Genomic DNA, 57,671 nt, shown 5'->3' on the forward strand with positions numbered 1-57,671 from the left:
CTCTTATTGTGTCAAGCCTTATTTTTCAGGGCTTTTCACTTTGTCATCCCGACAGGTTTGTGTGTTTGTCGTGACAACGGAAGCGCATTATAGGGAGCCTTCTGATTTAGGCAAGCCTTTTTTGTGATTTTTCGTTTAAATGCTCACAATTTCGCCCAAAAGGTTATTTTTGCCTATTTTTTATCACATTTGGTAGGTCTGACAAGCTATTAACGACCCAATCCGCAGCTTGTTCTGCTTCTTCTGTTACTGGTTTTCCTGTACGAACGAGAATCTTGGTTCCGATTTCCGCTGCCTTGGCTGCCAACATATCTTCTATTTTGTCTCCTACCATATAAGAAGCAGACATATCGATATGTAATGCTTCCTGTGCATCTAACAACATTCCGGGTTGCGGCTTACGGCAGCCACAGCTTTTCTTATATTCTCCATCCTCTGCTTCTGGATGATGCGGGCAATAATAGATGCCATCAAGATCAACACCGCGATCCGCCAGTGACCAATCCATCCATTCTGTTAATTGCATGAACTGATCTTCAGTAAAAATCTTACGGGCAATACCTGACTGATTTGTCACCAACACCAGGGCATAGCCCATTTTTTTCAATTCCAGCATGGCTTCAATGGCACCATCAATAAATTGAAAGTTATCTATCTCATGTACATAGCCATGATCGATGTTAATCGTGCCGTCACGATCTAAAAATACGGCGGGAATACCTTGCGTCACCTGATTACTCCAAGAATGTAATAAGCGGACAGTATCGCATGATTTATTACTGATTGAAAATGCAGCATTTAACTTATTCATTGTTGACTTAGACGTCTAGACGCCTTAACATCCAATTTAATTCGTGACTTGTTGAAAGGTTCTCAAGTCATTCATCTCTACTTCTAATAAGAAAAAAAATGATAAGACTGACTAAGATAAACAAGATATTTCAACAAGGAACGCGCTCGATAAAAGCGCTTTCAGATATCAACCTCCATGTTCCACAGGGGCAAATATATGGCGTCATTGGTTCATCCGGTGCAGGCAAAAGTACCTTAATTCGCTGTGTGAATATGCTTGAACGGCCGACTTCGGGTCAGGTATTAGTGGCCGGGCAGGATCTCACTTCGCTTTCAGAACGTGAACTCACTCGTGCACGTCGCCATATTGGCATGATTTTCCAGCATTTTAATTTACTGTCATCCAGAACAGTCTTTGATAATGTTGCGTTACCTTTGGAACTGAATAACACGCCAAAAGCGGAAATAAAGGCCAAAGTCAACGAATTGCTGGAGTTAGTTGGCCTCGCGGACAAACATGATGCTTATCCTGCCAATTTATCTGGTGGTCAAAAACAGCGTGTTGCTATTGCGCGGGCTTTGGCAAACTCGCCTAAAGTGCTTCTGTGTGACGAAGCCACCAGCGCGTTAGATCCAGCAACAACCCGTTCTATTCTGGAATTATTAAAAGATATTAACCGTCGACTGGGATTGACCATTCTTCTCATTACCCATGAAATGGATGTCGTAAAACGTATCTGTGATCAAGTTGCCGTCATCAGTGGGGGTCAATTGATTGAGCAAGATATTGTGAGCGAAATCTTTTCGCATCCTAAGACACCGGTTGCCCAAGAATTTATCAAATCTACGTTGCATTTGGATATTCCTGAAGATTACTTACAGAAGTTACAACCAGAATCAGCGCCTGATCGCTGTCCATTATTGAAGCTGGAATTCACGGGTAAGTCAGTCGATGCACCGTTAATTTCGATGGCAGTTCGCCGCTTTAATATCGATATCAGCATCTTAAGCTCCCAGATGGACTACGCCGGTGGTGTTAAATTTGGGGTGATGCTGGCTGAATTAGATGGAGAAAGCGATAGCATCAAATCAACAATTGCATTTTTAGAAGAGCATCATGTGAAGGTGGAGGTTCTCGGTTATGTCTGAAGGAATGATTTTATTATTGGCTAAAGGAGTCTGGGAAACTCTCGTCATGACTTTTGTTTCTGGTTTCTTTGGCTTTGTTATTGGATTGCCGGCGGGTGTACTTTTATACGTTACCCGTCCTGGTCAGGTCATTGAAAATAGTACGCTTTATCGCATACTTTCGGCATTGGTCAATATTACACGTTCAATACCTTTTATTATTCTGTTGGTATGGATGATCCCGTTTACCCGCCTGATTGTAGGGACATCAATCGGTTTGCAGGCGGCGATTGTTCCGTTGACCGTGGGAGCGGCGCCATTTATTGCCCGCATGGTGGAAAATGCTTTATTGGAAATTCCGACTGGCTTAATTGAAGCCGCACGTGCAATGGGGGCCACACCGTTCCAGATTGTTAAAAAGATCTTATTGCCAGAAGCATTGCCAAGTTTGATTAATGCCGCAACCATAACGTTAATTACCTTGGTTGGCTATTCGGCAATGGGTGGCGCTGTTGGTGCCGGTGGTTTGGGGCAGATTGGTTATCAATATGGCTATATCGGCTACGATGCGACCGTGATGAATACCGTATTAGCATTATTAGTTGTTTTAGTATTCTTGATTCAGGTAGGCGGTGATCGTTTAGTGAAGATCGTCAATCGTAAATAGATTATTTCAACATAGCAGTACGCAGTAACTTGAGTAAAACAGGTTAAATATCAGTATTCAATAGGGGTGAAATATGTCAGTGAAATTGAAATCCATTGCGGCAATCAGTGCATTATTAGGTACATTAATTCTTGCCGGTTGCGGACAGGAACAACGTGATCCAAACCATATCAAGGTTGGCGTTATTGCAGGACCTGAACTTAAAGTTGCTGAAGTGGCTAAACAAGTGGCTAAAGATAAATATGGCCTTGATGTTGAGCTGACGACATTCAATGATTACGTTCTGCCGAATGAATCATTGAGTAAAGGCGATATTGATGTGAATGTCTTCCAGCATAAGCCTTTCTTAGATCAGCAAGTGAAAGAGCGTAACTATAAATTGGCCATTGTGGGTAACTCTTTCATTTTCCCAATGGCGGCCTACTCCAAAAAAATTAAGTCACTGGATGAATTGCAGGAAGGTTCTCAAATTGCCATCCCTAACGATCCGACTAACCAAGGCCGCGCTTTGCTGTTATTACAAAAACAAGGGCTGATTACGCTGAAAGAAGGTGTCGGCCTGCTACCAACGATTTTGGATATTACCGGCAATCCTAAGCACTTGGATATCGTGCAGTTGGAAGCACCACAATTGCCACGTTCACTGGATGACCAAAAGATTGCTTTCGCGATTATCAATAATACCTACGCAGGGCAGATTGGTTTAACACCTGAACAAGATGGGATCTTTGTTGAAGATAAAGACTCACCTTACGTCAATATTATTGTCAGCCGCGAAGACAATAAGGATGCGGAAAATGTGCAAAAATTTGTGAAAGCGTACCAATCCCCAGAAGTCGAAAAAGAAGCGCATGAAGTCTTCAAGGGTGGAGCAATAAAAGGCTGGTAATCTTTCCTATTTAGTCAATCAAGATTAAACTCATTGGGTGGATATTTTTATATCCACCCATTTTTTCAATACGGGGATTCAACTCAATGCGTGTATTACCTGTCTGTTTCATGGCGCTCTTTATCGCTGGGTGTACATCACTGCCCACTCAATTCGATAAATCAGATAGGCCAGACTCGACGTTGAAACATCAGTCAGCCAAGGAAAACAGAGTGCCCTCTTATGTCCGTCTGTATACCAAGCCAGATGAGCTTTCAAGTTTGACATTTAAAGAGCTGGGGATTGTCGCCGGAGAATCCTGCCGCAGTACGTTGCAAGACTCTCCCGCCAGTATTGCAACTGCACGGCAAAACATGCTGGCAAAAGCCGCTTATCTCAACGCAAATGCCGTTTTACTTCATCAATGTGCCATTTTACCGGGTCAAGGTTGCTACCAAATTGCCATTTGTGAAGGGTCAGCATTACTGACAACCCATAACTAATTCAAATTGTCATTATAAAAAGCACTCATGGCAGATTTTCATTTTACGCAAATAGGCACCATTCATTCTCCTTATAAAGAGAAATTTGCCATTCCCCGTCAACCGGGGTTGGTCGAAGATGGTACAGGGCAACTAGAGTTACTCGCGCCCTACAATCAGGTTGATGCCGTCCGCGGGCTGGAGCAATTCAGTCACTTATGGATTATTTTTGTGTTTCATCAAACTATGAACGATGGCTGGAATCCACTGGTGCGCCCACCCCGTTTGGGGGGAAACGCGAAAATGGGCGTGTTTGCCACCCGTTCAACCTTCCGCCCCAATCCGGTTGGCATGTCGCTGGTGGAATTAAAAGGCATTCAATGCGAGAACAATCGTGTCATTCTGGAACTGGGGAGTTTGGATTTGGTGGAGGGAACACCGGTTATCGACATCAAACCTTACCTGCCCTTTGCCGAATCTCATCCAGAAGCCAAAGCCGGTTTTGCCCAAGCAGCACCCGATGCAAACATGGCAATTAATTTCTCACCACAAGCAGAATGCCAGCTTTTATCCCACCAGGCCAATTACCCTCACTTGAGGCGTTTTATCAGCCAAATATTGGCGCAAGATCCCCGTCCTGCCTACCGTAAAAAAACGCAGGAAAACCGAATATACGCCGCCCACATCCTGGATTTCAACATTCGCTGGCGGGTTTTTAACACGATGACAGAAGTGGTTTCTGTCGAACACCGCTAAAACTCCTTTTGACATAGCAAGCTCACTGGTAGACTAGCGGTTTGTCTTTATTTTCTGGGTTGGGTGGTAATCCCTTACCGCCCAAAAGCAATTTGCTATCCAATGGAAACTTACTATGCGTACTAGCCAATATCTGCTCTCTACTTTAAAAGAGACACCTGCTGATGCAGAGGTAGTCAGTCATAAGCTGATGCTTCGTGCTGGAGTGATCCGTAGACTCGCTTCAGGTCTGTACAACTGGATGCCGACAGGTGTTCGCGTGTTGAGAAAAGTTGAAAACATTGTTCGTGAAGAGATGAATAATGCAGGGGCGATTGAAGTTTCCATGCCAGTAGTTCAGCCAGCAGATTTGTGGCAGGAAAGTGGCCGTTGGGAGCAATATGGTCCAGAATTACTGCGTTTTGTTGATCGTGGAGAACGTCCTTTCGTTTTGGGTCCGACTCATGAAGAAGTTATCACTGATCTGGTTCGTAACGAAGTCACATCATATAAACAGCTTCCACTCAACCTGTTCCAGATCCAGACCAAATTCCGTGATGAAGTTCGTCCACGCTTCGGGGTGATGCGCTCACGTGAATTTATCATGAAAGACGCCTACTCTTTCCACACCAGCCAAGCGTCTTTGCAAGAAACTTACGATAAGATGTACGATGCCTACAGTAAAATCTTTACCCGTATCGGTTTGGATTTCCGCGCAGTTCTGGCAGATACCGGTTCAATCGGTGGCAGTGCGTCTCATGAATTCCAGGTTCTGGCCGCCAGCGGTGAAGACGATATCGTTTTCTCTACCGAGTCTAACTATGCTGCCAATATTGAATTGGCTGAAGCAGTTATGCCATCAGAGGGGCGGGCTGCGCCATCTGAGGAAATGCGTCTGGTCGATACCCCAAATGCCAAAACCATTGCTGAACTGGTCGAACAATTCAATCTGCCCATTGAAAAAACCATCAAGACATTGTTCGTTCATGCCGCAGAAGAGAGCGGACATAAATTAGTTGCCTTGCTGGTACGTGGTGATCATGAATTGAATGAGATCAAAGCAGAAAAATTGGCTTTGGTCGCCAGCCCGTTGAATTTCGCCAGCGAAGAAGAAATCCGTGCCATCGTCAACGCGGGTCCTGGTTCTTTAGGTCCAGTCAATCTGCCTATGCCTGTCATTATTGACCGCAGCGTATCTGTCATGAGTGATTTTGGTGCAGGCGCGAATATTGATGACAAACACTACTTCGGCATTAACTGGGAGCGTGATTTACCTCTTTCAGAAGTGGCTGATATCCGTAATGTCGTTGAAGGTGATACCAGCCCGGACGGTAAAGGAACGCTACTCATCAAGCGTGGTATTGAAGTGGGTCATATCTTCCAATTAGGCACGAAGTACTCTGACGCCCTGAAAGCAACGGTGCAAAATGAAGATGGGCACAATCAAGTTGTCTCGATGGGATGCTACGGTATTGGTGTAACCCGCATCGTTGCCGCCGCCATTGAGCAGAACTTTGATGATCGCGGCATTATCTGGCCGGATGCCATTGCCCCGTTCCAAGTAGCCATTTTGCCAATGAACATGCACAAATCTTACCGGGTGAAAGAAGTTGCTGAGAAATTATACGCAGACTTACGTGCCAACGGCATTGATGCCATTTTCGATGATCGTAAAGAGCGCCCCGGCGTGATGTTTGCTGACATGGAACTTATCGGTGTACCACATACGCTGGTTATCGGTGATCGTAACCTGGATAACGGTGAGATCGAATATAAATGCCGCCGCACAGGTGATAAACAAATGCTGAAACTGGAAGAGATTATTGGTTACCTGAAAGGCCATATTCAACAGGCTTAATCTTGCCTGAAAGCAGCAGATTATTATCTCCCCGCGGCGCGGGGAGATAATAAAGGCATCTTGAAGTACGACGAATATATGTATTATTTCTTGGTATGACAGGAAGCGGCCTTATCAAAACGAATTTTACCTGTTTGGATCACCGCATGATCAAACAACCCATCTTCCATTGAAGGACGAACCGTATAGTAGCCTTCTATTTCCACATAAACCGGGGTTCCGCCTTCCACTCCCGTCGCGCCGTAACCACGTTCTAAATCGATATTTTCAGCAGCATCATAACGCTTTCCAGTGCCACATTCCGTAAAAAGCGCCGAATCGGCAAAATAGCGGTATTCTCCCGCCAGCTTTTTCGGTTTTACTTTATCCAGTTCATAATTGAAGTCTGACTGAATTGGCTCACCGTTGATATCCAGCATAACCACGCTTTCACCTTTCATCAGATAATAAGATTTTTTGCCGTCTTGGTCACTCAAGACAATCTTTTTACCGTTTCTTACCCAATGACCCGTTTCAAAGAACGTATTTTTCTCGCTTTTGGCTTCCAAGTAGGTTTGCCCCAATATATAGGTTCCATCCTCGGCAAGCTGTAAAGTCGTCTCGATACCTGCACAATCCGCGCAAGGCACGACACCACTAAACACTTTCTCGGTTGGCTGGGGCTGCTCCTGAGATATAGGGCTATCCTGTGTTACGGGAGGATTTTGACATCCCACCGCAGTGAATACACCAGCAGCCAACAAAGCAAACAATATTTTTCTATTCATCATTTAATCCAATAAATTCAAAAAGATAATTAATGATTTTCAAATGAAACATAAACCTTATGTAACAAGATTGACGTTACTTTATCGTCTTCCAAAATGCGCAGAGAGAAAAATCAAATAGTATGACTCTATTTCATTGTGTAATGATAAGATACAAGTTTAACTGGCTTCCTGTCGCAGCAAAATTCTCACCGACTGATTCAGTCATCACGGGAGGCTGACTATGCTATAGTCGTAAGTAGCATTTTACGTTCGATTTAGGTTAATCACGGGCGGCACGATAACCGCCACTAACATAGTGGTGAGCAAATATGTCTATAGATAACGAAGAATATCAACCAATTAACTGTGATGATTACGATAACCTTGAGCTAGCCTGCCAACGCCAGCTACATTTGCATCTCCAATTGCGGGATGGTGAAATCTTTGAAGGGAAAGCCAAGGATCTGATTTTAAGAAAGAAAATTGAATATCTTCTTATTGATTCAAATGAAGGAACCCGTGAACTTAGGTTAGATTATATTATCAGTTTCAGCAATCCAGAAATTGGAACGATTATTATTGAGCATTCTTGAATCTGATCGCAAATAACGATGAGCACCTTCCTCCAAAAGTCCTTATATCAATAAGGACTTTTTATATAAAAATAAACCCCTATAAGCCAATTATCAAGCTGCTATAGTGTCCATAGTGGAGGAAAATCTTTTAGTGAACAGATGACCAAGAACCATAGCCAGTACCTGAAGATAAAACCGACGAAATGCCAAATCCAACGAAATTTGCTAATAACGTGCTATTTAGGTCAAAAAACAAGAATATTCCTGAAGTTAAATCCGAAATGTACCAAAAAGAATCTGTATTCGCGCGTAATTTATCAAAATCTTTGGCATAAAGTTTCCCCCAATAGCTTCCTGAACCTGGTGAATCTACAACATTCCCATGCCCAATAAATATAAAACCATTACTCACAGCCAATTCCACATGAGTGTAAAAAACATAACTGGCAATATAAGGCCTTGATTTATAGGCATAACCTTTTTCACCTAAAAGAAATTTTTTGTATATTTCATCAAGTTTGTTTTGCTCTAACTTACCTTGCATTTCTTTAGAAAACACTTTTAGCGCTTGAACTTTAATTTCATTTTCATTAATCGCATCAATCATATTATCCACCTTATTTAAAACAAAGGATATCGATAATGATTTAATCAATGCTCACTTTCTACTTTCAGTTTTCAGATGGCGATAAAATTAAAAGAATTCACAATAACTTTATTATAGGTTAACCGTCCAATTCATATGGTTAATAACTTTAAATTGCGTATCAAAATGATAGAAGTAAATCTTCTCACGCGCGACAGGATTGCAAACTCTCACTTTTATAAAAACTTATTTAAATCCCGAACAAATTTTTAAAGTGAAAAATTAAAACATAGGCATTTAGAAATACGATTAGCTTATATAAAAATATAGTACACTTTGTTATATTTTCAAGATGATAATATAAATTGACTAAATTTTTTAGCGAAAGAAGAGATCACACTGTTTGTAATGTAATCTCCTAAATCAATGAGTTAGCTTTTAAGATTTCGAGTAATGGAGAGAACCCACTCTGCCATTAAGTATGAAGCGTGGTTCTCTGCCACTGCACTGAAATTCCCTCGTCATCAGGCAAACTCTGCCCTTCTTTAGTGATGAAAACGCCCAACGCAGCAATCAATTGTTCATTGTAATAGAGCAAAGGGATTCTCTCCCTAAGCCAAGGCGCAACCCCCAATTCTTGCCACAGTTTTTTACTGTGACGGGAATGTTGCCGTCCCACAATGCTGATATTGCCCTGAACACCAAAACGCACGGTCACTTGCTCATGACGGTTTGGCTTTCTCACTGTCATACTGTTTTCAATCCTGTTTTGAACACCATTTTCAATACGCTTTTCTTTAGCGCAGAGCAGTGTTCCCAATCTATCTGGTAACGTCAATTCCTGCTGTAAATCCCATTCAAGCAGAGATCCCGCCAGATTCTGGTATTGAGGCACCAGCCAAAGTTGCTGCCGATAACGACGAATATCCTGTTGCCCTACTCTAAAGCGAGGTTCTGCATCTTGCCGGGCAAGTGCCACTTCTGACCAAATTCGCTGGAGTTGCTCGCGTGCCGGCATTTTTACCCCACACTGATTAAGCCATCGCCGCAGCAACGCATTCCGTTTGGCTTCAGAACTGTTTTCCAAAGGAGGAATAGCGATTGCACCTTCCGATGTCATCAATGAATGCAAAAATTCTTCCAGCAATTCATCCAGCAATTGTTCTTGTTCCCCACATAAGCTGGCACTACGGGAAACGGCTTGTGGAAAATGGGGCCAACGCTGATTGAGTAACGGCATGATATTCCGGCGCAAAAAATTACGGTCATAGCGATCATCTTGATTACTGTCGTCCTCAACCCATTGTAATTTTTGTGCCTGTGCATAGGCTTCCAATTCTTCTCGACTGATACTGAGTAATGGGCGAATCAATGTCGTTCCCGCAAACGGCATTCTGGATGGCATGGAAGACAATCCAGCCGGACCGCTGCCCCGTTTCAAGGCTAATAAAAACGTTTCTGCCTGATCATCAAGATGTTGTGCCGTCATTAAGACTTCACCTTGCTGTAGCTCATGCTGGAAAGCGTGATAACGCGCATTTCGTGCTGCGGCTTCAATCCCGTGCTGGCGGGTATTAAGCGCGACTTTTTCAGTGCGAAAATCAATCTGCCAGTCAGCACAAACCTGCCGACAGTGTTCAACCCATAAATCCGCCTTTGGGTTTAAACCATGATGAATATGAATTGCCCTTAATGCTATTCGTTCACAGCTCAATTGATGTGCTTGAATGCGCAAACGAACAAGCAAATGCAGTAATACAGAGGAATCCAATCCACCGCTAAATCCGACCAAAATCTTTTTATGCTGACCAATGTGTTCTGCTAACGTAGTAAGCAGAAAATCATAAGAACTTGCCATTATAGAGCCAAACCTTTCCTCTTTATTCGTCAAATCAATCTTCAATCAGATCATCTGTTAATTTATTTTGTTCTGCCGTTTTTCTCTGAGTACTAATACAAAGTAATCCAGAAATGATAACCAGCGCTAACCCGAACACATACGCCGGAACAAACGCATCACCAAAAAACAGGATAATCCACATCATCGACAAAACCGGGGATAAAAACAGGATTGAGGCAATTTTATGAGAATCAGGGGCGTTCATGGCCTTGAACCAAATAATATAAGAAACCCCATTCAGTATGATGCCGTTAAGCAACGTTGGCATCAGAGAATCACCGACAGGGACGTTAATGCTGCTGAAAGCAAACATAAATACGGCGGATACTAAGGTAGAGCAGGTAAATACCCAAAATGTACTAATATAAGGATCAATCGCAAATTGCCTCGATAATACCGACATTAATGCAAAACAAAATGCCCCGCTAAATACCAGCAACAATGCCTGAGGATGTTCTACCGCAATCTCGGTAATATTGCCTTTCGTGAAGGTAATCACAACCGCCATAAAGCCCATTGCAATGCCAATCATCTGCTTGATCGACAATTTTTCTTTAAACAGGAAAAATGACAATCCAATAATCATTAACGGCCAGCTATATTGGATCACCAAAACAGCAACACCATTCTCAATGGAATAGCCATAGTAAAGCAGCAAATAGAAGAAACAATCCAAAGCACCTAAGATCAATACCTTAAGCATAACGGGAACAGGGATGAACAAAAGTTTTTTCCAGCTTCTCCCCATCATCAGCGCGACAACAAATACCGCCAAAACAGACAAAATGTTTGACCAGAATAAATATTGGAAGTGATCCATCTCTTTCTGACCAAAACGCGATATAGAAGGAATAAAGCTCCAGATAAACACACAAGAAAATGCATAAATAAGATACTTATATTTGGCCATAGAAAAACTCAACTTATTTATTTTAAAGCCCAGCCTACAAGGCACCTATTTCATCCCTATAAATAACAAAACAGGTGGAAAGACCAGGGAATTACCGTTCCTCAATACTTTCCACCTGATAAATTTTCCATCTGCTATTCGCGATATTAAAAATATCGCTGTATTATGTGAAAACCACCCTCAATAATAGCCAGCTTCCAGAATTTATTTGCAGATCTTTTTACCTGTAAACCTTTTTACTTGCGAACCTTAGCAGTAACCGTATTGCATTAAGCGCTCATAACGACGGTTAACTAACTCTTCACTATCCAGCTCACTTAACGCAGAAAGATCAGCCAACAATTGAGCTTTCAATGTTTCAGCCGTTTCTTCATAGTTACGGTGTGCACCACCCAAGGGTTCGGCAATAACCGTATCAATCAGATTCAACTCTTTCAGACGTGGCGCGGTATTTCCCATGGCTTCAGCCGCCAATGGTGCTTTTTCAGCGCTTTTCCACAAAATGGAAGCACAGCCTTCAGGCGAGATGGTCGAGAAGGTGCTGTATTGCAACATATTAATTTTATCACCCACACTCAGCGCCAAAGCCCCACCAGAACCCCCTTCGCCAATCACCGTACAGATGACGGGGACAGAAAGACGCGACATTTCACGCAGGTTACGGGCAATCGCTTCTGACTGACCCCGCTCTTCTGCACCGACACCCGGATATGCGCCGGGGGTATCAATGAAGGTAATGATTGGCAATTTGAAACGCTCAGCCATTTCCATCAATCTCAACGCTTTGCGATAACCTTCCGGTGATGGCATGCCAAAGTTGCGGCGGATCTTTTCTTTCGTTTCACGCCCTTTCTGGTGGCCAATCACCATCACTGGACGACCCTCAATACGCGCCAATCCGCCCACGATGGCTTTGTCATCAGCATAGGCACGATCACCCGCTAATTCTTCAAAGTCAGTAAAAATGAGCTTAATATAATCCAGCGTATAGGGACGCAGTGGATGACGCGATAGCTGGGAAATTTGCCATGCCCCTAAATCAGCGAAAATTTTGCGGGTCAGCTCCAGGCTTTTTTCCCGCAGACGCTGGACTTCTTCATCCAGATTGATATCTAGCTTTTCATCTTGACGGCTAACTGCGGTGAGCGAATCGATTTTCGCTTCCAACTCGGCAATCGGCTGTTCAAAATCCAGAAAATTCAGACTCATAACGTTCCTATTCTAGTCAAATTCTAATTCTACCTGCTCATTACCCAGCAGAGTTCGCAGATCGGTCAAAAGGGTGTCTGTTGGCGTTATCCGCCAGGTTGCACCGAATCGTAAACGGGCGCGGGCATCTACCCGCTGATAATAAAGATGAACCGGCATCGTTCCTGAACGGTGTGGCTCCAATGCACCACGCAGACGGTTCAATAATTGCTCATCAATTTGCCTGTCTGATAACGAGATAGCAAGCCCACGGGCAAATTTTTCACGGGCTTCACTGATATCCATTAATTCACGCACTGTCATTTTAAGCCCACCGCTAAAGTCATCAAAGCTGACTTGCCCGGTGGCAATCAAAATCTTGTCCTGTTCCAATAAATGCTGATACCTTTCCAACGCATCAGAAAACAGCATGATCTCCAGACGCCCTGAACGATCGTCCAATGTGCTGATCCCGATCCGGTTTCCCCGTTTGGTCGTCACGATTTTGGACGCTAGCACCAAACCTACCACAGTTGTGACTTGACCACGAGGTGTCGGGTTCACATCTTTTAGACGCAATCCATTGGTATATCGTTCAATCTCTTTTAAATAACCCGTGATCGGGTGGCCGGTTAAATACAAGCCCAGTGTTTCCCGCTCACCATCCAAGACCACCTGATCCGGCCATTTTGGCGTACTGGCATAGGAACGCTCAACCTGTTCAGGCTCTTCAGCCAACACACCAAACATATCCGTTTGACCCGTTGCTTCCGCTTTGGCATGTTGATCCGCGGCTTTCAGTGCCCCTTCCAGAGAGGACATCAGTGCCGCACGGTGTGGCCCCAGCCGGTCAAAGGCTCCGGACATAATCAGCTTTTCCATTACCCGGCGGTTGATTTTTTTAATATCAACACGGGCGCACAGGTCGAACAGCTCCTTAAAGTGACCTTCTTTCTGTCGGGCTTCGAGCATCGCTTCAATCGGCCCTTCCCCCACACCTTTAATCGCACCGATACCGTAAACGATTTCTCCGTCATCATTGACGTGGAAATGATATAAACCGCTATTGATATCCGGGGGCAACACTTTCAGCCCCATGCGCCAGCACTCATCCACCAGCCCAACGACTTTTTCGGTGTTATCCATATCCGCGGTCATCACAGCAGCCATAAATTCTGCCGGATAGTGCGCTTTCAGCCATAACGTCTGATAAGAAACCAGTGCATAAGCGGCGGAGTGCGATTTGTTAAAGCCATAACCCGCGAATTTCTCCACCAAATCGAAGATCTTCATGGCGAGTTCGCCACCAACGCCCTGTTTTATCGCCCCTTCTTCAAAGACTGACCGCTGTTTAGCCATCTCCTCGGGTTTTTTCTTACCCATGGCACGACGCAGCATATCTGCCCCGCCAAGGGTATAACCTGCCAGAACCTGTGCAATCTGCATCACCTGTTCCTGATACAGAATGATACCGTAAGTCGGCTCCAATACGGGTTTCAAGGATTCATGCTGCCATTCAACGTCAGGGTAAGAGAGCTCTTCCCGCCCATGTTTACGGTCGATAAAGTTATCTACCATGCCGGATTGCAACGGCCCCGGACGGAACAGTGCCACCAATGCGATCATGTCTTCAAAACAGTCGGGACGCAGGCGTTTGATCAAGTCCTTCATCCCGCGGGATTCAAGCTGGAACACGGCCGTCGTTTCAGAGCGTTGCAGCATATCGAAACTTTTCTGGTCATCCAGCGGAATAGCCGCGATATCAATCGGCTCCAGCCCTTTTTTGGCACGACGGGCATTCACCATCTCAAGTGCCCAGTTGATAATGGTCAGGGTTCTCAGGCCAAGGAAGTCAAACTTAACCAGACCGGCATATTCCACATCGTTTTTGTCAAACTGGGTAACCGGGTTTTGCCCTTCTGGATCACAGTAAATCGGGGCAAAGTCCGTAATCCTGGTGGGTGCAATCACCACACCCCCCGCATGCTTACCAGCGTTACGCGTGACACCTTCCAGCTTACGCGCCATATCTATCAGCGCCTTAACCTCTTCATCCGCCTCGTAAATTTCAGGTAGCTGTGGCTCGGCGGCAAAGGCTTTTTCCAGCGTCATGCCAGGATCAGGAGGTACTAATTTTGATATTCGATCAACAAACCCATAAGGGTGCCCAAGCACGCGCCCAACATCACGGATAACCGCTTTCGCCGCCATCGTACCAAACGTGATAATCTGCGATACGGCATCCCGCCCGTACATCTCGGCAACGTGATCGATAACCTGATCACGTTTTTCCATACAGAAATCGACGTCAAAATCAGGCATGGAAACACGTTCAGGATTCAGGAAACGTTCAAACAGCAGATCGAACTCCAGCGGATCGAGATCGGTAATGTTTAATGCATAAGCCACAAGGGAACCAGCACCAGAGCCTCGCCCTGGACCAACGGGAACACCGTTGTCTTTCGACCACTGGATAAATTCCATCACGATCAGGAAGTACCCCGGGAACCCCATTTGGTTGATAACATCCAGCTCAATATCAAGACGTTCATCATAGGCTGAACGTTTCTGCACCCTGATTTCCGGCTCGGGATAGAGAAACGCCAGACGCTCCTCCAGCCCTTGTTTGGATTTTTCAACGAGAAAATCTTCCGTGCTCATTTCTCCTGTCGGGAACTGCGGCAGGAAATACTCACCGAGACGGATGGTGACATTACAGCGTTTAGCAATTTCTACGCTATTTTGTAGCGCTTCAGGAATGTCTGAGAAAAGCTCGCACATCTCCTGTTCACTGCGCAGATATTGCTGAGGGCTGTAATTTTTAGGCCTTTTCGGATCAGACAGCGTATAACCATCATGGATAGCCACCCGAATCTCGTGGGCGTCGAAATCTTCGCTTTCCAGAAAGCAGACATCATTAGTGGCCACAACGGGAAGATTTTTTTCTACTGCCAGTGCCACCGCCGCATGAAGATAATTTTCTTCATCCAGACGCCCGGTACGGATCAACTCAAGGTAATAGCTGTCAGGGAAATGTTCCTGATAAAAATTGAGACATTGTTCCACCATCACACGGTTGCCACGCAACAGGAATTTACCCACATCGCCCATGCGCCCGCCTGACAGTAGGATCAGACCTGTTTTATATTTTACCAGCCATTCCCGCTTGATGGTGGGGCCAATCGCACCGTACCCTTTTTGGTAAGCCTCTGAGATCAGCAAGGTCAGGTTTTGATAACCTTCATTATTGCGAGCCAGGATTGTCAGATGGGCATATTCATCCCCCAACAAATCGTTTTCCACATAAAAATCTGCCCCAATAATGGGCTTAATACCGGCACCGTGGGCACTGCCATAGAATTTCACCAATCCACATAAGTTGGTAAAATCCGTGATCGCCAAAGCCGGCATGCCCAATTTGGCGACTTTTTTCACCAACGGGCCAGTCTTGGCCAAGCCATCAATCATTGAATAATCGCTGTGAACACGTAAGTGTACAAAACGTGGTTCTGTCATAATCTGTCCAGATTTTTATCCAAGACCTAGCGCCCGTTTGACTGGCGCAAAACTTTTACGATGATGCTCCGTCGCGCCCAGAGAGGCCAGTTTTTCCAGATGCAGGGCGGTAGGGTAACCTTTATGTTGCGCAAAGCCGTAGTCAGGGAACTGTTTATCCAGTTCGGCCATTTCTCTGTCCCGTGTCACTTTGGCAAGGATGGAAGCCGCACTGATTTCTGCAACCAGACTATCACCCTTCACAACCGCTTGGGCTGGCATGGTTAATGCCGGGCAACGATTGCCATCGATCAAAACATAATCTGGCGTGACGGCCAACCCTTCAACGGCTCTCTGCATCGCCAGCATGGTGGCATGGAGAATGTTGAGCTGATCGATTTCTTCCGGCTCTGCACGACCAAGACTCCAGCACAAGGCTTTCTCTTTTATTTCCACATATAACGCTTCACGGCGTTTTTCCGTGAGTTTTTTCGAATCCGCTAAGCCGGCAATCGGTTTCGCCGGATCAAGAATAACGGCCGCCGTGACGACAGCTCCGACTAACGGGCCACGCCCAACTTCGTCAACACCAGCAATCAAATTCGCCTGTGGATAAACAAAATCCATTATCTTCTCGCTAATTCCAGAACGGCTTGCGCAGCCTGTTCATCGGCATCACAGCGAATGCGTTCATGCAAATGCAAAAACGTCTGTTTTAACGCTTCCACATCTGCGCCACCTTGCAAAAGAGGTAACAGCGCCTCTGACAATGCTTTAGGCGTGCATTCATCCTGTAGTAATTCTTTAACTAATTCTTTGCCTGCCAGCAGGTTGGGCAAGGAAACATAAGGGGTTTTCACCAAGCGCTTTGCCAAGTAGAATGTAAAAGGTTTCATTCGATAGCCCACCACCATTGGGCATTTGGCCAGCATACACTCCAGCGCTGCCGTACCGGAGGCAAGTAAAGTGGCATCGCTGGCAATCATGGCTTCACGCGCTTTCCCCTCCAGTAAATGGAGCTGCAAATCCGGTGCTGTCTCGTTTTTAATGCGCTGAAACTGCTCACGCCGCTTGGCATTAACCAAAGGAACCAATACATGCAGATCGGGGAATTTCTCCCGCAATAATTGGGCGGTTTTTAAAAAATCAGCACTGAGCATCTCGACTTCAGCATGGCGGCTACCGGGCAAGATTGCCAGACAGTGAGCGGTTAGTGGAATATCCAACCTATTTCTGGCGGTGGCTTTGTCGGTTTGCAAAGGCATGGCATCTGCCATTGTGTGCCCAATAAACCGGCATGGCACGTTAAACCGATCGTAGAAGGCTTTTTCAAAGGGTAAAAAGGCCAATACCAGATCTGTTGACCGCCCAATTTTAAACACGCGTTTCTGGCGCCACGCCCATACGGATGGGCTAACGTAATGGATCGTTTTAATTCCCCGCTGCTTAAGCCGACCTTCCAGGGTAATGTTAAAGTCAGGCGCATCAATGCCAATAAACACATCAGGCTTCAATGCGGTAAAACGCGCGGTTAAATCCTTGCGTATTTTCAGCAAACGAGGCAAACGACCCAGAACTTCAACGATCCCCATGACGGCCAGTTCTTCCATCTCATACCAGACTTCACAACCTTCGGCCTGCATAAGGGGGCCGGCAACACCTACAAAGCGGGCATGCGGAATTTTTGCTTTCAATGCGCGAATCAGCCCTGCCCCAAGAATATCACCGGATGTTTCTCCGGCGACCAAACCAATTGTCAGTGGGCGCTGATTATCAACAGAAGACAAGGTAGCCAAAGGAGTATCCTTCATCTACTTAACGAATAATGCCACGGCTGGATTTTGCGGAATTTTCCAGAAAATCGCTGAATATTTTCACATGCGGGTTAGTTTCCGATTGAAGACCAATGTCTTGTCTGGCTTCGTCTAACGTTTTTCCGCTGCGATAAAGCGTCTTATAGGCGTGACGAATGGCATGCAGCGATTCTTTGTCAAACCCACGACGTTTTAGGCCTTCAATATTCAATCCGAAAGGTGTTGCATGGTTTCCTTGTGCGATGATGTAAGGAGGAACATCCTGAGCAACGCCGGAACAACCACCGACCATCACGTGGGAACCAATTTGGCAGAATTGATGCACCGCCGTCATTCCACCGATAATGACATAATCGCCCAGAATAACATGCCCGCCCAATGTGCCATTGTTCGCAATAATACAACGATCACCCACAATGCAGTCATGGGCGATATGGACGTTGATCATCAGCAAATTATCACTGCCAATTCTGGTCACCCCGCCACCCTGAACCGTGCCTCTGTGGATAGAAACACTTTCACGAATACGGTTACGGTCACCAATTTCAACGCGAGTGGGTTCACCTTGATATTTGAGATCCTGATTTATCTCACCGATGGAGGCGAATTGATAAATCTGGTTATCACGACCAATCTTGGTTATCCCATTAACCACAACATGGGATTTCAATTCAGTCCCTTCACCAATCTCAACGTGAGCACCGATATAACAAAATGGGCCAATGCGGACATTGGCGCCAATAACAGCACCCTCTTCAACAATGGAAGAGGGATGAATAACAGCGGTTTGATCAATCATGGATTAGGCCTCACGACGGCGAGCACACATCATTTCAGCTTCGCAAGCCACTTCTCCATCGACTTTCGCTACGCCCCTGAAACGCGCAACACCGCGACGTTCTTTAATAAATTCGACTTCCATGATCATTTGATCACCCGGCAGAACCGGACGCTTGAAGCGAGCGCCGTCAATTGCTGCAAAGTAATACAATTCACCCGGCTCCAGTGATCCCACACTTTTAAACGCCAGAATGCCGGTAGCCTGAGCCATTGCCTCAAGGATTAAGACACCGGGAAAAATAGGTTTACCCGGGAAGTGCCCCTGAAAGAATGGTTCATTAAATGATACATTCTTGACTGCGCGCAGAAATTTACCTTCTTCAAAATCTAAAACGCGATCTACCAACAAAAATGGGTAGCGGTGAGGCAGTAAATCTAAAATCTCTTCAATTTGCAGAGTATGATTATCACTCATCTAAATACTCTTCCTGTCATATAAGGATCATAATACTAACGACACGGCCTGCGTTAACTCTAAATTCAGAGTTATCAGGCAGGCCGCAAAAATCAAAAGCACAACCAAAAATGCTAATTAAAAACGTTTAATCAAAAATGTCTATCCAGGATGCGGGGATGATTACTCGTTTTCACCTTCCAGTTGACGCTCAACTGACTTCAACCGCTTATTCATTTCATTGATGTTCATGACCAGAGCGGCAGTCTTACGCCAAACTTTGTTTGGTTGTAACGGGATACCCGATGAGTATACACCAGGCTCTGTAATGGGGCGTATCACCATACTCATGCCCGTGATAGTCACTTTATCACAGATTTCCATGTGCCCATTAATGACACTGGCTCCGCCAATCATACAGTAACGGCCGATTTTCAAACTCCCTGCCATGATGACACCTCCCGCCACTGCGGTGTTGTCTCCAATCGTCACGTTGTGAGCGATCTGGCACTGGTTGTCTATGATAACACCATTACCGATGACAGTGTTATCTAACGCGCCGCGATCAATGGTCGTGCAAGCACCGATTTCAACGCGATCCCCGATAATGACTGTGCCTAACTGGGGAATTTTAACCCAATTCCCGCGCTCGTTGGCATAACCAAAACCATCAGAACCTATAACAGTTCCTGATTGGATCAAGCACGACTTGCCCATTTCAACATGATGGTATACCGAGACATTGGCCCAAAGGCGGGTTCCGGCACCAATTCGCGCATTTTTGCCAACAAAGCAACCTGCACCCACGATCACATTATCACCCAGCACAACGCCGGATTCGATAACCGCATTGGCACCAACCGCCACATTTTCACCCAGCACGGCCTCAGGGGAGATCACAGCTGATGGGTGGATATCTTGTGCAGGTTTCGGGGTCGTATCCATCATTTGCGCCATGCGTGCATAAGCAAGGTACGGATCATTAACCACCAACGCCGCAACCTTGCAGTGAGGGAGGTCGGCTTCACGCAGCACAACAGCAGCAGCCTGACAGGCCGCCAGTTTGTCAGTATAACGACTATCGGATAAAAATGTAATTTGCTCGTTATTCGCTGAATGCATCGGCGCAATACCGGTGATGGCAATATCGCCATCACCATGCAATTGCGCATTCAACTGCTGAGCGAGATCAGCTAATCGAATTGAAACCATCTACTTACTTAACCTGTTTCAGTACTTCTGCGGTGATATCTTTACTCGATGCAGAATACACGGCGGTATTCGCATCCAGAACAAGATCATAACCTTCTTTGCCTGCAACCACTTTCACTGCATCCTGAATGCGGTTCAGGATCTTATTGCGTTCTTCCATCTGACGACGACGGTTGTCGTTTTCAAAGTTCTGTGCTTTCTGGGCAAAATCATCACGTTTTGCCATGACTTCTTTTTCCAATTTTTCACGTTCACTGGCTTTCATCGTTGAGCCATCACGCTGTAGTTTCTGGATTTTGGTTTGTAACTCAGATTCCATACGCTGTAATTCAGTTGCGCGGCCTTTGAACTCGTTTTCCAACTGTTTTGCCACAGCTTCACGGGCCGGTAACTGTTGGAAAACTTCAGCAACGTTCACTAAAGCAATTTTATCTGCCGCCTGCGCACCCGCAGAGAACGCTAATGCCATACCCAAACTTGCTGCACACAATATTTTCTTCACTATAAACTCCTTTGACCTACGCTATTTTACCTATCTAATAATAGGGCGATTTTCACCAAAAATAGTTAATAATTACCAAACCCCGCCAATATTGAACTGGAACTGCTCCGCTCTATCACCCGCATATTCCTTAATTGGCTTCGCATAAGAGAAGCTCAGTGGCCCTAACGGCGATATCCATTGCAGAGAAATCCCTGCCGAAACACGGATGTTATTTGGCTTACTGTAGTCTGGCAACCCGGAGTCAGTCTTATTCCAATTGGTATCCCACACCGTTCCCGCATCAACAAATAGCGACGTTCTCAGGGAGTTGGCATATTTAGCATCCAAGAACGGGGTAGGGGTAATCAGTTCGAAACTGGCAACCGCTGTCGCGTTACCACCCACCGCATCACGGGATGGGCTATATTTATCTTTATCAGTTACATCTAAATAAACCGCTTTCGGGCCAATATTATTCGAACGGAAGCCGCGAACGCTGTTGGAACCACCGGCATAGAAGTTTTCATAGAATGGCATCTCCTTGCCACCAAACCCGCCGCCATATCCCAGGCGTGTGCGCCCCATCAGCACCCATGCGTGATCATCATCCAGTGGATAATAACCGGACATGTTCCAAGTGACTTTATAGAACTGGTTATCTGAGCCAGGAATAGTCACTTTCGTATCCAGAGAGGATTTCAGGCCAGAAGTGGGGAAGAAGCCACGGTCAAGATTGTTGTAAACCCACCCCATTGTGACTGAGAAGTCATTGGTATCAAACTTCGCCTTATCTTTGAAGTTTGGATGGTTACCCATTTTATTCAAATAACGCCACATCGCGACTTGTGGTCGCATGTTAGACAGAGAGTTATGGATATAACCCAGTCTCAGCGACAGACCGTTATTTTCATTCACCGGGAAACCGATGGTGCCCTCAGTACCGTAGGCTTTATTGGTATAATTCGACAGATCAGCATCATCGGCGCGGAAATCGTTATAGAACACACGCCCACCCAAACTGACACCATCAACGGTAAAGTAAGGGTTAGTCATGGAGATATCCGCCGACGTTGAATAGTTATTTTTACTGGCGTTAATACTCACGGAGTTCCCGGTTCCCAGCCAGTTGGCTTGTTGGAGACCCACCTGGAAACCCATACCACTCTCAGTACCGAAACTCACCCCAAAGTTCATAGAACCCGTATTGCGTTCTTTGACCTTGTAAACGATATCCACTTGATCTGGACTGCCGGGTACACGTTCAGTTTCTACATCAACTGAGTCAAAATACCCCAATCGATTTAGGCGTTCTTTACCCTGTTCAACCAAATCACTTCCCAGCCATGAGCCTTCCATCTGACGCATTTCACGGCGCAATACGGAATCTTTACTCACATCGTTGCCGGAAAAACGAATTTTACGCACGTAGAAGCGATTGCCGGCATCCACATTCACCAGCAGCTTAACCGTCTTATCGGTGTCGTTGATTTCAGGTTGGGTCATGACGCGAGGATAAGCATAACCGTGGCGACCAAGCAGATTTTTGATCGCAGTTTCCATCTTGGTCACTTCGGCACCGTTATACAGCGAGCCGGGTTCGATTTTCGTCAATTCCCCGATTTGGGACTGATAACCCGCCAAATTACCATTCAAATCAACACCAGCGATTTTGTATTGATCGCCTTCGGTGATATTAACCGTGATATAAATACCTTTCTTGTCTGGCGTCAGGTTAACTTGGGTCGAATCAATATTGAAACGGGCATAGCCTCGGTCCAGATAGAAACTGCGCAAGGTTTCAAGGTCACCAGCCAATTTTTGTTTCTGGTATTTCTGGTCGGCCGTCATGTTCCACCAAGGCACATCATCCCTGAGTTGGAAATGGTTAAGCAGCTCATCGGTTGAGAAAGCTTTATTGCCAACAATATTAATTTGTTGGATCTTGGCAGAAACCCCTTCAGAGAAAACGAGCTTCAAATCAACACGGTTACGGGGCAGTGGTGTGACAACCGCTTTTACGGTTGCGTTGTATTTACCCACACTGTAGTAGAAATCTTCCAGCCCTTTCTCAATGCTGGACAGCATGGTGCGGTCAAGGGCTTCACCAACCCGAACACGAGAGGCCTCAAGATTTTGCTTGAGCATGTCATCTTTCACTGACTTATTGCCGGTGAAAGTAATGCTGGCGATGGTTGGCCGTTCCTTTACTTGAACAACCAGTGAATTGCCGTCACGTAAGACACGAACATCTTCAAAGTTTCCCGTTGCAAACAATGAATGAATCGCGCGGCTAATATCTTCATCACTAACCGTATCACCTACCCGAACCGGCATGTTCAGTAATGCTGCACCAACGGTGACGCGTTGAAGACCCTCAAAGTGAATGTCCCGAACCACGAATCCGTCTGAACTGTATGCAGTGGCGCTGCCGAACAGCAGCGACGCTATGAGCAACTTTTTCATCGCCATCGTTGTTATGCGTTTTCCTAACTGGTCCCCCACTTTAAAAGCGGGAGAAATCATTGAAAAGTGCAAGCCCCATTAATAACACCAGTAATATAGCACCAATGCGATAACTGAAGTCTTGTACACGCTCGGAGACCGGCCCTCCCTTGATCTTTTCGATCGCAAGGAAAAGCAAGTGTCCACCATCTAGTACAGGTAATGGGAACAAATTAATGATCCCAAGGTTGACGCTAATTAGCGCCAAAAACATTAAATAATACACCAAGCCAGAATCCGCCGATACTCCAGCGCCTTTGGCAATGGAAATCGGGCCGCTCAGGTTATTAAGTTTTACATCGCCCACAATCAATTTGCCGATCATATTGACCGTCAGCTTCATTAATTGCCAAGTCTTGTCTCCTGCCTCATAAATGGCAGAAAAAGGTCCATATTGCTGAATAACCTTGTATTCATCCGCCAATGGAATGATTTTCAGTTCGACGCCAGCAAATCCCTCCTCACGGCCATTGGATACCTTTTTGACTTCGGGGGTCAGAGACAGGGAAATCATTCCGCCTGCTCTCGCAACGTCCAATTTTAGAGGAATATTCGGATTATTCCTGACAAAAGATGAAAAAGTGTGCCATACATCGACATCTTGACCATTGACTTTAACGATCCGATCCCCACTTTGTAAACCCGCTTTTTCAGCGGCTGAAGCAGGATAAACTTTTTCCACTTGTGAACTCAGCCGTGGGACAACCGGCATAATGCCTAAAGACAGCAAAACATCCTGCCTGGCGGGATCGAAGGTCCATTGACGCAAATCCAGTGTTTTTTGCACACGGTTTTCTTGAACATCATCAAACGCGTTCAGGGGTAAGACATCCACTGATACGGATGTTGCACCGACTTTGCCGACCATAGCAAGGCGTACTGAGTTCCAGTCAGAAGTTTCGATACCATTAACGGCTTTTAGTTCCATTCCGGGCAAAATATTTGCCTGCGCAGCGATAGAATTTGGCTTAATATCCAACACGACCGGGCGCACGGATGGCACGCCAATCACAAAAACCAGCCAATAAGCGAACACCGCCAGAATGAAATTTGCGATTGGCCCAGCGCTGACAACGGCCGCGCGCTGGCCAATAGTCTTGTTATTGAATGCCATATGACGACGTTCGGCAGCAACTTCCCCTACCCGCTCGTCGAGCATTTTGACATATCCCCCCAAGGGGATAAGGGCGATAACGTATTCGGTTCCCTGTTTATCTGTCCGACGCCAAAGCACTTTACCAAATCCGATGGAAAAGCGTTCAACGTAGATACCACACCGTCTGGCAACCCAAAAGTGACCAAACTCATGTACTGTGATGAGAACACCCAAAGCAACAATAAATGCAGCCAGATTCCAGAGAATATCCATGACGTACCTTCAGAGAGTAAATCCAGAAGAAATCAGCATAACCAGCCCGGCAAACACCGGAACTGCCGCAGTCAGACTATCAACCCTATCCATGACACCGCCGTGCCCTGGAATCAATTGACTACTGTCTTTGATCCCAGATTCCCGCTTGAACATACTTTCAGCCAAATCACCAAAGACTGAGGCAATCACCACCACCGCAGAAATCAGCAACAGATGTTCTGGCATGGCGGGGACAGGAGCAAATTTACTGAACAGCCACGAAATCAGCGCGGCTGTTAATAACCCGCCGACCAGTCCTTCAAGCGTTTTGCCGGGGGAAACTTTGGGCGCCATTTTATGCCTTCCCAGGGTACGGCCAAAAATATAAGCGCCTGAATCAGCCGCCCATACCAACAGCATGACGTACAACAGCCACCATGCGCCATCATAGGGATTATTTTCATAGCCCTGGGTACGCAGCACCATCATTCCACAATAAAATGGCACGATAGTCAGCACCCCGAATAGCAGACGCAAGACAACTGATGATTTCCAGACGGAAGCAGAAGCCGGATAAGTCACCACCAATAAAATTGCGGCTACCCACCACAGCATACCCGCCCATAATAGATAGACAATTTGTGGTTTATCAATGAGATGAGAAAAATCCGCTAAAGAATATTGCAAGGCCAATAACCCGACCGCACATAACACAGCCAGCGTAATACGTTTAGCCTGAGTGAAGAGACCTGCAAATTGCCCCCATTCCCATGCAGCCAGTGCTGAAACAGCAATGACAACCAGCCCAAACCCAGATGGAGGGAGGAAAAACAGCGCTACAATAACAAGTGGAATCAATATCAACGTAGTTAAAAGACGGTACTTCAGCAAGTTCTCCTCCTATGATCCCACTTTGGCATCGTCTGGTATTGTTCCGCCAAATCGGCGTTCTCGTTTGGCAAAGGCATTAATCGCACCTTCAAAAACAGTTTCATTAAAATCAGGCCAAAGTATATCGGTAAAATACAATTCTGCATAAGCGATCTGCCATAACAGAAAATTACTGATACGATGTTCGCCTCCCGTCCTAATCACCAGATCGACTTCGGGCTGCTGACTTAAATTGATGAAGTTATCAACTGTCGCTTCGGTAATCTCTTCGGGAGTCAATTCATCGGCTTTAATCTTTTCAGCAATCTGTTTAAAACTCTGAATCAAATCCCAACGACCACCATAGTTAGCCGCAATATTAAGGTGCAATCCGGTATTGCCTGCTGTCAATTCCACTGAACGGCGAATACGTTCCTGCAACCGTGAACTGAAACGGCTGATATCACCAATAACAGACAATTTCACATTGTGTTTATGCAGGCTTTTGACTTCATGATCGAGAGCAAAAACAAACAGCTCCATCAATGAACTGACTTCCTGCTGTGGGCGATTCCAGTTTTCGCTGCTAAAAGCATAGAGCGTCAGTGATTCAATGTGGTGTTTCACTGAAAAACTCACAGCACTCCGCACGGCTTTGATCCCTGCGCGGTGGCCAAAAACTCTTAATTTGCCGCGTTTTTCTGCCCAACGACCATTACCATCCATAATGATGGCAACATGTCTGGGCAATGCTGGCAATGAGTCACTATCACTGGGAGATATCACTCAAAATAATCCTTAAATAACTAAGCTGACTTTCTGGTAAACTCAATCACTTCCAAACATGAAAAAGCCGTGTCACGTGTCAGCAATCACCACGGATATCACGGCTATTTTTCGGGTACAACCTGAATGAAAGCCTTTATCTCTGATAGGGTTGCACGCTTATCGATGATTAGAATGTAGGCACCCGATAATTGAAACGGCTATTATAGCAACTATAATTTACCCGCGAACTATATCACTTGCCAAAACGCAAACCTATATTTATTAATAAAATTGGCTATTTGGCGAAGGTGCTTATGGCTTCTCTCGCTAACACTCTGGCTATGTTATCGATTTCTAAGACCTCTTCGATACTTTGCGGTTCAGATAAATTGACTTTTTCAACGACCCGTCGATTGATGGCCGCAATATCGGTGAAACGGATGCCACCTTGCAAAAAAACATCAACGGTTTCTTCATTGGCTGCATTCAACGCCGTTGTTGCCGCCTGTCCTTGATGGCAAGCCTCAATCGCCAATTTCAGACAAGGGTAACGCTGATAATCCAGTGATTCAAAAGTAAGCCTACTCAATTCGGTAAAATCCAGTGGCTTTGCACCCGATGGAATGCGGTTAGGATAGGCCATGGCATAAGCGATGGGGGTACACATATCCTGCGTTCCCAGTTGTGCAATAATGCTGCCATCCTGATAACGGACCATTGAATGGATGACGGATTGAGGATGCAACAATACTTCCATTTCTTCTGCGGAAGCATTGAACAGGTAACGCGCTTCGATATATTCCAGTCCCTTGTTCATCATGGTTGCGGAATCAACCGAAATTTTACGCCCCATTGACCAGATAGGATGGGCACAGGCTTCATCTGGCGTCACGTCAGGCAGTTTATCCAAAGGCGTCTTACGGAACGGCCCGCCAGATCCCGTCAGAATAATACTGGAAATACCGTACTCTTTTAAATTGATATTGCCAAGGTTGTGCTGAACCCCCTCCGGCAGGCTTTGGAAGATGGCATTGTGTTCGCTGTCAATGGGCAGCAATTGCGCGTTATATCGGACAACCGCATCCATAAACAGCCGGCCACTGGTAATCAACGATTCTTTGTTAGCCAACAGCACTTGTTTGCCTTGACGAATAGCGGCCAAGGTCGGCAATAAACCGGCAACGCCGACAATGGCTGACATGACTTGATCGACGTCTTCCAATGCGGCTAAATCACAAATAGCCTCTTTACCGGACAGCACTTCAGTTTGGCTTCCCTGCGCCTGCAATAATCGGCGCAGCGCCTTTGCTGACGGCTCATCGGCCATGGCGGCATATTGCGGGTGAAATTCCAAACATTGCTGTGCCATAACTTCAATATTTTTCCCAGCAACCAGTGCAACAACACTGAATTTCTCCGGGTTATTTCGGACAACAGAAAGCGTACTTTTCCCAATCGAACCCGTTGAGCCAAGAATAGTTAACCGTTTCATTTTTATACTCTAAGTATGCTACTGATATAAAATCGCAATGGAAAATTGCAACAGAGAACCGTCATAGTTTGAGCGGTGCGGATAGCGATGTCCATCGCTTGAGTAAGAAATGTGATAGAAGTGTAATATCCAGGATAAGAACAACGCCGCAAGGGGTGCGGCGTTGTCGGCATGAAGTGGCAATTAGAAATCCATCAACTCAGTTTCTTTATTTGCCAGCGCTTCATCAATTTTCTTAATGAAGCTGTCAGTCAGTTTCTGAATGTCGTCTTGTGAACGACGCTCTTCATCTTCACTGATTTCTTTGTCTTTCAGCAGAGCTTTAACTTTATCGTTCGCATCACGGCGGATGTTACGGATGGAGACACGACCCTGCTCCGCTTCTCCACGCACAACTTTAATCAGATCCTTACGGCGCTCTTCTGTCAGTGGTGGCAATGGAACACGAATAATGGTCCCGGCAGAAGAGGGGTTCAGGCCGAGATCAGAAGCCATAATGGCTTTTTCAACCGCCGTAGTCATGGAACGATCAAATACCGTGATCGCCAACGTGCGGGCATCTTCTGCAACGACGTTGGCAATCTGACGCAATGGAGTCGCAGCACCGTAATATTCAATGCTGATGCCATCCAGCAGACTAGGAGAAGCACGGCCAGTACGAACCTTGCTAATTTGATTTTTCAGTGCTTCGACGCTTTTTTCCATGCGGTCTTGGGCGTCTTTTTTGATTTCATTAATCACGTTACAAACCCTTGGGAGATGGTTATTTTCTAGGCCACACTGCGTAAGTCACCGATAAGTGAGTCAAATACGCTAAAGCGCATGTGGCCCTGTGTCATTACATTTGGCGCATCAGGCCGTGATCATACCGTCAAACTTCACCGATGTCTCTGAGTACAAACGGTGAAAAATCAGCCGTGAGAAATCAACGTACCTTCACTTTCCCCCATCACAACACGACGAAGTGCGCCTGGTTTGTTCATATTAAAGACCCGAATTGGCAGGTTATGGTCACGAGCCAGCGTAAAAGCCGCCAGATCCATCACTTTCAATTCACGCTCCAATACGTCCTGATAAGTGAGTTTATTGTAGAGAACGGCTTCAGGATCTTTGGCAGGATCAGCAGAATAGACGCCATCAACTTTGGTTGCTTTTAACACAACATCCGCTTCGATTTCAATGCCACGCAGACAGGCAGCGGAATCTGTTGTAAAGAACGGGTTACCCGTACCCGCAGAGAAAATAACAACACGACCGTGACGCAATAAGCTGATCGCCTCAGCCCAACTATAATTGTCACACACGCCATTCAGTGGGATGGCGGACATCAAACGCGCGTTCACATAGGCGCGGTGCAAAGCATCACGCATTGCCAGACCATTCATCACCGTCGCCAACATGCCCATGTGGTCACCGACGACACGGTTCATGCCTGCTTCTGCCAAACCGGCACCACGAAACAGGTTGCCTCCTCCAATAACGACACCGACCTGAATACCCAGCTCAACCAATTCTTTGATTTCCTGAGCCATGCGGTCTAAGACGCTGGCGTCGATACCAAAACCTTCTGCGCCTTGCAAGGCTTCTCCACTGAGCTTAAGCAGGATTCTCTGATATACGGGTTTTGCATTGGTTGCCATGGTGTTCAGTCCTAAGCAGATAAGGATATTGGGGATTGATTACGATTCACTCAACGACGACACATCCACGCTATACAGCCCAGATGTCAAAATTCATCATAAGATAAAACAGAACCGCCAATCGGCGGCTCCGTGCAAGAAAATTAAGACTGTTTGCTCATTGCAGCCACTTCGGCTGCGAAATCAGCTTCAACTTTCTCAATACCTTCACCCACTTCGAAGCGGATGAAGTTGATTACTTTAGCATTGTTTTCTTTCAGCAGATCACCAACCGATTTGCTTGGGTCCATCACGAAGTTCTGACCGGTCAGAGAGATTTCGCCGGTGAATTTGTTCATGCGACCAGAAACCATTTTCTCTGCGATTTCGCGAGGCTTACCAGACTGCATGGCGATGTCCAGCTGGATCTGATGCTCACGCTCAACAACGTCAGCAGGAACGTCAGTTGGGTTAACATATTCTGGCTTGCTGGCAGCAACGTGCATAGCGATGTGCTTGATCAGCTCTTCGCTTGCGCCTTCAGCCGCAACCAGAACACCGATACGCGCGCCGTGCAGGTAAGAACCCACAGCTTCACCTTCCAGGATAGCAACGCGACGAATGTTGATGTTTTCACCAATCTTCGCAACCAGATTAGCGCGCTGTTCTTCGAACTTCGCTTTCAGTGCGTCGATGTCAGCGTTTTTGTCTGCCTTAACGGAAGCGATAACTTCTTTACCGAATGCCAGGAAGCCAGCATCTTTAGCAACGAAGTCAGTTTCACAGTTCAGTTCAACGATAGCGGCGAATTTAGCATCAGCTGCAACTTCAACCAGGATAACACCTTCAGCAGCAACACGGCCTGCTTTCTTAGCCGCCTTTGCTTGCCCTGATTTACGCATGTTATCGATAGCCAGTTCGATATCACCATTTGCTTCAACCAGTGCTTTTTTACATTCCATCATGCCTGCGCCAGTACGCTCACGCAGTTCTTTTACCAGAGCAGCGGTAATGTCAGCCATTTGTTTTATTCCTCGATGTGTCTCGCGGGAAGATAATATTCCGCGTGGAAAGTTCTATATCAGATAAAAGTTCTATATCAGATAGATAAAGGGGGCCGTGACAGGCCCCCTAACCAATATATTTCAATACCTGGTCAATAAGGGCTCAAACAAAAATGAGCGTGCCTTATTATTCAGCGTCTACCAGACCTTCTTCAGCCTGAACAGCCAGATCTTGAGAACGACCTTCACGAACAGCGGTAGCTGCGGCGGTCAGGTACAGTTTAACTGCACGGATTGCGTCGTCGTTACCAGGGATGATGAAGTCAACGCCATCTGGATCAGAGTTAGTATCAACAACAGCGAATACAGGGATACCCAGGTTATTGGCTTCTTTGATAGCAATGTGCTCGTGTTCAGCATCGATAACAAACAGAGCATCAGGCAGACCGCCCATGTCTTTGATACCGCCCAGGCTGTTTTCCAGTTTGCCAAGCTCACGAGTACGCATCAGCGCTTCTTTTTTGGTCAGCTTGTCAAAAGTACCGTCCTGAGACTGAACTTCCAGATCTTTCAAACGCTTGATTGACTGACGAACAGTTTTCCAGTTAGTCAGCATACCACCTAACCAACGGTGGTTAACGAAGTATTGGTCACAGCTCAGTGCAGCTTCTTTGACTGCTTCGCTGGCAGCACGCTTAGTACCAACAAACAGAATCTTACCTTTACGGGAAGCGATTTTGTTCAACTCTGCCAGTGCACCATTGAACATTGGAACAGTTTTTTCCAGGTTGATGATATGAACTTTGTTACGAGCACCAAAGATGAAAGGCTTCATTTTTGGGTTCCAGTAACGAGTCTGGTGACCGAAGTGAACGCCAGCTTGCAGCATATCGCGCATGGAAACAGTTGCCATTTTAGACCTCTATAAAGTTAATTGGGGTTATGCCTCCACAGATCCCATGACACCGACTCTTTAACTGCGGGTTATTCGTAACAGACCCTCTCAGATGAAAGCCATTCACATCAATGAATTAACCGCATGAGAGCACCCCGGTGTATGTGCCGATCTGTGTGTGTTATTTACACATAATGAGTTTATTTAGTATCTCTGGCAAATTGCATCAGTTCAGAAACAATTACCTAGAATACCGGCGCGCTTTATACCATAAACCGCCACCAGACTCCAACATTTGTTACAGCAACATGGGCCAGGTTTGAAAGATACGGGTTATATTGGCATCCATTCGGTGGGCTGATACCATTACCAACAACACTTCCTTTAATTAATATCAAATAGTCGGTAATTTTCGACTTAAATGGACCCATTTCATGGCTATTTCTATCAAAACAGAAGAAGACATTCAGAAAATGCGGGTTGCCGGACGTCTGGCAGCCGAAGTTCTGGAAATGATTGAGCCTTATGTTAAGGCAGGTGTCACTACGGGTGAACTGGATCGTCTCTGCCACAAGCACATCACTGAAAAACAGCAGGCTATTTCAGCGTGTCTGGGCTACCACGGCTTTCCTAAATCGGTGTGCATCTCTGTTAATGACGTGGTTTGCCACGGCATTCCCAGCGATGATAAAATCCTGAAAGAAGGGGATATCGTCAATATTGACGTGACCGTCATTAAAGATGAATTCCACGGTGATACATCCAAAATGTTCATTGTTGGCAAGCCAACCATTCAGGGCGAGCGCCTGTGTCGCGTCACACAAGAAAGCCTGTACCTCGCCCTGAAAATGGTCAAGCCCGGCATCCGCCTGCGTGCCATTGGCAAGGCCATTCAGCAATTTGTGGAGAGCCACGATTACTCAGTGGTCCGCGAATACTGCGGTCACGGTATCGGTAAAGGCTTCCACGAAGAACCGCACGTTCTGCACTATGATGCGGATGATGGCGGCGTTGTCTTACAAAAAGGCATGGCATTCACCATTGAGCCAATGGTCAACGCCGGCGATTTTCGTATCCGCAGCATGAAAGATGGCTGGACAGTGAAAACCAAAGATCGCGGTTGGTCTGCCCAGTACGAACACACCCTTGTTGTGACCGATAATGGTTGTGAAATCATGACATGGCGCAAAGAGGAAGAAGCGCATATCTCTGCGGTATTAGTGAACGCGTAATTCCCCGCTAGCGCAATTAATTAAGGCTTCCGGCCAACTCACAGGGAGCCTTAATCGCTGGCAATAATGCCTGTTCATCCTTTCATTTTCTCAGTAATCTGGTCATCGTGGTCTGTTTCCTCATGGGCTTTCTCATACATGGGCTTTCTCATAATAGGTTTCTGCATATGCCAGTCGATATCTCCTTAGCGCAAGCACCTGTTCCTCCCCTTTCGCCGGTGGAATTTTCCCACGATGATCTGCAATTTCCTGCTCTTAAACAGCATATTGATGAATTTCAGCTATGGCTTGAGCAGGCATTCAAGGCCGGCATTTCGCCGGATGCGCTGATTTACACCCGCAGCGACTATATCGATCAGCTTTTAAAGCGACTCTGGCAGGAACAGGGGTTTGACCAGATAACTTCCCTTTCACTGATTGCCGTAGGGGGCTATGGCCGCCGGGAATTACATCCTCTCTCTGACATTGACCTGTTGATTCTGAGTGAATCACCATTGACTGAGGAGCAATCAACTCGTCTCGGACAACTGATTGCCCTGCTTTGGGATATCCGCCTTGAAGTCGGCCATAGTGTCAGGACATTCGAAGAATGCCAGCAAAAAGGGCTTTCCGATCCGACTATCGCGACTAACCTGATTGAATCCCGCTTAATTTGTGGGGACTTACCACTATTTCTGCGATTGCAGAAATATATTTTCAGCGATGATTTTTGGCCGTCAGCTCAATTTTTCGCCGCAAAAATTGCGGAACAACAAGAACGCCATCAACGCTATCACAGTACCAGTTACAATCTGGAGCCTGATATCAAAAGCAGCCCCGGCGGGTTACGCGATATTCACACCTTACTTTGGGTTGCTCACCGCCATTTTGGCGCCACCTCCTTAGATGAAATGGTCAATTTTGGTTTTCTGACCCAAGAAGAACGCAACGAACTGAACGAATGTCAGGCGTTTCTCTGGCGCATCCGGTTTGCGCTTCATCTGGTTGTTAACCGTTATGATAATCGGCTGCTGTTTGAACGCCAGTTCAGTGTCGCTCAACTGCTCGGCTATGAAGGGGAAAGAAATCAGCCTGTCGAGCGAATGATGAAAGATTTTTATCGCATGACCCGTCGCGTCAGTGAGCTGAATAACATGCTGCTGCAACTGTTTGATGAAGCCATTTTGGCCTTGCAGCCCAATGAGAAACCCCGTCCCCTGAATACCGAGTTTCAATTGCGGGGAAACCTGATCGATCTCATTGATGCAACCCTGTTTAGTCGTGATCCCACGTCAATATTGCGCATGTTTTACCACATGGCTGAATATCGTGATATTCAGGGGATCTATTCGACGACACTGCGCCAACTGCGTTATGCCCGCAGAAACCTGAGCACGCCTTTGTGTGAGTTCCCCGCCGCCCGAAAAATTTTTATGGCTATCCTGCGCCATCCCCATGCCGTTGCCGGGGCATTACTCCCCATGCACCTGCATAGCGTATTAGGCGCTTATATGCCATTTTGGAGCAACATTGTCGGCCAGATGCAGTTCGACCTTTTTCATGCTTATACGGTTGACGAACACACCATCCGCGTACTGCAAAAACTGGAAAGTTTTGCTGATGAAAACAACCGTGTTATCCACCCGTTGTGTGTTGAACTTTATCCGCGTCTTCCTCAACCAGAGTTGTTGCGGCTGGCAGCGTTTTTCCATGATATTGCCAAAGGGCGCAATGGTGATCATTCAGAGCTTGGTGCCAAAGATGCTTTCGTATTCGTCCAACAACATGGTCTGACCAACCATGAAGCAGAATTAGTGGAATGGCTGGTTCGCGATCATTTACTGATGTCAGTGACAGCGCAGCGTCGGGATATCCAAGATCCCGACGTCATCCAGCAATTTGCCGGCCAGGTTAAAAATCAGAACCGGCTTAATTATTTAGCCTGCCTCACCGTCGCAGATATTTGTGCCACCAACGCCAAACTCTGGAATAGCTGGAAACAGAGCCTGATACGCGAACTCTATTTCGCCACGGAAACCCAATTGCGCCAAGGGATTCAAAATACCCCTGATTTACGGGAACGTATCCGCAATAATCGCTTGCAGGCATTGACGCTTCTGCAACAAGAGAATATTGATGAACAGCGGTTACACCATATCTGGAGCCGTTGCCATGCGGACTATTTCCTGCGCCATACCCCTGACCAATTAGCATGGCACGCCAGCCACTTAGTCCACCACACCATCCACCCAACGTCTCTGGAACCCATGGTGCTCATCAGCACCGCGTTTTCTCACGGCGGAACAGAAATTTTTATCTGGTGCCAAGATCGGCCTTCGCTTTTTGCAGCCGTCGTTGGCGAATTGGACAAGCGTAATTTAAGTGTTCACGATGCTCAAATCTTCACGAATCGGGATGAAATGGCGATGGATACCTTTGTTGTTTTGGAGCCTAACGGCCATCCACTGGCGTTTGACCGCCACGAACCTATCCGGCGAGCCTTACTGAAAGTCGTGAACGATCCTCATCCTAAAGTACCAAAGGCACGCAATCTGCCTGCCAAACTGCGTCATTTTAACGTTCCAACCAAGGTTAACTTTTTACCAAGCAAAAATGCTCGCCGTACTTATATGGAATTGGTCGCGTTGGATCAGCCCGGATTATTGGCACGGGTGGGGAATATTTTCGCTGAATTAGGTATTTCCCTGCACGGCGCCCGCATTACGACCATCGGTGAACGTGTCGAAGACTTTTTTGTCTTAGCGGATAAAGATCAAAACGCATTACATCAAAAAATAAGGGATGAATTATCAGAAAGGTTGACAGAAACCCTCGACACACGGGATAAACTATAACAAAACTCTCTTAACAGAAATTAGGAACCGCATACTCATGCTGCAATTACAAACGACTATCGAAACTGCGTTTGAAAACCGCGTAAACATCACTCCAATGACGGTTGACAATGCAACCCGCGCTGCCATCAATCAGGTTATTCAAATGCTGGACAGCGGCAAACTACGGGTCGCCGAAAAAGTCGATGGAAAGTGGATAACGCATCAATGGTTGAAAAAAGCGGTACTGCTTTCCTTCCGCATTAATGACAATCAGGTGATGGAAGGCGCTGAAAGCCGCTATTTCGATAAAGTCCCGATGAAATTTGCTGACTATGATCAGGCACGTTTCGAAAAAGAAGGATTCCGTGTCGTGCCTCCTGCGGCGGTCCGCCAAGGTGCCTATATCGCCCGCAACACCGTCTTGATGCCCTCTTACGTCAACCTCGGTGCTTACGTGGATGAAGGCAGCATGGTAGACACTTGGGCCACCGTCGGCTCCTGTGCCCAAATCGGTAAAAATGTCCACTTATCCGGCGGTGTTGGTATTGGTGGCGTTCTGGAGCCATTGCAGGCCAACCCAACCATTATCGAAGACAACTGCTTTATCGGCGCACGCTCTGAGATTGTCGAAGGCGTTATCGTCGAAGAAGGCTCCGTGATCTCAATGGGTGTTTACATCGGCCAAAGCACCAAAATCTATGATCGCGAAACCGGTGAAGTCCATTATGGCCGCGTCCCTGCGGGTTCTGTCGTGGTATCCGGTAACCTTCCGTCGAAAGATGGCAGTTACAGCCTGTATTGCGCCGTTATCGTGAAAAAGGTTGATGCCAAGACCCGCGGCAAGGTGGGGATTAATGAGCTACTGAGAAATATTGATTAAATTTAAAAATAACCGAGCCACCCCTTTGGGTGGCTATAGCCATAAAGAATATCTATAAAAAAAACAGCATATTATTCACATTCAAGCCGCTTTTTTCCCTTTTGAACAGGCTTTCATAATCCTTTCAGTCAGATCCTGCTCAATCTTTATTTCAAAGTCGGTAAATAAAGCAATGGGTTTGACATTTTTTCCATTCTTTTCCAACCGCACAAGGCCATGCCGATTAAGTGTTTTTAACGTAGTAGACAAATTGCTCGGTTTTCTTCCTGAAAGCCCGGAAAGTTCGGCTATGGTTTCTGGCTTTTGCTCATCCATCATACGAAGTAAAGCAATGTTGTTTTCACTCAATACTTGTGCCAGTGCTATCATAGACGTAAACCAAACCTTAGGTTCATCGGGTTGTGGTTTATATTCACCCTTAGCGATTGCCAATATACGTTTACGAATAAGCTCTTCATTCATTACGCCGATGAGTGCTTTCATTTTGCTAACCTCTAGATTCTCTCTCAGCTATGACTTCATCAATTTTAGCGAAAAAGTCCTCAATTAATTGGTAAGGTGACGTGAATTCATAGGGCACTCCTCTATCATGCGAGTTTCTGTGCATATGATCGTACACTATGCGTCCCTTATATTTTCCTTTCTTAGGCGCAGAAATGGCATGGGCGTTATCGATACCCAATACTCTGGTATTGTGCTTATCATGCAATGTCAGATTGTACCTGATTCCATGAGGTATCATCTTGGTTTTACTGACTGTCCATGCCCTTATTTCCCACCAGTAACCGTCATCCCTGTTAACTCGTTGGCAATGAAGGTCTAATAAAATTTCTAGTCCATGTTCATAATCCACGATTAAAGCTCCATTTTTATTATGAGCTAATCATATGTATATTGATTAGTGATTTCAAGCAATGTATTTGTTTTAATTTTTATGTGGATACGCTTAAATCCCATTAACCCATTGACTTTTAACGATAACGAAATGGATAATAAATCCACTATTTTTTGCCTTTTCCATTTCATTTAGATGACTAGGTGGCGCGCTATGTACGATAATCTGAAAAGTTTGGGGATCACACATCCTGAAGATATTGATCGCTATAGCCTCCGTCAGGAAGCGAATAACGATATTCTGAAGATTTATTTCCGCAAGGATAAGGGCGAATTCTTCGCCAAGAGCGTTAAATTTAAGTACCCACGCCAGTTAAAGACCATCTCTGACGATCATTCAAGCCAAGGTTACAAAGAAATCAAGGAGATCAATACTAACCTGCGTTATGTGATTGAAGAGTTGGATCAGATTTGCAAACATGATCAGATTGAAGTGGATTTGAAACACAAGATCCTCGACGACTTACGTCATCTTGAACATGTCGTGGCAAATAAGATTGCAGAAATTGAAGCCGATTTGGAAAAGCTGACCCGTAAGTAATGGTATCCGCTTGTCATACACCGCTTATCCGCCCAAATTCTCGAACCCGATAAAGGCCTAAGCGGTGTAGTAAATCACTGATTTACAACAACTTCCCCCACTCCTCAATCCAGCCTTGGGCAAAGACTTCAGGTTCAGCGACCTCAATAGCATCAATCTGCAATATCCCACCGATGCGCTTGGCGCCCTGTTCCTGTAACAGGTTATCAAATGTGCAGCCACCGCCACAAAAAGTGTCGTAACTACTGTCGCCCAGCGCAATCACGCCATAGCTCAGATCGGGCTGGTAGCCCAATTTATCGTTCAATTCGCTATACAGCGGCTGAATATTGTCAGGCAGATCGCCTTGCCCCGTGGTTGAGGTCACCACTAAGACAACTTGCTGCAAATACGGTTGCCATTGCGCTAAAGTTGCCTCTTCAAAAATGGCAACCTCATGTCCTTGCTGCTCTAGGATCTGCTGCGCTTCTTCCGCAATCGCCAGCGCATTGCCATAAACTGTACCAACGAAAATACCAATTTTTGCCATAAATATTGATCTCTTTAACCGGTTTGATACTGTGTTCATTCATGATGTGTTCATTCACGAATAGTAAGACATTCCAGATCAGGCACAATACCCTGCCAGCCAAACTGTTCAAGCAAATGCTGCCATGATGGGTCCCAGCGCGCAGTCAGAAGAAGACTCTCTCCTGTCACAGGATGCTTGAGTTGAAGCCGGCTGGCATGCAGCATTAACCTGCCAGTCTGATAATATTTAGCAACACCGCGATTTTGTCGCAAATCGCCGTGCGTAGTATCCCCAATGATCGGATGTCGAATATGCGCCATGTGCCGCCGCAATTGATGCTTCCGGCCGGTTTTTGGCATCAACGCCAACAAACTGAAACGTGATGTCGGATAACGCCCTATCTCAACCGGACATTCGACTTGTGCCAATGAACGGTAATAAGTCACGGCGGGTTGCGCGGCCCTGTCTGTATCCGCAAATTTATCCGCAATTTTATCCAACTCCTCCATTAGGGCGTAGTCGATCATATCATCACCTTCAACATAACCCCGTACAACGGCATGATACGTTTTTTGTATCTCGTGGCATTCAAATTGTTGTGACAGTGTTCTGGCGACTTCGCTTGAAAGCGCCATTAACAGCACCCCCGATGTCGGCCTGTCCAGACGATGGACCGGGAAAACATGCTGCCCAATTTGATCACGCAATGTCTGCATCACAAAAACCGTCTCATGGCGAGCCAGCCAGCTACGGTGAACTAACCAGCCGGCAGGCTTATTGACGGCAACAATATGCTCATCCTGATAAATAATCTCCAGCATATCAGGTATCCTGCGTAAACAGGTTGTCCAACGCCCGCAAATGTTCAAGCAGAGGGAAATAACGCTCGGCTTCTTCTTTATAAACTTCTTCAAAGTAGGGAGCGATGGCGAATGCCGCCGGCAAACAGGCTTTTTGCTCTATCAGGGCGCGCATTCTTGGGATTAACACCCACTGGAGCCACTCGCCTGCTGACATCGTATCAATGGAAAAAGGTTCGGTACTTTCAAAGGCTTCGGGTTTAGGCGGATAATCCTGCCATAGGCCCACCATTTTCAGGGCCGCTTCAATTAACTGTAATTTATGTAGAATTTGTGTCTCGATACTCATGATGTTTCGTCTGATGCTTATCTGTTGCTCAGATGACAGAAACTGCCACCACGTCATTGGGACGTAGAGTATCATTGATACGATTTCAGCGGAAAAGTTACGGTAGGAAAAGTTGCGGCAATTTAAGTGAAGTAAGAGGAGAGATTTTACCTCTCCTCTTGAGTGGCTGTCATAGCAATCCTGCTACTTGGGGTATTTCCTGTTTATTTCCCTGACAAAATACATCCCTGTCAGATATCCTTTATTCAATCATTATACTGATAGTTTTTAGCCTTCCTGCCTGTACCTAATCATCCTTGTACCATCTTCCCGATGGATTTATTCCCTGGTTATTGTTGTGCAGTGGTTCCTTGCGGAACAGTGAAAGGATCTACGATTCGGGCTGTTGAAACAAGCCACTGAATCCGTATCGTCAGAGAAATGGCAATATGAACACTCAGATAACATCACGCATTCTATTGATATAAAATAGAAATAATTTTATCGAATAATATTCACGCCATGATTAAAAGAGATATCTCACGCGGGATGTGAGATATCTCTTACAAAAAACCCAACCAATATCTGCAATTAACTGCACATGACAGGTGTGATAACCGCAAGGAAACTGGCCAAATCTGCGGCTAATGTTCTCCTTTCATGGCTGCCAAACTGTTCAAGCATCACTTGCCCGGTCAAATTACACACCGAAATTAACCCCATCTCGGTATCCGTCGTGCCAATAAATACGGTCGGTGAAAGTTTTAACCGCTCCTGGGTAACAAGGTGACCAATCAAGTTTTCCTGCAAGCGAATAAAATCGTCTTCGCTCCATACCTGAATCAAGCTGAAATTTTGCCCGGCAAAACTGGCGGCCATATCACCCGCCAACTGCGTCGCATAATAATCATGGATAGCGTCCTGCAAACGGATCTCCAGCGCAATTTCTACCTTACTGAGTTTTTCTGACACAGAAAATGGCCGGGGAAGCCAATGCACCACATCTTCTCCCGTGCGCTCAATACAGGGTGAAGGTACGCCATACAATGCACTACTGGCCGGCGGAAACCCCGTTTTCTCTTGCCATAATTCAACATAACGTCGGGTAAAGTCAGAGAGTGCCTCTGTCACATTAAAGGTCATATGCTTATATCATTCCTATTTTCAGGCTCAGGCTTAATAACGTTCTATTCTATACCCAATACCCTGAAAATTGCAGCACAGTGACAACAGAATGAATTCCCAAGAATAATTAGCTCAATAAAATATTTTTTTAATCTCTCCCCGTCATCGGAAAATATGAAGACTATAATAAATATAACTCGGCGCATTTATTACGCAGCAATAACCATACTCAGATAAATTAAAAACAACCACCACTTCTATTAATCATATTAAATTATATAAACAATAAAACACGACAAAATATAAGTATATATTCATACTCACCTAAAAATTCAATTAAAACAATTTGAAATAAAGGATATAAAATCATGCACTCACCACACACAGATAAAAAAGAAAACACATCATCCAGTGAAAATATAACCATCAAACAAACAGATGAGCTAATCAACTTTCCCCAAGATGTAAAATGGGAATATCGAAATTTTAATAACTGGTCACATGAAATTAAAATAGATCAGGTTCCATGCTGCATACCAGAGTCTGTTGAGCAAGTGCTGGCTGTCGTCAATTGGGCCTGGCAACAAAATTACAAGGTAAGACCGATTGGGCAATCACATAATTGGTCGCCTTTGATATTGAACGCCAAAGAAGATGCACCAAAAAATCTTATTCTCATGGATCTGCAACCCCATTTCACTCAGGTCACAATTGAGCAATCTTCTCCCGCTTCCATCGTGACCGCACAAACCGGTGTACTGATGGAAGCACTTATGACGCAGATGGAAGCGCACGGCCTTGGTTTCACCGCAACACCGGCGCCCGGCGATTTAACCTTAGGCGGTGTTCTGGCAATTGGTGGACATGGAACCGCCATCAACGCGCGTGGGGAAGACAACGAGCCGGGTCACACTTACGGTTCCCTGAGCAACGCGATATTGTCTCTCTCTGCCGTCGTGTGGGATAAAGAGCGCCAGCAATATATTCTTAAGGTTTTTAAGCGCACTGAATTAAGCTGCGCGCCTCTGCTGACTCATTTAGGCAGTGCTTTGATATTGGAAGTCCAATTACAGGCAGGGAAAAATCAACATCTTCGGTGTGAAAGTATTACTGATATTTCTGCGGCTGAATTATTTGCCTTTTCACAAGATAAAAAAAATAACCCGCAAACAGTGAGCCATTTTCTGGATAAAAGTGGTCGGGTCGAAGTGATTTTATTTCCATTTACCCCAAAACCCTGGTTAAAAGTTTGGAGTATTGCGCCTGAAAAACCCGATTCCAGCGTCGAAGTGACCGAGCCTTATAATTACCCATTCTCCGACAATATTTCTGATCTTGTATCAGGGATCCTTGAGGCTTGTCTTGATGTTGAACCCGCATTAACTCCCATATTAGGCCAGTTTCAATATTTCTATACCGATCTTCTGCTATCAACTTCAAGAAAAGATATCTGGGGTTGGAGTAAAAACTTATTGTTATATGTCAAACCCACCACATTACGTGTGACCGCCAATGGTTATGCTATCTTAACCCGTCGTGCTGATATTCAACGTGTCCTGAGTGTGTTTTATACTCAATGGCGAACACTATTAGGGGAATTTGCGGTTGACGGAGAATTTCCCATCAACGGCCCGATCGAAGTGAGGGTTACCGGACTGGATACATCTTCCGAAGTCATAGACAAAAACGCCGTCGCTCCCGGATTGTCCCCACTTCGCCCCCGTCCAGACGAACCGGAATGGGATGTCGCAGTTTGGCTCGATATATTGACCTTTCCAATCACGCAATATGCCCATCAATTTCTCCGCCAGTTTGAGCAATGGCTATTTAAAGAATTTAATGGTACTTATGCAGCGGCTCGCGTCGAATGGAGTAAGGGATGGGCATACAGTGAAAATGCCGCATGGGAAGATGAAGATATCATAAAAAATAATATTCCCGCCTCATTCAATGAGGGTCAACCTGTTGATAATAATTGGACTGCGGTAATATCTTTATTAAATACCTATGACCCACATCACATATTCAGATCACCGTTATTGGAGAAATTACTTTCTGTTGATAGCCAATAGATTTCCAATTAAAAACAAAGGAAATAAAACATGCCATCATCAGACTTGCTTAAAAAAGAAAATAGTGACTTACAAAATGAGATAATTGCCGAAATAGAATATCACTTACCCAATTTTCCCAAAGAAGTGATTTGGAAAATGATCAATTTTAAAAATTGGTCAGGAGAAATTCATGCCGGTAATCTACCGTGCTGCATACCAAAAACGGTCGAAGAGATGATTTCCGTGGTGAATTGGGCATGGCAAGAAAATTATAAATTAAGGCCCATCGGGCAATCACATAACTGGTCGCCACTGCTCTTGGCATCAGGGCAAAGTTTTAGAAATCGCATTATGCTGCTGGATCTTTCTGCTCATTTTACCCATGTCAATATCGAGCATCGTTCTCAGTTTTCCATCGTGACCGCACAAACCGGGATATTAATGGAAACGTTACTGACCCAAATGGAAGAACAGGGTTTGGGCTTTACGGCAACCCCCGCGCCCGGTGATTTGACACTCGGCGCGGTTCTCGCCATCGACGGGCATGGCACGGCCATTAAAGCGCTTGACGAGATCCCGCTGCCTGGGCACACATTCGGCTCTCTCAGTAATGCGATATTATCCCTTTCTGCTGTGGTATGGGATAAAGACAATCAGCAATATACCATTAGGCATTTTGAGCGACATAAGCCTGATTGCGCGCCGTTATTAACCCATATCGGTTGTTCGCTGATTTTGGAAGTTCAACTTCAGGCGGGTAAAAATCAACGTCTTCGCTGTCAGAGTTTCACCGATATTCCGGCAGATGAATTATTTGCCCCACCGGAAAGCGTAAAAGAAAAACAAACTTTTAGTGATTTTCTGGATAAAAGTGGCCGGGCTGAAATCATTTTATTCCCCTTTACACCTGCACCGTGGCTAAAAGTCTGGAGTGTCGCTCCCACCAAGCCGGCTGCCAGCATTGAAGTTAAGGCACCTTATAACTACCCCTTTTCCGATAATATTTCCCCCACCCTATCAGATATCGCGGATAATCTTCTGGCTAATTTCCCGCTGATAACGCCTCTGGTGAGTGAAATGCAATATCAACTGACCCATACCGCCTTACAAAATAGTGGGAAAGATATCTGGGGTTGGAGTAAAAACCTGTTGTTATATGTCAAACCCACCACATTGCGTGTTACCGCCAATGGTTATGCGGTATTAACCCAACGTAAAAATATCCAACTTGTATTGAATAAATTTTATACTCACTGGAAGCAATTAATACTGCACTATGCAAACCAAGGGAAATTTCCGATCAATGGCCCACTTGAAGTCAGGGTGACCGGATTAGATGATCCCACCGAAGTGGTGTATGCCGAAGCGGCTGTTCCTGCCCTATCAGCCATTCGCCCCCGGCTGGATCGACCGGAATGGGATGTCGCCGTCTGGCTTGATGTCTTAACCTTTCCAGAAACCCCCTATGCCATTGAATTTTGTCGTCAATTTGAACAGTGGCTATTCAACGAATTTGAGGGTTCTTATGCTTGCGCCCGTGTTGAATGGAGTAAAGGCTGGGCTTATGGTGCTAACCGCGCATGGGAGGATAAGGAAGTATTGACCAACATCATTCCGGCATCATTAACTGCTGGCTTACCTGCTGATAACAACTGGGTTTCGGCCGTTTCAGCCTTACAGAAGTATGATCCACATCACTTATTTAGATCGCCATTATTGGATAAATTGTTTCCTGTATAAACTTTTTCTATATCCTATAAACTTCAAGTTGCAGCTCGCAAAATGAAAGCCGCTGATTATCTTCCCGCACCGTGGGAAGATAATCAATGCACCTTGAAGTATGGTGAATATATGCAAATATCAATGCACAATAAAAATACGAACCATCAGGATTCCTTGATACACTACGGGCTTACCTTACCGTCTAAAGATAGTTCAGCTTCAAGGAATCCTAATGTCTCTGTATCAAGATAATCAGGCACTCGCCCAACTCACATTGGGTAAACCCACTCCCTACCGCGATAGCTACGATCCCACATTATTGCAAGCGGTTCCCCGCAGTCTGAACCGGGAGCCGCTTGGACTCTACCCTGACAATCTCCCGTTTCATGGGGCAGATATCTGGACAATGTACGAACTTTCCTGGCTCAACGCGCGTGGCGTTCCTCAAGTTGCCATCGGCCATGTCAGCCTGGATGCGGCCAGCGAAAACCTGATCGAATCAAAAAGTTTTAAGCTTTATCTGAACAGTTTTAACCAAACCCGCTTTGCGGATTGGGAAACGGTACAAAAAACCTTGCAACACGATTTATCGGCTTGTGCCAATGGCAAGATTGAAGTTGTCCTGCATCCCCTCCATGCTTTCAGCCAGCAGCCCATTGCCGAATTTGCCGGAGAATGTATCGATAATCAGGATATTGATATTGATGATTATCAGTTCAATCGTGATTATCTTAATCAGGCAGCAATCGGCCCTGTGGTTGAGGAAACGCTGGTAAGTCATTTGCTGAAATCAAATTGCCTGATCACCCACCAGCCCGATTGGGGATCGGTGATGATCCGCTATAAAGGCGCCAAAATCGATCAGGAAAAACTGCTGCGCTACTTGGTTTCTTTCCGGCATCACAATGAATTTCATGAACAGTGTGTCGAGCGTATTTTCAATGACTTAATGGCCTTATGCGCCCCGGAAACACTCACGGTTTATGCTCGTTATACCCGTCGGGGAGGATTAGATATCAACCCCTGGCGCAGTAATGAAGCATTTATGCCAACAACAGGAAGGTTAGCCCGCCAGTAATCGAACCCGCAAGGGGTAAAAAGGAGTCACTCTTGATTACACATGTCAATCCATTAGGATCAATGAATTTACTCTCTCAGCTTGAAGTCGATATGCTTAAGCGTACCGCAAGCAGTGATTTATACCGCCTTTTTCGTAACTGTTCACTGGCGGTTCTCAATTCAGGTAGTCAAACCGATAACAGCAAAGAATTACTGTCAAAATATCAAGATTTTGATATCAACGTACTGCGTCGGGAGCGGGGCGTAAAACTAGAACTCATTAATCCCCCGGAAGACGCCTTTGTTGATGGCAAAATCATCCGATCGCTGCAAGCCAATCTTTTCGCCGTCCTGCGCGATATTTTGTTTGTTCACGCGCAAATTGCCAGTGCACAGAAAGCGCATAATTTGAATATGGAAAATGGTATGCACATTACCAATACTATTTTCTCCATTCTGCGCAATGCCAAAGCCCTGCATATCTCAGAAGAACCCAATATGATTGTTTGTTGGGGCGGCCATTCTGTCAATGAGAAAGAGTATTTATACGGGCGTAAGGTAGGCAATGAGCTTGGATTACGTGAACTCAATATCTGTACGGGGTGTGGGCCAGGCGCAATGGAAGCGCCGATGAAAGGTGCCGCAGTCGGGCATGCCCAACAAAATTACAGAAAAAGCCGTTTCATTGGCATTACAGAACCTTCAATTATTGCGGCAGAACCCCCCAATCCGCTGGTCAATGAACTGATCATCATGCCGGATATTGAAAAACGTCTGGAAGCCTTTGTCCGTATCGCCCACGGTATCATTATCTTCCCCGGCGGCGTCGGAACAGCAGAAGAGTTGTTGTATCTGCTGTCTATCTTGATGAACCATGAAAATAAAGATCAAGTTCTGCCGCTGGTTTTGACGGGTCCCAAAGAGAGCGCCAATTATTTTCAGGTGCTGGATGAATTTATCATTCATACGCTGGGGAAACAGGCTCGCCATTACTATCGCATTATTGTGGATGCACCAGCAGAAGTAGCCCGTATCATGAAAAAAGCCATGCCGGACGTCCAGGACAATCGCCGTTCAACCGGCGATGCCTATAGCTTCAACTGGTCATTGAAAATCCCCCCTGATCTCCAGTCGCCCTTTATTCCGTCTCACAAAAACATGGCCAACCTGAATTTATACCCAAACCAACCACCAGAAAGACTGGCCTCAGCACTACGACGCGCATTTTCTGGTATTGTGGCAGGCAATGTTAAAGAAACGGGTATTCAGGCCATCGAAAAACAGGGCGCATTTAAAATCCACGGTGAGGCGGACATCATGCATCGCATGGATAACCTTCTGAAAGATTTTGTCGAGCAGGATCGCATGAAACTCCCCGGAGGGACGGTTTATCAGCCCTGTTATGACATAATCAAATAAATTGCAGATACCTCATCAAACTTTAAATCGCGTTTCAAAATGACAGGCATCAATCTTGTCCCGCGCGACGCGCGGGACAAGATTGCAGACTCTCACTATGATGAAAATTTATTTAATAATGAGGCTGGTGCCAGGGAATGAATCCACGGACGGACGATAACGACCATGATACACCTTTTGATTGTAGACGCCTTAAATCTGATTCGACGCATCCATGCGGTACAGGGAAGCCCTTGTATTCCTGCCTGTGAACATGCGTTAAAGCAGTTAATCACTCACGTATCCCCCACCCATGCAGTTGCGGTATTTGATGAAGATGGACGCAACCATAGCTGGCGCCATCAACTTTTCCCCGATTACAAAGCCGGGCGCTCTGCCATGCCGGATGACTTGCAGCAAGAAATACCATTCATTAAGCAGGCATTTAGTGCGTTGGGCATCGCTTGCTGGCACATGGAAGGGCATGAAGCCGATGATTTGGCCGCCACGCTGGCAACCAAAGTCGCCAACAGCGGGCACAATGTCACGATCGTTTCAACCGATAAAGGCTACTGCCAGCTTCTGTCCCCCAATATCCAGATTCGTGATTACTTCCAAAAACGCTGGCTGGATTTGCCTTTTGTCCAGCAAGCGTTTGGGCTTGCGCCCCACCAACTGCCTGATTATTGGGGGCTTGCGGGTATCAGCAGCAGTAAAATCCCCGGTGTTCAGGGTATTGGCCCCAAAACAGCCGCTACCTTGCTACAACAGGCTGGCTCATTGGATAATTTATTCCAGCATTTGGATACCCAGCCGGATAAGTGGCGCAAGAAATTAGCATCCCACAAAGAAATGGCGTATATCAGCCGTGAAATAGCGTCGCTAAGAACCGATTTGTTATTGCAGGGAAATTTGCAGCAACTCAGGCTGATTAAGACCAAATAAACTTCAAATTGCAGCGCGAAAGACGAAAACGATTTATTATCTCCCTCCGGCGCGAGGGAAATAATAAATGCATTTTGAAGCAGCAACTTGCTTCCAGGCCTGGTGGCACCTACAATGCAGGCTACCATCCATGTGGTTATGTCTGGAGGTATTAATGAAACGCCCTACATCTCTGCCACCGATCTCCTTGCCATCGTCTTCGGTTACAAACATTGAAAACAAGGTTAGAAACTCCCCGGTACAATGGATAAGGAACAATCAACAACTCTCTTTCCAGGGTAATAATCTTTCACTTTATCAGTCTTTTGAAAAGGCCATTCAAAAAATCGAATCGACCCCCACCGGAAAAACTTTGCTGGACTGTATCAAATCAATATCCTGTCTTAAGTCGGAAAAATTAATAATCGACCTTAGTCTCTATCAACTGTGTGTTAAACCGCATCGTATTCCTGATGCTCATAACCATCGGGGAACAGGTTCCGTCTTTTATTGTAATCTGACTAAGGCCGCTCCTCTCTGTGAATCAGGAATGCAATTGCCTGATTTTTATGCATGCATTGTGTTTCATGAACTGCTTCATGTTCTTCATAACTTAAATGGAGAACGTCTTGTCGTTATGTCTTCTGGACTAAGAACACAGATGGTTCCTAAAATTTTACTTGAAGAAGCAAGAACGGTTGGATTAGGTAGATTTTCAAGTGAAACGCTTTCAGAAAATAAATTCAGGGAAGAGATTCACGTTCCACGAAGAACGTTCTATCAACATGACCCAATGACCATACACGATGACAATACCGGTTCCATAGGCTTTGGCTCCCAAAAACGACTACATCCGCTGCTCTAATGTACTCCTGATTTGAAAATCGGATCATTTCACCTGTTATTGTCCCAATTCAAAAAAAAACAGTGACATTAATTTTAATCATGAAAATTAAAAACAATAAGCAGAATGACTTTATAATAAGATATACTGCTCATTGTTATTTATCACTTTCTAAAGATTATTGAAAATCACCTCAACCAAAATAATCAGCAATTAACTTAATATGTTCACCGTTTAATTGACCGGATTCATGTAATAACCCAATCCACGCTTTCATATAGTCATATTTGGCCTGAGACAGTTCACGGCGGGCGGTATAAAGTTGTTGTTCGGCATTCAATATATCGACATTGATGCGCTGCCCCAGTGCCACACTTTTTTGCGTCGCTTTCACCTGTAATGCTGCCGCTTCCACCGCTATTTCATAAGCGCGTATCCGCTTTTCGCCATTCATGCAAGCGTTATAATGGCGTCTCAGGGTATTGAGGATCTCTCCTGTCTGCGCATCCATTTCAAATTTTGTCTTGCCATAGTTTGCGGCGGATTGACGCACTGCCGCCGCCGTTCCGCCGCCATTATAAAGATTCATGGAGACGCGCAATCCAATGGAATCCGTCCGGTATTTTTGGTCGATGCTATTATCGCTGCTGGATTTATTTTCGCTGTGGGACGCATACAGCTCCAGTTTTGGCAGATACCCCGCCCGACTGCGCGCAATATCGTGATAGGCCACATCCACTTTCTGGCGGGCAACCGCCAGTTGCGGACTCAAGCGTAATGCCCGTTGTTCCCAATCAGCATAATGTGCCAAGTCCAGTTTGAGGGGGTTGAACCGTGGGGCGTCGGATAAACGCTTAACCGGTAAATCCATTGGCAACGGGATGCCAACCAATAATTGCAAGTCACGAATGGCAGCATCCAGTTCATCTTGCGCCGCTAACTCATCCGCCAATACCTGACTGTAACGCACCTGAGTTTCCGCGACATCGGTGCGCGTGCCTTCACCGGAAGAGAACAACTTTTGGTTACGTTCCAGTTGCGCCTTATAAGTTGCCCGTTGCTGGGCAACTTGTGCCAGCCGATCCTGCGCATAAGCGACAGCCACATAATGGTTCACCACCCTGACTGCCAGTTGCTGGCTGCCCGCCCGAAAACGGCTGTCACTCATCAGAGCGTAAGCCTGACGGGTGCGATAACGCGCCCATACTTCGAAATCAATCAATGGTTGGGTCAAAATAACCGCACCGCTATAACTGTTATACTGTCGGTCACGGCTCTCTTTGACAATCCGGCCCCGCGGATCTACAGATTGCGCTTCCATCTGCTGCCAGTTTTTGGGCGCATTCTGGTAACTCAGGGATAACTTAGGCAACAGTTCCGCCAGCCCAAGATTTTTCTCTTCCTGACCCGCTTGCTGCTCTTTGACCGCCGCCTGAAACGTCGGATCGTGCTGCAATGCCAGCGCATAGGCTTGCGTTAAAGAAAGCGCACTGGCGGAACGGGGAGATAACGCCAGCAGCGGTATCGATAACAACAGTATCGATAAAAACCAGGAAACACGGTAATACATCAACATCCCCATTACTCCTCAATCAACGCGGTAGACGCCCTGTCCATTAACGGCTTGAACAGATAACTCAACAATGAACGCGAACCGGTTTTGACAAACACTTCAACCGGCATCCCCGGTTTGATCGTCAATCCAGTCAGCTTCCCCATGCCTGCCGGTGTGACTCTCAAGCGCATCTGGTAGTAAGGCTCCCTTGTCCGTTCATCGACCAAACGGTCGGCAGAAACCACCATCACCTTGCCCGCCACTTTCGGCGTCCGGTTCTGATTGAATGCGGTAAACATCAAATCAACCTCTTGCCCCACGGCCACTTTATCAATCAGGTGCACCATCAAACGCGCCTCGACTTCCAGCGCACTCTGGGTCGGCAGGATCTCCATCAATTTTTCACCGGCAGCCACCACACCGCCCAGAGTAAACACGGTTAACCCCACGACCGAGCCGTCTGCCGGCGCAATAATGGCCGTTTGTGACCGATCAAATTGAGCTGTTTCCAGCTTATTGCTCAGCTCATTAGCCAATACCTGCACATCAGCCAACTGGCTGCGGACTTCCCGTTGGTAATCGGCCTGACGCTGGATAACCCGCTGCTGCGTTTCCTGCCGCTGCTTTTCAAGCTGCCCCATTTTGCCGGTCATTTCCGCGATGCTGCCACTTAATTCACTTTGGCTGCGCAGTAATTCCAGATAGCGGTTACGGGGAAAATAGCCCTCCTCCGTCAGCGGTTGTAAATTTGTCACCTGTTCCTTGAGCGAAAGTTGTTGCTGCTGTTTACTTACCAAGGCTTCCCGCAGCCCCTTGATTTGAAAATTCAGCCCCTCTTCGGCCTGCCGCATTCCCGCCAGATCACTGCGCAACATTTCACGGCGTGATAAAAAGAGCTGTTTTTGTAAGGCCAGAATTTCGTTAATCCGCGGCTCTGGTAACTGTTCCAGCCGCACAGGAAAAACAATCGCCTCCTGCCCTTGCTGCTCGGCCAACAGTCGGGCTTCGGTGGCTAAGGTGGTATAAAGCTGCTGTTTCAGAGAATCAATTTGGGCGTTCACCTCCACCTGACTGAGCTGAACCAACACCTGCCCAGCCTTCACTTGTTCGCCCTCTTTCACCTGAATTTGACTAATAACGCCATTAATCGGGGATTGTACGGTTTTGCGGTTGCCATCCACTACGACCGTACCCGATGAAGCAACCCCTTTATCGAGTGGCGCAAATGCCGCCCAGATGAAAAACCCCAGAATGCCAACCCCAATCACCAGCCAACCTGTTCGCAGGTAACGATTGGCATCCAGCGGCAATAATTCCGACACCTCGTGTTGGGCATCCTTTGCGTTCGTCTGATAGGACATTTTTACTCCCAGATAGAAATCATGGATAGAAATCATGGATAGAAATCAGGTTACGAAGCACGTTCGACCGTTTTTAGTTGTGACGGTGGTTGTGAAGACGATTGAGACTGAGACAACGCCGCCATCACGTGTTGGGAAGAACCAAACATTTTCATTTTCCCCTGCACCAACAGCAAAATTTTGCTGGTTTGTGAGAGCAATGACGGCCTGTGGGTAATAACCACCACGGTTTTCCCTTGTTCCCGCAATTGGGCGATCGCATGGCTCAAGGCTTTTTCACCGATATCATCCAGATTCGAATTAGGTTCATCCAACACGACAAGTGATGGGTTGCCATACAGTGCACGCGCCAAACCGATCCGCTGTTTCTGCCCGCCGGACAACCCCATTCCCCCCGCGCCGATGACCGTGTCATAACCCCGCTCAAGATTAAGCACCAATTCATGGACACCGGCTTTTTTCGCCGCCTCAATGACTTTCTCCGGTTCAACATCATTAAAGCGGGCAATATTCTCCGCGATCGTGCCGCCAAACAGTTCAATCTCCTGCGGCAGATAACCAATGGAAACGCCTAACTCATCTTTGTTCCACTGGTAGATATCCGCATTATCAAGCCGTACAACCCCTTCCTGTGCCGGCCATATCCCGACCAACAGGCGAGCCAGCGTCGATTTCCCTGACGCACTGGGGCCAATCACGCCCAGAACATCCCCCGCCTCCAGCGCGAAATTGATATCCTGCAATACATAGGGGCTATTTCCGTTTTGCGCGACCTGACGTGCCCGTGTTTTACTCGGCGGCATGGCGGAAACGTTTTCCATCAGCAACACGCCCTTCGGCGGCGGCAATGACATGCCACTTTTACGTTCCGGCTGGGCTTGCAGCAGCTTATTCAGCCGTTGCCACGACAGCCGCGCCGCGCTCCAACTCTTCCATGCCTGTATCAACTGTTCAATGGGCGACAACGCCCTGCCCATCAGAATAGAACCCGCAATCATCATGCCGGGGGTGATATGGCCTTCAATCGCCAACCAGCCGCCCAAGCCAAGGATCAGCGATTGCAACGCCATGCGTACCGTTTTGGTCAACGCCGTAATCGCGGCCGCACGTTCACTGGCAATACGCTGAAAATTGAGAAAACGCTGATGCAGGCCAAACCAGCGCTGGCGCAATGCCGGCAACATGCCGAGCGCCTCAATCACTTCGGCATTACGCAAATTGGTACTGGCTAAGTTGGCGGAACGTAAAGAAAGATGGCTGGCTTCCGCTAAAGGCGCTTGGGACAGCCATTGGTTCAGCACGGCCAGCGCAATCAACATGATCGCCCCCACCAGCGCCAATAATCCCAAATACGGGCTGAACAGGAAAATAACACCAAGATAGACCGGGAACCAAGGCGCATCAAAAAAGGCAAACAGGGCATTGCCGGTCAGGAACTGACGAATAGTCGCCAAATCATTGAGCATCTGCCCGGCATCGGTAGAACCGTTTTTCAGGTTAGATTCATAGGAAGCGGTATAAACCCGCTGGTTCAGGCACATATCAAACTGATTGCCGATACGGATCACCACCTGACTGCGGATATATTCCAGCCCGCCCATCATGGCGAACATCCCCAGTGTGATTAATGTCAGCATCAGCAAAGTCATTTCATTACTGGATGGCAGCACCCGGTCATAGACTTGCAGCATATAAATGGAGGGAACCAGCATCAGCAAGTTGATAAATGCCGTAAATAATCCAATAGTCCAGAAGACCTTGCTGCGGGCACGGAGAACCTCCGTGATTTCATCCTTCGGAAAGCGTAATTTCACTGCAATCCCTTCATATTAACGGAAGCAAAATAAATGCGTTATCGGCATGAACGACTGAATTAGCCATTGAGTGTCAGGGTCAGTTCCCGGCCATCAACAAAATAAGCGACCCACTGTTCTGACTCATGACTGAAAAAGGCCACGCTGTTGCCATCACTATCGGTCAACGTGATGCCATCAGGCGACGGATACCATCCTGCAACCGACTGCCCAATTAACTCAGTGACACAAGCATCGCCTTTCGCCGCCCAAATTGTTCCCTCGGCTAAACGCGTATCCGTCAATTCAATCCGACACTGCTTATTCCCATCGGAGAGTTGCCATAACCCTTTCAACTCGCCAGCGGGTGGAAGTCTCAAACTACTTGCCATACATCCTCCTGTAACAAAGAGAGAGAAAATTATCGATAAGATCAAGGTTGATAAAAACGGTTTCGATCGATAAAACCGATAACCGCAAAGCAAGGGTTCCATCATCTTTCATTTCCACAATAATACTGCCGTCGCCTGAGTGGCATACGGCAATATTTTATTAAGGTGATAACAGCAATTAGACGATGAAATCGGCTTCAGTCAACGGCTGACCGATAACTTTCACCAGAAAATCATTGCCCGCCAGATCACCGCCAAGGCTAATTTCCAGATCAGTCACATCATTCGCTTCATCATAAGTGAACAGCACTTCGCCCGCCTTACCTGAGAACGCATCGACAAATTTGATATCGCCGGTAGCGCCGAAATTGAAATCAGACAGGTCAATCTTGTCTTCACCAGAGACAAAATCGTGGATCCAGTCTGGATTGTCTTTCAGTGATTCTTTGCCGTATAAGTACACAAATGTGTCGTTGCCTTCACCGCCCCACAGATGATCACCGCCCAGACCGCCATAAATGACGTCATCGCCTGCGCCGCCTTTCAGGATATTATCTGCGCTGTTACCGACCAGAATATCGTCACCGCTGCCGCCGATGGCGTTTTCAATCACAACACCACGGGCAATCGAAACGTTGCCTTTCAAGCCACCAACATCGGAGAAAGCACCTTCATTCAGGTTGATACGCTGATTTTGGCTAAAACCAGAGAAATCAAAGGTATCTTCACCGCCGGCATCCCAGACACTGAAGACAAGTTTGCTGTTCGCATCAGTGGCGGTCATAAAATCGCGATCGGTATTGGAATTAAAACCATATACGGTATCCCCTGTACGGGTTTCCATATTCGCGCCATACAGATCCTGAATGGCGGAAATATCATTCAGCAGCGGTGCCGATGAATAATTTCCTTTAAAATCTTGACCTGTGTATTTTTCACTGAAATAACTCATAACGGTATGAGCACGGGTATCTTCGAAATATTCCGCTGAATTGATATAGCCTGGGCGTATTTTATCAGAAGCGTCATAATCGGCAGGATGTTCCAACCCTAATGCATGACCAATTTCATGCGTGAACGTCTGGCGGGCATAACCATTCACACCAATATCATTATCAGCAAAAGTCTGGTCTTTAACATGATACCAAGAATAAGCCGTTTTCTGCCCATTTGGCAAAGTGGCGAATGCGTAATCGTCACTGCTGCTGTAATCAAAAAAACCAAAAGTGATATTGGCTTTTTTCATACTATCTACTTCGGTAAATTTAATGTTGGCAACATCAGACCAAGATTGTAAAGAGAGTCTTGCCGCATCTTTCTGTTCTTCATTAAAGGCACTGAAATCAGAAATATCAAACAACGGCATTATCGAAAATTTCGCACCCTGAATACGGACAGAAGGCTCAGTTTCCAGAAAATGGTACGATAATTCCAATGTACCGGAAGAATTAACGTATTTATTGGTCCAGTGATAATTTCCACGCAAAAGCTCATTAGGCGCTTCATCGGCTAATACCTTATGTGCCACACGGACACCCGGATCAGAATTTGGCACGTAGGCATTGAGCAGTGAATTAACATCCTGAACAGAATGGGAATCAGATAACCCCGAATAGGTATATTTTTTCTTTGAGGCCATGTAAATCTCCTGTAACAACAAGATAACTATTCTAAAACCCGAAATTTTTATAATAACGGGAGTAAGAGTTTTAAATTCTTTCTAAGGTGCCCTTAGAAGAAAAACTCCAGAATAAAATAGCGTTAGTTAGGGCCTGTGTAAAAATAATTCATATATCTTTTTAGAATACATATTGAGCAAATTTAATTTATGTAATGAATTATTCATTTCTCATTAAAATTTTTTTGATAATAAAGAAACAACATTATTTACTATTAAATAATGTTGCTTTTATCTGCTGGAAATTGATCTTAAGGAGGGATTATATTTTTATTTTTTATTCAGAGCATAACTCAGTTAGATGAGTGATTTTTGGTTTGTCTATTAATCAGATCGCTCAATTTTGATTGAATTTCCTACTCGCAATCTATTATTTAGAACAAGTAACTAATAATTTACTCTTTGTTATTGTCATGAGTATCACTATAACTCAATAGGCATTGTTTAATTTTAATTAAAAATTATCACGCATCCAGCTAATATAGGTATGAAATCATTATTTATAAAAGCAGACAAAATTAATGACATTATAAGAAAATAAATTAAACGACAAATAAAAAACATAACAATCCGTTTTAAACAACACACTAAATTTATTAAGTAAAAGACCAGAGTTACAACAAAAAAAACACTATTAACACTACGTTTTAATTTCAATATAAATAATAACAAAAATAACTCCGCATAATAGAGCCTATTTTTTAACAAAAAAGGATTGACACCAATGTAATTTCTCGTTAACTTTCATTTCCAATCGGTTTTACAAAAAAATAGCAAATAAAATTAAAAACTATATTTTTTACTTACTCATTTAATTTAAATCATTATTGAATAAATAGGAAATAAACGATGAAATATGATTTTATTGTTATTGGTTCAGGAGCAATAGGTAGTTCCATATCCTATGAATTAGCAAATAGAGAGTTTTCTGTTTGTAGAGTCGGCAATACAGATAGAAGTAATTCTGCCTCTAAAGCAGCAGGAGCTATGAATGGTTGCTTTGGTGAGATCACACAAGGTTTATTGGCCAGTCAACACGGAAAATTGAAGTTAGATATGGACTGTATTGCTAAAAATCTTTGGCCTACATGGGAAAAAAGGCTATCTAACTCCTCCGGTAATGACAAACCATTATTCACAGCGGAAGGAACTCATATAATTCTTAATACTGCTGGAATGAAAGAAGTTGATAGCCTCAATTATGATACTATTGAGCAATCGCTTATTCACTATTCAGTTCCTTATTCAACAATTGATCCACGAGAAATACAATGGCTTAATCCTAATGATCTAGTCCGTCCACTTCGTGCCTTATATATTCCTGATGAACATGCCGTAAATTCTGATCTATTACTTAAAAAGCTAGATGCAGCATTTATCAAGGAAGGTGGAACAATTATAGAAGAAAATGCTCAATGTGTGTTAGTTGAAAATGGTAAGGCAATAGGAGTTAAATTATTGAATGGAGAGTGCTTGCAGGCAAACAAGGTTATAGTCGCAGCAGGAGTAAACTCATTAGAACTTCTATGTAATTTACCTGAAATTTCTAAAAGAATCCCTCCAATATTTGCAGGTTATGGTGTATCAATTTTAGTCAGGGTACCAGAAGGCAAAAAGTTGCCAACGTCGGTCATTCGTACTCCTAATAGGGCATTTGCATGTGGCCTACATTGTGTACCACGAGGTGAGAGAATTTTATATCTTGGCGCAACCAATATCTTGGCAGAGAAACCACGTAAACATGCTTTAATTTCTGATGTTCAATTTTTACTAGATTGTGCATTAGAGCAGTTAGATATTAATCTTTATGATGCTGAAATTCTTTCAATTCAAGTCGGCAATAGACCCATTCCTGCTGATGGTTTTCCATTAATAGGGCCATGTGATGATACTAATATATGGCTTGTCACTGGAACATATCGCGATGGATTACACCAATCCCCTTTATTAGCTAATTATATTGCTAATTCTTTGACTGGCGTGGAAAACTCGCAAATTAACCTTGAGGATTTTAACCCTATCCGCCCACCATTAGCTGGCCTACCTCGTGAATTGATAGTTAAAGAAACTGTTCAACAAATGTTTGCTACAGGGTATGAATATCGTTGGGATATCAAACCCTATTGGCTACCATTGCTAGATAAGGGACTAACTGAAAACTATCAGGCTTTGATTGAATCTCTCCATCCTCATTTTACGCCTCCCCCAGAATTGGTCGCATTTTCTTACCTTTATGAATCAATGCGTCAGAAATTACATGCTTACTATGGAGTATGGTCATGAATTTCTCTCATGAATATCAAATTTTTATTGATAATGCTAGGAAACTTTTATCGGAAGCAGGTATTTGGGATGTCGAGTCAGATCTTGAATGTTTGGTCGATCGTTATTTGGAAAGACGCAATAAAGAACAAGCTTATAATGAATTCATGCTTGCAGTTTATGAACGCTGTAATCGCATACCGCTTGGGCATATTGTTAACTCTATAAATTTTGATGGATTACCTTTAGTTGTTGGTTCTGGAGTATTTGTTCCTCGCACTCATAGTCAACTTATTCATAAATGGATTAACAAAGAGAGTAACA

At 45.5% G+C, this 57,671-nt stretch carries 51 protein-coding genes (1 of these 51 running past the window's edge); 19 read left to right on the forward strand and 32 right to left on the reverse strand.

The window, feature by feature from the left end; genetic code table 11:
* Positions 1-163: 163 nt before the first annotated feature.
* Complete coding sequence (gene gmhB, locus PSI15_RS00005) at positions 164-730, reverse strand: D-glycero-beta-D-manno-heptose 1,7-bisphosphate 7-phosphatase (protein ID WP_273581763.1); 567 nt, start codon at positions 728-730, stop codon at positions 164-166.
* A 179-nt stretch (positions 731-909) separates the two neighbouring features.
* Between gmhB and metN the strand changes: the two genes are divergently transcribed.
* From metN to proS, 6 genes are all read left to right on the forward strand, one after another.
* Complete coding sequence (gene metN / locus PSI15_RS00010) at positions 910-1,941, forward strand: methionine ABC transporter ATP-binding protein MetN (protein WP_045972465.1); 1,032 nt, start codon at positions 910-912, stop codon at positions 1,939-1,941.
* Entirely contained in the window at positions 1,934-2,587 is a 654-nt protein-coding gene (locus PSI15_RS00015; protein ID WP_045972467.1) for a methionine ABC transporter permease MetI, read from the forward strand. The genes metN and PSI15_RS00015 overlap by 8 nt, the downstream gene beginning before the upstream one ends.
* Positions 2,588-2,660: 73 nt before the next feature.
* On the forward strand, positions 2,661-3,476 hold the full coding sequence (locus PSI15_RS00020) for a MetQ/NlpA family lipoprotein (RefSeq protein WP_045972469.1): 816 nt from the start codon (positions 2,661-2,663) through the stop codon (positions 3,474-3,476).
* A gap of 86 nt (positions 3,477-3,562) precedes the next feature.
* A complete protein-coding gene (gene rcsF / locus PSI15_RS00025) occupies positions 3,563-3,958 on the forward strand; it encodes an Rcs stress response system protein RcsF (protein WP_273581764.1) in 396 nt (131 codons plus the stop codon).
* 27 nt (positions 3,959-3,985) lie between these two features.
* Positions 3,986-4,693: a tRNA (N6-threonylcarbamoyladenosine(37)-N6)-methyltransferase TrmO gene (gene tsaA / locus PSI15_RS00030; RefSeq protein WP_273581765.1), complete on the forward strand. Its 708-nt coding sequence runs from the start codon at positions 3,986-3,988 to the stop codon at positions 4,691-4,693.
* Positions 4,694-4,808: 115 nt separating this feature from the next.
* On the forward strand, positions 4,809-6,530 hold the full coding sequence (gene proS / locus PSI15_RS00035; protein WP_273581766.1) for a proline--tRNA ligase: 1,722 nt from the start codon (positions 4,809-4,811) through the stop codon (positions 6,528-6,530).
* 83 nt (positions 6,531-6,613) lie between these two features.
* Here the strand turns inward: proS and nlpE are convergent, their stop codons facing one another.
* Complete coding sequence (nlpE, locus tag PSI15_RS00040; RefSeq protein WP_337928429.1) at positions 6,614-7,300, reverse strand: envelope stress response activation lipoprotein NlpE; 687 nt, start codon at positions 7,298-7,300, stop codon at positions 6,614-6,616.
* A 308-nt stretch (positions 7,301-7,608) separates the two neighbouring features.
* Here nlpE and rof point away from each other — a divergent pair, with 308 nt between their 5' ends.
* On the forward strand, positions 7,609-7,872 hold the full coding sequence (gene rof, locus PSI15_RS00045; RefSeq protein WP_045972480.1) for a Rho-binding antiterminator: 264 nt from the start codon (positions 7,609-7,611) through the stop codon (positions 7,870-7,872).
* Between the two features lie 130 nt (positions 7,873-8,002).
* On the opposite strand, the gene PSI15_RS00050 is transcribed toward rof, so the two are convergent.
* From PSI15_RS00050 to rpsB, 20 genes are all read right to left on the reverse strand, one after another.
* Complete coding sequence (locus PSI15_RS00050) at positions 8,003-8,461, reverse strand: VapA/VapB family virulence-associated protein (protein WP_273581767.1); 459 nt, start codon at positions 8,459-8,461, stop codon at positions 8,003-8,005.
* Between the two features lie 454 nt (positions 8,462-8,915).
* The gene (gene tilS / locus PSI15_RS00055; protein ID WP_273581768.1) at positions 8,916-10,298 is read right to left on the reverse strand and encodes a tRNA lysidine(34) synthetase TilS; all 1,383 of its coding nucleotides are present in this window, start codon (positions 10,296-10,298) and stop codon (positions 8,916-8,918) included.
* Between the two features lie 34 nt (positions 10,299-10,332).
* Positions 10,333-11,250 (reverse strand): DMT family transporter, encoded by a 918-nt coding sequence (locus tag PSI15_RS00060; RefSeq protein WP_273581769.1) that lies wholly within the window; start codon positions 11,248-11,250, stop codon positions 10,333-10,335.
* A gap of 249 nt (positions 11,251-11,499) precedes the next feature.
* Positions 11,500-12,459: an acetyl-CoA carboxylase carboxyl transferase subunit alpha gene (gene accA, locus PSI15_RS00065; RefSeq protein WP_045972486.1), complete on the reverse strand. Its 960-nt coding sequence runs from the start codon at positions 12,457-12,459 to the stop codon at positions 11,500-11,502.
* 12 nt (positions 12,460-12,471) lie between these two features.
* On the reverse strand, positions 12,472-15,954 hold the full coding sequence (gene dnaE / locus PSI15_RS00070; RefSeq protein WP_273581770.1) for a DNA polymerase III subunit alpha: 3,483 nt from the start codon (positions 15,952-15,954) through the stop codon (positions 12,472-12,474).
* A 15-nt stretch (positions 15,955-15,969) separates the two neighbouring features.
* Entirely contained in the window at positions 15,970-16,560 is a 591-nt protein-coding gene (rnhB, locus tag PSI15_RS00075; protein ID WP_045972489.1) for a ribonuclease HII, read from the reverse strand.
* The gene (gene lpxB / locus PSI15_RS00080; protein ID WP_273581771.1) at positions 16,560-17,744 is read right to left on the reverse strand and encodes a lipid-A-disaccharide synthase; all 1,185 of its coding nucleotides are present in this window, start codon (positions 17,742-17,744) and stop codon (positions 16,560-16,562) included. Before lpxB ends, rnhB begins: the two co-directional genes overlap by 1 nt.
* A gap of 4 nt (positions 17,745-17,748) precedes the next feature.
* Positions 17,749-18,546, reverse strand: coding sequence for an acyl-ACP--UDP-N-acetylglucosamine O-acyltransferase (gene lpxA, locus PSI15_RS00085; protein ID WP_273581772.1), 798 nt, complete (start codon positions 18,544-18,546; stop codon positions 17,749-17,751).
* Positions 18,547-18,549: 3 nt separating this feature from the next.
* Positions 18,550-19,002, reverse strand: a complete 453-nt coding sequence (gene fabZ, locus PSI15_RS00090) for a 3-hydroxyacyl-ACP dehydratase FabZ (protein WP_045972492.1) — start codon at positions 19,000-19,002, stop codon at positions 18,550-18,552.
* Positions 19,003-19,164: 162 nt separating this feature from the next.
* Positions 19,165-20,193 carry a UDP-3-O-(3-hydroxymyristoyl)glucosamine N-acyltransferase gene (gene lpxD, locus PSI15_RS00095; protein ID WP_273581773.1) on the reverse strand — a complete coding sequence of 343 codons (1,029 nt, stop codon included), beginning with the start codon at positions 20,191-20,193 and terminating at the stop codon, positions 19,165-19,167.
* A 4-nt stretch (positions 20,194-20,197) separates the two neighbouring features.
* On the reverse strand, positions 20,198-20,695 hold the full coding sequence (gene skp / locus PSI15_RS00100) for a molecular chaperone Skp (protein WP_273581774.1): 498 nt from the start codon (positions 20,693-20,695) through the stop codon (positions 20,198-20,200).
* Positions 20,696-20,767: 72 nt separating this feature from the next.
* On the reverse strand, positions 20,768-23,146 hold the full coding sequence (gene bamA, locus PSI15_RS00105; protein ID WP_273581775.1) for an outer membrane protein assembly factor BamA: 2,379 nt from the start codon (positions 23,144-23,146) through the stop codon (positions 20,768-20,770).
* 34 nt (positions 23,147-23,180) lie between these two features.
* Positions 23,181-24,548 carry a sigma E protease regulator RseP gene (gene rseP, locus PSI15_RS00110; RefSeq protein WP_273581776.1) on the reverse strand — a complete coding sequence of 456 codons (1,368 nt, stop codon included), beginning with the start codon at positions 24,546-24,548 and terminating at the stop codon, positions 23,181-23,183.
* 9 nt (positions 24,549-24,557) lie between these two features.
* Positions 24,558-25,421: a phosphatidate cytidylyltransferase gene (gene cdsA, locus PSI15_RS00115; RefSeq protein ID WP_273581777.1), complete on the reverse strand. Its 864-nt coding sequence runs from the start codon at positions 25,419-25,421 to the stop codon at positions 24,558-24,560.
* A gap of 9 nt (positions 25,422-25,430) precedes the next feature.
* Positions 25,431-26,126 carry a polyprenyl diphosphate synthase gene (uppS, locus tag PSI15_RS00120; protein ID WP_231854523.1) on the reverse strand — a complete coding sequence of 232 codons (696 nt, stop codon included), beginning with the start codon at positions 26,124-26,126 and terminating at the stop codon, positions 25,431-25,433.
* Between the two features lie 337 nt (positions 26,127-26,463).
* Positions 26,464-27,660 (reverse strand): 1-deoxy-D-xylulose-5-phosphate reductoisomerase, encoded by a 1,197-nt coding sequence (gene ispC, locus PSI15_RS00125; RefSeq protein WP_273581778.1) that lies wholly within the window; start codon positions 27,658-27,660, stop codon positions 26,464-26,466.
* Between the two features lie 183 nt (positions 27,661-27,843).
* Positions 27,844-28,401, reverse strand: coding sequence for a ribosome recycling factor (frr, locus tag PSI15_RS00130; protein WP_273581779.1), 558 nt, complete (start codon positions 28,399-28,401; stop codon positions 27,844-27,846).
* A 170-nt stretch (positions 28,402-28,571) separates the two neighbouring features.
* Positions 28,572-29,300 (reverse strand): UMP kinase, encoded by a 729-nt coding sequence (gene pyrH / locus PSI15_RS00135; RefSeq protein WP_045972502.1) that lies wholly within the window; start codon positions 29,298-29,300, stop codon positions 28,572-28,574.
* Positions 29,301-29,443: 143 nt separating this feature from the next.
* Positions 29,444-30,301, reverse strand: a complete 858-nt coding sequence (tsf, locus tag PSI15_RS00140; protein ID WP_273581780.1) for a translation elongation factor Ts — start codon at positions 30,299-30,301, stop codon at positions 29,444-29,446.
* A 169-nt stretch (positions 30,302-30,470) separates the two neighbouring features.
* Positions 30,471-31,196 (reverse strand): 30S ribosomal protein S2, encoded by a 726-nt coding sequence (gene rpsB / locus PSI15_RS00145; RefSeq protein ID WP_273581781.1) that lies wholly within the window; start codon positions 31,194-31,196, stop codon positions 30,471-30,473.
* A gap of 416 nt (positions 31,197-31,612) precedes the next feature.
* Between rpsB and map the strand changes: the two genes are divergently transcribed.
* The 3 genes from map to dapD all read left to right on the forward strand — a co-directional run bounded on the left by map (position 31,613) and on the right by dapD (position 36,106).
* On the forward strand, positions 31,613-32,410 hold the full coding sequence (gene map / locus PSI15_RS00150; RefSeq protein ID WP_273581782.1) for a type I methionyl aminopeptidase: 798 nt from the start codon (positions 31,613-31,615) through the stop codon (positions 32,408-32,410).
* A 167-nt stretch (positions 32,411-32,577) separates the two neighbouring features.
* Positions 32,578-35,244 carry a bifunctional uridylyltransferase/uridylyl-removing protein GlnD gene (glnD, locus tag PSI15_RS00155; protein ID WP_273581783.1) on the forward strand — a complete coding sequence of 889 codons (2,667 nt, stop codon included), beginning with the start codon at positions 32,578-32,580 and terminating at the stop codon, positions 35,242-35,244.
* A 37-nt stretch (positions 35,245-35,281) separates the two neighbouring features.
* Positions 35,282-36,106, forward strand: a complete 825-nt coding sequence (gene dapD / locus PSI15_RS00160) for a 2,3,4,5-tetrahydropyridine-2,6-dicarboxylate N-succinyltransferase (protein ID WP_045972514.1) — start codon at positions 35,282-35,284, stop codon at positions 36,104-36,106.
* 81 nt (positions 36,107-36,187) lie between these two features.
* On the opposite strand, the gene PSI15_RS00165 is transcribed toward dapD, so the two are convergent.
* The gene (locus PSI15_RS00165) at positions 36,188-36,589 is read right to left on the reverse strand and encodes an HVO_A0114 family putative DNA-binding protein (protein WP_045973690.1); all 402 of its coding nucleotides are present in this window, start codon (positions 36,587-36,589) and stop codon (positions 36,188-36,190) included.
* A 565-nt stretch (positions 36,590-37,154) separates the two neighbouring features.
* On the opposite strand from PSI15_RS00165, the gene PSI15_RS00175 reads away from it, so the two are divergent.
* Positions 37,155-37,541 (forward strand): DUF3461 family protein, encoded by a 387-nt coding sequence (locus tag PSI15_RS00175; protein ID WP_045972516.1) that lies wholly within the window; start codon positions 37,155-37,157, stop codon positions 37,539-37,541.
* Between the two features lie 82 nt (positions 37,542-37,623).
* Here PSI15_RS00175 and PSI15_RS00180 read toward each other — a convergent pair whose 3' ends face one another.
* The 4 genes from PSI15_RS00180 to syd all read right to left on the reverse strand — a co-directional run bounded on the left by PSI15_RS00180 (position 37,624) and on the right by syd (position 40,323).
* Positions 37,624-38,070 (reverse strand): flavodoxin, encoded by a 447-nt coding sequence (locus tag PSI15_RS00180; RefSeq protein WP_273581785.1) that lies wholly within the window; start codon positions 38,068-38,070, stop codon positions 37,624-37,626.
* A 50-nt stretch (positions 38,071-38,120) separates the two neighbouring features.
* A complete protein-coding gene (gene truC, locus PSI15_RS00185) occupies positions 38,121-38,873 on the reverse strand; it encodes a tRNA pseudouridine(65) synthase TruC (protein WP_045972520.1) in 753 nt (250 codons plus the stop codon).
* A gap of 1 nt (position 38,874) precedes the next feature.
* Entirely contained in the window at positions 38,875-39,201 is a 327-nt protein-coding gene (locus PSI15_RS00190) for a YqcC family protein (RefSeq protein WP_273581786.1), read from the reverse strand.
* A gap of 570 nt (positions 39,202-39,771) precedes the next feature.
* Positions 39,772-40,323: a SecY-interacting protein gene (gene syd / locus PSI15_RS00195; protein WP_273581787.1), complete on the reverse strand. Its 552-nt coding sequence runs from the start codon at positions 40,321-40,323 to the stop codon at positions 39,772-39,774.
* A 350-nt stretch (positions 40,324-40,673) separates the two neighbouring features.
* Between syd and PSI15_RS00200 the strand changes: the two genes are divergently transcribed.
* The 6 genes from PSI15_RS00200 (at position 40,674) to PSI15_RS00225 (ending at position 48,327) form a co-directional block, all read left to right on the forward strand.
* Positions 40,674-42,377 carry a cholesterol oxidase substrate-binding domain-containing protein gene (locus tag PSI15_RS00200; protein WP_273581788.1) on the forward strand — a complete coding sequence of 568 codons (1,704 nt, stop codon included), beginning with the start codon at positions 40,674-40,676 and terminating at the stop codon, positions 42,375-42,377.
* Positions 42,378-42,407: 30 nt separating this feature from the next.
* On the forward strand, positions 42,408-44,099 hold the full coding sequence (locus PSI15_RS00205) for a cholesterol oxidase substrate-binding domain-containing protein (protein WP_273581789.1): 1,692 nt from the start codon (positions 42,408-42,410) through the stop codon (positions 44,097-44,099).
* 214 nt (positions 44,100-44,313) lie between these two features.
* Positions 44,314-45,159 carry an NADPH-dependent 7-cyano-7-deazaguanine reductase QueF gene (queF, locus tag PSI15_RS00210; RefSeq protein ID WP_273581790.1) on the forward strand — a complete coding sequence of 282 codons (846 nt, stop codon included), beginning with the start codon at positions 44,314-44,316 and terminating at the stop codon, positions 45,157-45,159.
* Positions 45,160-45,191: 32 nt separating this feature from the next.
* The gene (ppnN, locus tag PSI15_RS00215) at positions 45,192-46,559 is read left to right on the forward strand and encodes a nucleotide 5'-monophosphate nucleosidase PpnN (protein WP_273581791.1); all 1,368 of its coding nucleotides are present in this window, start codon (positions 45,192-45,194) and stop codon (positions 46,557-46,559) included.
* Between the two features lie 165 nt (positions 46,560-46,724).
* A complete protein-coding gene (xni, locus tag PSI15_RS00220; protein WP_273581792.1) occupies positions 46,725-47,483 on the forward strand; it encodes a flap endonuclease Xni in 759 nt (252 codons plus the stop codon).
* A 154-nt stretch (positions 47,484-47,637) separates the two neighbouring features.
* The gene (locus PSI15_RS00225; RefSeq protein ID WP_273581793.1) at positions 47,638-48,327 is read left to right on the forward strand and encodes a M91 family zinc metallopeptidase; all 690 of its coding nucleotides are present in this window, start codon (positions 47,638-47,640) and stop codon (positions 48,325-48,327) included.
* Positions 48,328-48,499: 172 nt separating this feature from the next.
* Here PSI15_RS00225 and PSI15_RS00230 read toward each other — a convergent pair whose 3' ends face one another.
* The 5 genes from PSI15_RS00230 to PSI15_RS00250 all read right to left on the reverse strand — a co-directional run bounded on the left by PSI15_RS00230 (position 48,500) and on the right by PSI15_RS00250 (position 55,046).
* Positions 48,500-49,882, reverse strand: coding sequence for a TolC family outer membrane protein (locus PSI15_RS00230; protein ID WP_273581794.1), 1,383 nt, complete (start codon positions 49,880-49,882; stop codon positions 48,500-48,502).
* 5 nt (positions 49,883-49,887) lie between these two features.
* Positions 49,888-51,222: an HlyD family type I secretion periplasmic adaptor subunit gene (locus tag PSI15_RS00235; protein ID WP_273581795.1), complete on the reverse strand. Its 1,335-nt coding sequence runs from the start codon at positions 51,220-51,222 to the stop codon at positions 49,888-49,890.
* Between the two features lie 50 nt (positions 51,223-51,272).
* Entirely contained in the window at positions 51,273-53,036 is a 1,764-nt protein-coding gene (locus PSI15_RS00240) for a type I secretion system permease/ATPase (protein WP_273581796.1), read from the reverse strand.
* Between the two features lie 59 nt (positions 53,037-53,095).
* On the reverse strand, positions 53,096-53,407 hold the full coding sequence (locus tag PSI15_RS00245) for a protease inhibitor Inh/omp19 family protein (RefSeq protein ID WP_273581797.1): 312 nt from the start codon (positions 53,405-53,407) through the stop codon (positions 53,096-53,098).
* A 178-nt stretch (positions 53,408-53,585) separates the two neighbouring features.
* The gene (locus tag PSI15_RS00250) at positions 53,586-55,046 is read right to left on the reverse strand and encodes a serralysin family metalloprotease (protein WP_273581798.1); all 1,461 of its coding nucleotides are present in this window, start codon (positions 55,044-55,046) and stop codon (positions 53,586-53,588) included.
* 888 nt (positions 55,047-55,934) lie between these two features.
* Here PSI15_RS00250 and PSI15_RS00255 point away from each other — a divergent pair.
* Positions 55,935-57,368, forward strand: a complete 1,434-nt coding sequence (locus tag PSI15_RS00255) for an NAD(P)/FAD-dependent oxidoreductase (RefSeq protein ID WP_273581799.1) — start codon at positions 55,935-55,937, stop codon at positions 57,366-57,368.
* A protein-coding gene (locus PSI15_RS00260) for a N5-glutamine methyltransferase family protein (protein ID WP_273581800.1) crosses the window boundary here: on the forward strand, positions 57,365-57,671 show its 5' end (the start). Its footprint extends 545 nt past the window's final position; 307 of the gene's 852 nt are visible here — the first part of the coding sequence; it begins with the start codon at positions 57,365-57,367; its stop codon lies beyond the right edge, outside the window. Before PSI15_RS00255 ends, PSI15_RS00260 begins: the two co-directional genes overlap by 4 nt.

The organism is Xenorhabdus sp. PR6a, from assembly GCF_028599065.1.
In the GTDB taxonomy this organism is placed as follows: domain Bacteria; phylum Pseudomonadota; class Gammaproteobacteria; order Enterobacterales; family Enterobacteriaceae; genus Xenorhabdus; species Xenorhabdus doucetiae.

Bases quoted from the DNA above. Each gene is read 5' to 3' on its own strand.
- metN (WP_045972465.1), top strand. From the start codon at position 910: ATGATAAGACTGACTAAGATAAACAAGATATTTCAACAAGGAACGCGC.
- PSI15_RS00015 (WP_045972467.1), top strand. From the start codon at position 1,934: ATGTCTGAAGGAATGATTTTATTATTGGCTAAAGGAGTCTGGGAAACT.
- PSI15_RS00020 (WP_045972469.1), top strand. From the start codon at position 2,661: ATGTCAGTGAAATTGAAATCCATTGCGGCAATCAGTGCATTATTAGGT.
- rcsF (WP_273581764.1), top strand. From the start codon at position 3,563: ATGCGTGTATTACCTGTCTGTTTCATGGCGCTCTTTATCGCTGGGTGT.
- tsaA (WP_273581765.1), top strand. From the start codon at position 3,986: ATGGCAGATTTTCATTTTACGCAAATAGGCACCATTCATTCTCCTTAT.
- proS (WP_273581766.1), top strand. From the start codon at position 4,809: ATGCGTACTAGCCAATATCTGCTCTCTACTTTAAAAGAGACACCTGCT.
- nlpE (WP_337928429.1), bottom strand. From the start codon at position 7,300: ATGATGAATAGAAAAATATTGTTTGCTTTGTTGGCTGCTGGTGTATTC.
- rof (WP_045972480.1), top strand. From the start codon at position 7,609: ATGTCTATAGATAACGAAGAATATCAACCAATTAACTGTGATGATTAC.
- PSI15_RS00050 (WP_273581767.1), bottom strand. From the start codon at position 8,461: ATGATTGATGCGATTAATGAAAATGAAATTAAAGTTCAAGCGCTAAAA.
- tilS (WP_273581768.1), bottom strand. From the start codon at position 10,298: ATGGCAAGTTCTTATGATTTTCTGCTTACTACGTTAGCAGAACACATT.
- PSI15_RS00060 (WP_273581769.1), bottom strand. From the start codon at position 11,250: ATGGCCAAATATAAGTATCTTATTTATGCATTTTCTTGTGTGTTTATC.
- accA (WP_045972486.1), bottom strand. From the start codon at position 12,459: ATGAGTCTGAATTTTCTGGATTTTGAACAGCCGATTGCCGAGTTGGAA.
- dnaE (WP_273581770.1), bottom strand. From the start codon at position 15,954: ATGACAGAACCACGTTTTGTACACTTACGTGTTCACAGCGATTATTCA.
- rnhB (WP_045972489.1), bottom strand. From the start codon at position 16,560: ATGGATTTTGTTTATCCACAGGCGAATTTGATTGCTGGTGTTGACGAA.
- lpxB (WP_273581771.1), bottom strand. From the start codon at position 17,744: ATGAAGGATACTCCTTTGGCTACCTTGTCTTCTGTTGATAATCAGCGC.
- lpxA (WP_273581772.1), bottom strand. From the start codon at position 18,546: ATGATTGATCAAACCGCTGTTATTCATCCCTCTTCCATTGTTGAAGAG.
- fabZ (WP_045972492.1), bottom strand. From the start codon at position 19,002: ATGAGTGATAATCATACTCTGCAAATTGAAGAGATTTTAGATTTACTG.
- lpxD (WP_273581773.1), bottom strand. From the start codon at position 20,193: ATGGTTTCAATTCGATTAGCTGATCTCGCTCAGCAGTTGAATGCGCAA.
- bamA (WP_273581775.1), bottom strand. From the start codon at position 23,146: ATGGCGATGAAAAAGTTGCTCATAGCGTCGCTGCTGTTCGGCAGCGCC.
- rseP (WP_273581776.1), bottom strand. From the start codon at position 24,548: ATGGATATTCTCTGGAATCTGGCTGCATTTATTGTTGCTTTGGGTGTT.
- uppS (WP_231854523.1), bottom strand. From the start codon at position 26,126: ATGGATGGTAATGGTCGTTGGGCAGAAAAACGCGGCAAATTAAGAGTT.
- ispC (WP_273581778.1), bottom strand. From the start codon at position 27,660: ATGAAACGGTTAACTATTCTTGGCTCAACGGGTTCGATTGGGAAAAGT.
- pyrH (WP_045972502.1), bottom strand. From the start codon at position 29,300: ATGGCAACCAATGCAAAACCCGTATATCAGAGAATCCTGCTTAAGCTC.
- tsf (WP_273581780.1), bottom strand. From the start codon at position 30,301: ATGGCTGACATTACCGCTGCTCTGGTAAAAGAACTGCGTGAGCGTACT.
- rpsB (WP_273581781.1), bottom strand. From the start codon at position 31,196: ATGGCAACTGTTTCCATGCGCGATATGCTGCAAGCTGGCGTTCACTTC.
- map (WP_273581782.1), top strand. From the start codon at position 31,613: ATGGCTATTTCTATCAAAACAGAAGAAGACATTCAGAAAATGCGGGTT.
- glnD (WP_273581783.1), top strand. From the start codon at position 32,578: ATGCCAGTCGATATCTCCTTAGCGCAAGCACCTGTTCCTCCCCTTTCG.
- dapD (WP_045972514.1), top strand. From the start codon at position 35,282: ATGCTGCAATTACAAACGACTATCGAAACTGCGTTTGAAAACCGCGTA.
- PSI15_RS00165 (WP_045973690.1), bottom strand. From the start codon at position 36,589: ATGAAAGCACTCATCGGCGTAATGAATGAAGAGCTTATTCGTAAACGT.
- PSI15_RS00175 (WP_045972516.1), top strand. From the start codon at position 37,155: ATGTACGATAATCTGAAAAGTTTGGGGATCACACATCCTGAAGATATT.
- PSI15_RS00180 (WP_273581785.1), bottom strand. From the start codon at position 38,070: ATGGCAAAAATTGGTATTTTCGTTGGTACAGTTTATGGCAATGCGCTG.
- truC (WP_045972520.1), bottom strand. From the start codon at position 38,873: ATGCTGGAGATTATTTATCAGGATGAGCATATTGTTGCCGTCAATAAG.
- PSI15_RS00190 (WP_273581786.1), bottom strand. From the start codon at position 39,201: ATGAGTATCGAGACACAAATTCTACATAAATTACAGTTAATTGAAGCG.
- syd (WP_273581787.1), bottom strand. From the start codon at position 40,323: ATGACCTTTAATGTGACAGAGGCACTCTCTGACTTTACCCGACGTTAT.
- PSI15_RS00200 (WP_273581788.1), top strand. From the start codon at position 40,674: ATGCACTCACCACACACAGATAAAAAAGAAAACACATCATCCAGTGAA.
- PSI15_RS00205 (WP_273581789.1), top strand. From the start codon at position 42,408: ATGCCATCATCAGACTTGCTTAAAAAAGAAAATAGTGACTTACAAAAT.
- queF (WP_273581790.1), top strand. From the start codon at position 44,314: ATGTCTCTGTATCAAGATAATCAGGCACTCGCCCAACTCACATTGGGT.
- xni (WP_273581792.1), top strand. From the start codon at position 46,725: ATGATACACCTTTTGATTGTAGACGCCTTAAATCTGATTCGACGCATC.
- PSI15_RS00225 (WP_273581793.1), top strand. From the start codon at position 47,638: ATGAAACGCCCTACATCTCTGCCACCGATCTCCTTGCCATCGTCTTCG.
- PSI15_RS00230 (WP_273581794.1), bottom strand. From the start codon at position 49,882: ATGTTGATGTATTACCGTGTTTCCTGGTTTTTATCGATACTGTTGTTA.
- PSI15_RS00235 (WP_273581795.1), bottom strand. From the start codon at position 51,222: ATGTCCTATCAGACGAACGCAAAGGATGCCCAACACGAGGTGTCGGAA.
- PSI15_RS00245 (WP_273581797.1), bottom strand. From the start codon at position 53,407: ATGGCAAGTAGTTTGAGACTTCCACCCGCTGGCGAGTTGAAAGGGTTA.
- PSI15_RS00250 (WP_273581798.1), bottom strand. From the start codon at position 55,046: ATGGCCTCAAAGAAAAAATATACCTATTCGGGGTTATCTGATTCCCAT.
- PSI15_RS00255 (WP_273581799.1), top strand. From the start codon at position 55,935: ATGAAATATGATTTTATTGTTATTGGTTCAGGAGCAATAGGTAGTTCC.